Origin of the sequence: Microvirga sp. ACRRW (genome assembly GCF_022346925.1) — a bacterium.
GTDB lineage: Bacteria > Pseudomonadota > Alphaproteobacteria > Rhizobiales > Beijerinckiaceae > Microvirga.
In genome coordinates this window covers 1-57,671 of the sequence record NZ_JAKRNJ010000002.1, presented here as the reverse complement: position 1 = coordinate 57,671, position 57,671 = coordinate 1, and the positions used below count along the sequence as shown (strand labels likewise).

The 57,671-nt window shown below is 61.5% G+C and carries 47 protein-coding genes and 1 tRNA gene (1 of these 48 running past the window's edge); 14 read left to right on the top strand and 34 right to left on the bottom strand.

All coding sequences use genetic code 11. The features are described 5' to 3' along the window. The 3 genes in view from MHY87_RS04560 to MHY87_RS04550 are tightly spaced (at most 17 nt apart) and all read right to left on the bottom strand, a layout consistent with a single transcriptional unit that may run on beyond the window. Positions 1 to 53: the 5' end (the start) of a UPF0262 family protein gene (locus tag MHY87_RS04560; RefSeq protein WP_239349868.1), read on the bottom strand. It extends 433 nt beyond the left edge of the window; 53 of the gene's 486 nt are visible here — the first part of the coding sequence; its start codon is at positions 51 to 53; the stop codon falls past the left edge of the window. Positions 54 to 70: 17 nt separating this feature from the next. Beyond that, complete coding sequence (gene hisD, locus MHY87_RS04555) at positions 71 to 1,363, bottom strand: histidinol dehydrogenase (protein ID WP_239349866.1); 1,293 nt, start codon at positions 1,361 to 1,363, stop codon at positions 71 to 73. Then, positions 1,363 to 1,800 (bottom strand): DUF2948 family protein, encoded by a 438-nt coding sequence (locus MHY87_RS04550; RefSeq protein ID WP_239349864.1) that lies wholly within the window; start codon positions 1,798 to 1,800, stop codon positions 1,363 to 1,365. The genes hisD and MHY87_RS04550 overlap by 1 nt, the downstream gene beginning before the upstream one ends. A 131-nt stretch (positions 1,801 to 1,931) precedes the next feature. Here MHY87_RS04550 and MHY87_RS04545 point away from each other — a divergent pair, with 131 nt between their 5' ends. Further along, the gene (locus MHY87_RS04545) at positions 1,932 to 2,315 is read left to right on the top strand and encodes a hypothetical protein (protein ID WP_239349863.1); all 384 of its coding nucleotides are present in this window, start codon (positions 1,932 to 1,934) and stop codon (positions 2,313 to 2,315) included. Positions 2,316 to 2,360: 45 nt separating this feature from the next. On the opposite strand, the gene murA is transcribed toward MHY87_RS04545, so the two are convergent. Next, the gene (murA, locus tag MHY87_RS04540) at positions 2,361 to 3,650 is read right to left on the bottom strand and encodes a UDP-N-acetylglucosamine 1-carboxyvinyltransferase (protein WP_239349861.1); all 1,290 of its coding nucleotides are present in this window, start codon (positions 3,648 to 3,650) and stop codon (positions 2,361 to 2,363) included. Between the two features lie 370 nt (positions 3,651 to 4,020). Between murA and hemA the strand changes: the two genes are divergently transcribed. Beyond that, on the top strand, positions 4,021 to 5,247 hold the full coding sequence (gene hemA / locus MHY87_RS04535; RefSeq protein WP_239350687.1) for a 5-aminolevulinate synthase: 1,227 nt from the start codon (positions 4,021 to 4,023) through the stop codon (positions 5,245 to 5,247). 65 nt (positions 5,248 to 5,312) lie between these two features. Further along, positions 5,313 to 5,387, top strand: a tRNA-Thr gene (locus MHY87_RS04530). Between the two features lie 218 nt (positions 5,388 to 5,605). On the opposite strand, the gene MHY87_RS04525 is transcribed toward MHY87_RS04530, so the two are convergent. Further along, positions 5,606 to 6,781, bottom strand: a complete 1,176-nt coding sequence (locus MHY87_RS04525) for a GGDEF domain-containing protein (RefSeq protein WP_239349860.1) — start codon at positions 6,779 to 6,781, stop codon at positions 5,606 to 5,608. Positions 6,782 to 7,321: 540 nt separating this feature from the next. Here MHY87_RS04525 and MHY87_RS04520 point away from each other — a divergent pair. Then, on the top strand, positions 7,322 to 8,737 hold the full coding sequence (locus tag MHY87_RS04520; RefSeq protein WP_239349859.1) for a M10 family metallopeptidase: 1,416 nt from the start codon (positions 7,322 to 7,324) through the stop codon (positions 8,735 to 8,737). A 7-nt stretch (positions 8,738 to 8,744) separates the two neighbouring features. Here the strand turns inward: MHY87_RS04520 and MHY87_RS04515 are convergent, their stop codons facing one another. The 8 genes from MHY87_RS04515 to MHY87_RS04480 form a co-directional block, all read right to left on the bottom strand. After that, a complete protein-coding gene (locus MHY87_RS04515) occupies positions 8,745 to 9,242 on the bottom strand; it encodes a GAF domain-containing protein (protein WP_239349858.1) in 498 nt (165 codons plus the stop codon). A 129-nt stretch (positions 9,243 to 9,371) separates the two neighbouring features. Next, entirely contained in the window at positions 9,372 to 16,031 is a 6,660-nt protein-coding gene (locus tag MHY87_RS04510) for a cadherin domain-containing protein (RefSeq protein WP_239349857.1), read from the bottom strand. A gap of 277 nt (positions 16,032 to 16,308) precedes the next feature. After that, on the bottom strand, positions 16,309 to 18,513 hold the full coding sequence (locus MHY87_RS04505) for a calcium-binding protein (RefSeq protein WP_239349855.1): 2,205 nt from the start codon (positions 18,511 to 18,513) through the stop codon (positions 16,309 to 16,311). A gap of 149 nt (positions 18,514 to 18,662) precedes the next feature. Further along, complete coding sequence (locus MHY87_RS04500) at positions 18,663 to 19,508, bottom strand: hypothetical protein (RefSeq protein WP_239349853.1); 846 nt, start codon at positions 19,506 to 19,508, stop codon at positions 18,663 to 18,665. A 207-nt stretch (positions 19,509 to 19,715) separates the two neighbouring features. Then, positions 19,716 to 20,165, bottom strand: a complete 450-nt coding sequence (locus tag MHY87_RS04495; RefSeq protein WP_239349851.1) for a DUF488 family protein — start codon at positions 20,163 to 20,165, stop codon at positions 19,716 to 19,718. 6 nt (positions 20,166 to 20,171) lie between these two features. Beyond that, the gene (locus MHY87_RS04490; RefSeq protein ID WP_239349849.1) at positions 20,172 to 20,747 is read right to left on the bottom strand and encodes a cyclase dehydrase; all 576 of its coding nucleotides are present in this window, start codon (positions 20,745 to 20,747) and stop codon (positions 20,172 to 20,174) included. A gap of 11 nt (positions 20,748 to 20,758) precedes the next feature. Beyond that, complete coding sequence (locus tag MHY87_RS04485) at positions 20,759 to 21,931, bottom strand: zinc-dependent alcohol dehydrogenase (protein ID WP_239349847.1); 1,173 nt, start codon at positions 21,929 to 21,931, stop codon at positions 20,759 to 20,761. A gap of 110 nt (positions 21,932 to 22,041) precedes the next feature. Continuing rightward, complete coding sequence (locus tag MHY87_RS04480) at positions 22,042 to 22,497, bottom strand: NUDIX hydrolase (protein WP_239349845.1); 456 nt, start codon at positions 22,495 to 22,497, stop codon at positions 22,042 to 22,044. Positions 22,498 to 22,694: 197 nt separating this feature from the next. Here MHY87_RS04480 and MHY87_RS04475 point away from each other — a divergent pair, with 197 nt between their 5' ends. From MHY87_RS04475 to MHY87_RS04460, 4 genes are all read left to right on the top strand, one after another. Beyond that, the gene (locus MHY87_RS04475) at positions 22,695 to 23,489 is read left to right on the top strand and encodes an inositol monophosphatase family protein (RefSeq protein ID WP_239349843.1); all 795 of its coding nucleotides are present in this window, start codon (positions 22,695 to 22,697) and stop codon (positions 23,487 to 23,489) included. 139 nt (positions 23,490 to 23,628) lie between these two features. After that, positions 23,629 to 24,675, top strand: a complete 1,047-nt coding sequence (locus tag MHY87_RS04470) for an ABC transporter substrate-binding protein (RefSeq protein WP_239349841.1) — start codon at positions 23,629 to 23,631, stop codon at positions 24,673 to 24,675. Positions 24,676 to 24,793: 118 nt separating this feature from the next. Then, on the top strand, positions 24,794 to 26,983 hold the full coding sequence (locus tag MHY87_RS04465) for an iron ABC transporter permease (RefSeq protein WP_239349839.1): 2,190 nt from the start codon (positions 24,794 to 24,796) through the stop codon (positions 26,981 to 26,983). Positions 26,984 to 26,988: 5 nt separating this feature from the next. Continuing rightward, positions 26,989 to 28,095 (top strand): ABC transporter ATP-binding protein, encoded by a 1,107-nt coding sequence (locus MHY87_RS04460; RefSeq protein WP_239350686.1) that lies wholly within the window; start codon positions 26,989 to 26,991, stop codon positions 28,093 to 28,095. Between the two features lie 3 nt (positions 28,096 to 28,098). Here the strand turns inward: MHY87_RS04460 and MHY87_RS04455 are convergent, their stop codons facing one another. Then, on the bottom strand, positions 28,099 to 28,908 hold the full coding sequence (locus MHY87_RS04455; RefSeq protein ID WP_239349837.1) for a potassium channel family protein: 810 nt from the start codon (positions 28,906 to 28,908) through the stop codon (positions 28,099 to 28,101). Positions 28,909 to 29,038: 130 nt separating this feature from the next. Between MHY87_RS04455 and MHY87_RS04450 the strand changes: the two genes are divergently transcribed. Further along, on the top strand, positions 29,039 to 29,698 hold the full coding sequence (locus MHY87_RS04450; protein WP_239349835.1) for an HAD family phosphatase: 660 nt from the start codon (positions 29,039 to 29,041) through the stop codon (positions 29,696 to 29,698). A gap of 60 nt (positions 29,699 to 29,758) precedes the next feature. Further along, positions 29,759 to 30,574, top strand: a complete 816-nt coding sequence (gene aac(3) / locus MHY87_RS04445) for an aminoglycoside 3-N-acetyltransferase (protein WP_239349833.1) — start codon at positions 29,759 to 29,761, stop codon at positions 30,572 to 30,574. Here aac(3) and MHY87_RS04440 read toward each other — a convergent pair. Beyond that, entirely contained in the window at positions 30,571 to 30,963 is a 393-nt protein-coding gene (locus MHY87_RS04440) for a helix-turn-helix domain-containing protein (RefSeq protein ID WP_239349831.1), read from the bottom strand. The genes aac(3) and MHY87_RS04440 overlap by 4 nt on opposite strands. 103 nt (positions 30,964 to 31,066) lie before the next feature. On the opposite strand from MHY87_RS04440, the gene MHY87_RS04435 reads away from it, so the two are divergent. Next, on the top strand, positions 31,067 to 31,669 hold the full coding sequence (locus MHY87_RS04435; RefSeq protein WP_239349829.1) for an NADPH-dependent FMN reductase: 603 nt from the start codon (positions 31,067 to 31,069) through the stop codon (positions 31,667 to 31,669). 59 nt (positions 31,670 to 31,728) lie between these two features. Here MHY87_RS04435 and MHY87_RS04430 read toward each other — a convergent pair whose 3' ends face one another. Further along, positions 31,729 to 32,076 (bottom strand): cupin domain-containing protein, encoded by a 348-nt coding sequence (locus tag MHY87_RS04430; RefSeq protein WP_239349827.1) that lies wholly within the window; start codon positions 32,074 to 32,076, stop codon positions 31,729 to 31,731. A 67-nt stretch (positions 32,077 to 32,143) separates the two neighbouring features. Between MHY87_RS04430 and MHY87_RS04425 the strand changes: the two genes are divergently transcribed. Beyond that, positions 32,144 to 32,839 carry an SH3 domain-containing protein gene (locus tag MHY87_RS04425; RefSeq protein WP_239349825.1) on the top strand — a complete coding sequence of 232 codons (696 nt, stop codon included), beginning with the start codon at positions 32,144 to 32,146 and terminating at the stop codon, positions 32,837 to 32,839. Positions 32,840 to 32,898: 59 nt separating this feature from the next. Here the strand turns inward: MHY87_RS04425 and MHY87_RS04420 are convergent, their stop codons facing one another. The 5 genes from MHY87_RS04420 to MHY87_RS04400 all read right to left on the bottom strand — a co-directional run bounded on the left by MHY87_RS04420 (position 32,899) and on the right by MHY87_RS04400 (position 39,466). Then, positions 32,899 to 34,062 carry an iron-containing alcohol dehydrogenase gene (locus MHY87_RS04420; protein ID WP_239349823.1) on the bottom strand — a complete coding sequence of 388 codons (1,164 nt, stop codon included), beginning with the start codon at positions 34,060 to 34,062 and terminating at the stop codon, positions 32,899 to 32,901. An 11-nt stretch (positions 34,063 to 34,073) separates the two neighbouring features. Continuing rightward, positions 34,074 to 35,465, bottom strand: coding sequence for an aldehyde dehydrogenase family protein (locus MHY87_RS04415; protein WP_239349821.1), 1,392 nt, complete (start codon positions 35,463 to 35,465; stop codon positions 34,074 to 34,076). A gap of 73 nt (positions 35,466 to 35,538) precedes the next feature. Next, entirely contained in the window at positions 35,539 to 36,909 is a 1,371-nt protein-coding gene (locus tag MHY87_RS04410) for a glutamine synthetase family protein (RefSeq protein ID WP_239349819.1), read from the bottom strand. 60 nt (positions 36,910 to 36,969) lie between these two features. Further along, positions 36,970 to 38,505 (bottom strand): amino acid permease, encoded by a 1,536-nt coding sequence (locus tag MHY87_RS04405; protein WP_239349817.1) that lies wholly within the window; start codon positions 38,503 to 38,505, stop codon positions 36,970 to 36,972. Between the two features lie 172 nt (positions 38,506 to 38,677). Beyond that, positions 38,678 to 39,466 (bottom strand): N-formylglutamate amidohydrolase, encoded by a 789-nt coding sequence (locus MHY87_RS04400; RefSeq protein ID WP_239349815.1) that lies wholly within the window; start codon positions 39,464 to 39,466, stop codon positions 38,678 to 38,680. Between the two features lie 138 nt (positions 39,467 to 39,604). On the opposite strand from MHY87_RS04400, the gene MHY87_RS04395 reads away from it, so the two are divergent. Next, positions 39,605 to 40,477, top strand: coding sequence for a MurR/RpiR family transcriptional regulator (locus MHY87_RS04395; RefSeq protein ID WP_239349813.1), 873 nt, complete (start codon positions 39,605 to 39,607; stop codon positions 40,475 to 40,477). A gap of 3 nt (positions 40,478 to 40,480) precedes the next feature. Here the strand turns inward: MHY87_RS04395 and MHY87_RS04390 are convergent, their stop codons facing one another. The 6 genes from MHY87_RS04390 to MHY87_RS04365 all read right to left on the bottom strand — a co-directional run bounded on the left by MHY87_RS04390 (position 40,481) and on the right by MHY87_RS04365 (position 45,241). Next, positions 40,481 to 41,272, bottom strand: coding sequence for a hypothetical protein (locus tag MHY87_RS04390; protein ID WP_239349811.1), 792 nt, complete (start codon positions 41,270 to 41,272; stop codon positions 40,481 to 40,483). A gap of 13 nt (positions 41,273 to 41,285) precedes the next feature. Then, the gene (locus MHY87_RS04385) at positions 41,286 to 42,326 is read right to left on the bottom strand and encodes an AbrB family transcriptional regulator (RefSeq protein WP_239349809.1); all 1,041 of its coding nucleotides are present in this window, start codon (positions 42,324 to 42,326) and stop codon (positions 41,286 to 41,288) included. Between the two features lie 124 nt (positions 42,327 to 42,450). Next, positions 42,451 to 43,653, bottom strand: coding sequence for a pyridoxal phosphate-dependent aminotransferase (locus tag MHY87_RS04380; protein WP_239349807.1), 1,203 nt, complete (start codon positions 43,651 to 43,653; stop codon positions 42,451 to 42,453). Between the two features lie 117 nt (positions 43,654 to 43,770). After that, positions 43,771 to 44,205: a large conductance mechanosensitive channel protein MscL gene (gene mscL / locus MHY87_RS04375; protein ID WP_239349805.1), complete on the bottom strand. Its 435-nt coding sequence runs from the start codon at positions 44,203 to 44,205 to the stop codon at positions 43,771 to 43,773. 60 nt (positions 44,206 to 44,265) lie between these two features. Next, on the bottom strand, positions 44,266 to 44,793 hold the full coding sequence (locus tag MHY87_RS04370) for a VOC family protein (protein ID WP_239349803.1): 528 nt from the start codon (positions 44,791 to 44,793) through the stop codon (positions 44,266 to 44,268). A 13-nt stretch (positions 44,794 to 44,806) separates the two neighbouring features. Beyond that, positions 44,807 to 45,241: a DoxX family protein gene (locus MHY87_RS04365; RefSeq protein ID WP_239349801.1), complete on the bottom strand. Its 435-nt coding sequence runs from the start codon at positions 45,239 to 45,241 to the stop codon at positions 44,807 to 44,809. A gap of 187 nt (positions 45,242 to 45,428) precedes the next feature. On the opposite strand from MHY87_RS04365, the gene MHY87_RS04360 reads away from it, so the two are divergent. After that, the gene (locus MHY87_RS04360) at positions 45,429 to 48,938 is read left to right on the top strand and encodes a NahK/ErcS family hybrid sensor histidine kinase/response regulator (protein ID WP_239349799.1); all 3,510 of its coding nucleotides are present in this window, start codon (positions 45,429 to 45,431) and stop codon (positions 48,936 to 48,938) included. Positions 48,939 to 49,058: 120 nt separating this feature from the next. Here MHY87_RS04360 and MHY87_RS04355 read toward each other — a convergent pair whose 3' ends face one another. From MHY87_RS04355 to MHY87_RS04325, 7 genes are all read right to left on the bottom strand, one after another. Beyond that, on the bottom strand, positions 49,059 to 49,757 hold the full coding sequence (locus tag MHY87_RS04355; RefSeq protein ID WP_239349797.1) for an aspartate/glutamate racemase family protein: 699 nt from the start codon (positions 49,755 to 49,757) through the stop codon (positions 49,059 to 49,061). Positions 49,758 to 49,763: 6 nt separating this feature from the next. Next, complete coding sequence (locus tag MHY87_RS04350; RefSeq protein ID WP_239349795.1) at positions 49,764 to 50,387, bottom strand: 2-hydroxychromene-2-carboxylate isomerase; 624 nt, start codon at positions 50,385 to 50,387, stop codon at positions 49,764 to 49,766. A gap of 55 nt (positions 50,388 to 50,442) precedes the next feature. Next, on the bottom strand, positions 50,443 to 50,991 hold the full coding sequence (locus tag MHY87_RS04345) for a thioesterase family protein (protein ID WP_239349793.1): 549 nt from the start codon (positions 50,989 to 50,991) through the stop codon (positions 50,443 to 50,445). Next, entirely contained in the window at positions 50,988 to 51,497 is a 510-nt protein-coding gene (locus MHY87_RS04340; RefSeq protein ID WP_239349791.1) for a DinB family protein, read from the bottom strand. Before MHY87_RS04340 ends, MHY87_RS04345 begins: the two co-directional genes overlap by 4 nt. Before the next feature lie 162 nt (positions 51,498 to 51,659). Continuing rightward, positions 51,660 to 53,867: an FAD-dependent oxidoreductase gene (locus MHY87_RS04335; protein WP_239349789.1), complete on the bottom strand. Its 2,208-nt coding sequence runs from the start codon at positions 53,865 to 53,867 to the stop codon at positions 51,660 to 51,662. Positions 53,868 to 53,893: 26 nt separating this feature from the next. Beyond that, positions 53,894 to 55,102 carry an acetyl-CoA C-acetyltransferase gene (locus MHY87_RS04330; RefSeq protein ID WP_239349787.1) on the bottom strand — a complete coding sequence of 403 codons (1,209 nt, stop codon included), beginning with the start codon at positions 55,100 to 55,102 and terminating at the stop codon, positions 53,894 to 53,896. A 126-nt stretch (positions 55,103 to 55,228) separates the two neighbouring features. After that, positions 55,229 to 57,022, bottom strand: coding sequence for an acyl-CoA dehydrogenase C-terminal domain-containing protein (locus MHY87_RS04325; protein WP_239349785.1), 1,794 nt, complete (start codon positions 57,020 to 57,022; stop codon positions 55,229 to 55,231). Positions 57,023 to 57,671: the final 649 nt, after the last annotated feature.

Genomic DNA, 57,671 nt, shown 5'->3' with positions numbered 1-57,671 from the left:
TCGTCGAGGGTGACCGCCACCAGGCGGTGCCCCTCCTTGCTTGTGCTCGACATCCCCCCTCCGCAAAGCCTCACAGGTTCAGGCGGATCGCCACGGACCTTGCATGCCCTTCCAATCCCTCAGATCGCCCAAGCGCGATGGCTGCGGGGCCGAGCGCCCTCAAGGCTCCCGGATCGCATTTCAGGATCGAGGTTCGCTTCATGAAGTCAAGCACCCCCAGGCCGGATGAGAACCTGGCCGAACGCGCCGTGGGGAGAACGTGGTTGGGGCCGCCCACATAATCGCCGATGGCCTCGGGCGTGTGGCTGCCGAGGAAGATGGCGCCCGCGTTGCGCACCTGGGAGGCCAGCTCGTCCGCATTTTCGGCTTCGATCTCGAGATGCTCGGGCGCGAGGCGGTCGACGAGCGGGATGGCGTTCTCGAGCCTGTCGATCAGGATGATCGCGCCGTAATCGCGCCAGCTCGCACCGGCGATCTCCGCCTTCGGCAGCGTCTGGAGCTGCTTTTCGACCGCCTTCTCGACGGCATCGGCGAGAGGGGCGCTGTCGGTGATCAGGATCGATTGCGCGGCGGGATCGTGCTCGGCCTGGGCCAGAAGATCGGCGGCGATCCAATCGGGATTGGCGTGGGAATCCGCGAGGATGAGCACCTCGGAGGGGCCGGCGATCATGTCGATGCCCACCTGCCCGAACACGCGGCGCTTGGCGGCGGCCACATAGGCGTTGCCGGGGCCTACGATCTTGGCGACAGGGGTCACGCTGTGAGTGCCGTAGGCCAGAGCCGCGACGGCCTGCGCCCCGCCGATGCGGAACACCTCGTCGACGCCGGCCAGGCGCGCGGCAGCCAGCACGAGCGGATTGGTCTCACCGCGTGGGGTCGGCACCACCATGGCGATGCGCGGAACGCCCGCGACCTTCGCCGGAACGGCATTCATGAGCACGGAGGACGGGTAGCTCGCGCGGCCGCCCGGAACGTAGAGGCCGACGGATTCGATGGCCGTCCAGCGCCAGCCGAGCGTGACGCCCAAGGCATCGGTCGTCAGGGAATCTTCAGGCCGCTGCGCGCTGTGGTAGGTCTCGATGCGCTGCTTCGCGAGGGATAGCGCCTCGAGCGCCTCTTTCGGGCACTGGGCTTCAGCCGCGTCGATCTCCGCGTCGGAGATCCTTAGCGTCTCGGGCTGAAGCGCCAAGCCATCGAAGCGGTAGGTGTAGTCGATGAGAGCCTCGTCGCCCTTGACCACCACATCCTCGATGATGGCGCGCACCGCCTGGTCCACATCCTCAGACACTTCGCGCTTGGCCGACAGCAAAGCGGCAAAGGACGAAGGAAACGAGGCGTCCCGCGCATCGAGCCTTTGAACCATCACAGGCGCTCCGCCGGCGAAAGGTCTTCGTGCTCGGGGCGGCTCTCGGCGGCCCAGACGGGGCCAATGTCTTTCATCTGCATTTCAACGCACTCCAGGTCCACCTGGATGGCTCCGCCGTCGGCAAAGATCAAGGTGGCCGTGCCGGAAGGAGCCTCTCCTCCCTCGAATGCAATGGCGAGAAGGTTAAGAACGGCATCCTTGTTGGACTGGTCGATGCCGCGCACGCGCACCGCCTTCACATGCTCGAAATGCATGCAGGTCAGGCGGCGCTGGGGGGTGGAGGCTTCCCAATCGTACCGGCGCGTCTGGATCGCGAAGCGGCGCTCCTTGGGGAGGTAGACGATGTCACCGACCCGCAGCAGCGAATCCTGCAGGTGGGCCGAGATGACGGCAAGGTCTTCCGGGTCGAACGCAACGAGTTTCAGGAGGTCCATGGTCTGCCAACCTATGTTGAACTTTAACGTTTAGGTAGAGAGCCCCGGTTCTCCCCGCAACCTTTTCAGGTCAGCACGGGTTCAGCTTTCAGCCCTTATCGTATCCGAAATCATCACGAAGGAGACGCCGGATGAAATCTGTTCTGCTTGCAGCCCTGGCGACCGTGGCCCTCGCCGGCCCGGCCTCGGCCCAATATTATGAAAGGTATTACGGTGAGCCCGCCCCGCCGTCCCAAGGCGACGCAAGGGCGGAGCGGATGCAGCGGATGCCGCGCTACGACTATTATGAAGAGCGCTCGGACTACGGCTACGGCCCCAGGCGCGGCCGGGAATGGCGCGAAGACCGGTACTATGCCCAGCCGAGGCGCGACAGGTACCGCCAGGCTGAACGGTTCGGCAGCCTCTGCGTGACGTCTCGCGGCAGCTGCGGGTATCCGCAATCCCTGCGGTCGGGGGCTCGGTGCAGCTGCGACATCCCGGGATTCGGGCTCAAGCGCGGCAATATTCAGAGATGATGCAAAAAGCGGAGGCCTTGGCCTCCGCTTTTTTTGTCCGATGCTTTAGCCCCGCAGGCGCTCGATCTCGGCGCCGCAGCGGGCGAGTTTGGCCTCAAGGGCCTCGAAGCCGCGATCAAGGTGATAGACGCGGTTGATGGTGGTCTCCCCGTCCGCCACGAGGCCGGCGATGACCAAGGACACGGAGGCGCGAAGGTCGGTCGCCATCACGGGCGCGCCTTTCAGGTTCGGCACGCCGTCCACATAGGCGCTGTCGCCGTCGAGGCGGATCTGGGCTCCGAGGCGCGCCAGCTCCTGCACGTGCATGAAGCGGTTCTCGAAGATGGTCTCGCGGATGCGCGAAGTGCCGTTGGCGCGGGTCATGAGGGCCATGAACTGGGCCTGCAGGTCCGTCGGGAAGCCTGGGAACGGATCGGTCGTTATGTCCACGGCCTGGATACCGTTGCCGTTGCGGCGGATGCGGATGCCGCTATGGGTTGGCGACACCTCGGCCCCAGACTGGCTCAGCACATCGAGCGCGGCCTGGAGATATTCGGGACGGGTGTTTTCCAGCACCAGATCGCCGCCGGTCATGGCGACCGCCATGGCATAGGTGCCGGTCTCGATGCGGTCGGGCATCACGTCATGGGACGCGCCGTTGAGCTTGGCCACGCCCTCCACCACGATCTCGGAGGTGCCGTGGCCCGTGATCTTGGCGCCCATCTTGATGAGGCATTCGGCCAGATCCACCACCTCGGGCTCGCGGGCGGCATTGCGGATCACCGTCGTGCCTTGAGCAAGGGTCGCGGCCATCAGGGCGACATGGGTGCCGCCCACGGTCACTTTGGCGAAATCGATCTCGGCGCCCCGAAGGCCCTTGGGAGCTGTGGCGACCACATACCCGCCTTCGATCTCGATGGCAGCGCCCAGCTTGGCCAGCGCCATGATGAGCAGGTCCACCGGACGCGTGCCGATGGCGCAGCCGCCGGGCATGGACACCTTGGCATGGCCGAAGCGGGCCACCAGCGGGGCGATGACCCAGAAGCTGGCGCGCATGGTCGAGACCAGCTCGTAAGGAGCACAGGTGTCGATGATGTTCTTGCCTGTCATGCGGATCGTCTGGCCGGTCTCGGAGGATTGGCCCGGACGGCGGCCGGCGATGGAATGGTCAACCCCGAAATTGCTCATGATGCGCAGGAGCGAGGAGATATCCGCGAGCCTCGGCACGTTGCCGAGCTCGAGCGTTTCCTCCGTCAGCAGGCTTGCGATCATGAGAGGCAGGGCCGCATTCTTGGCGCCGGAAATCGGGATCAACCCGTTGAGAGGCGCGCCGCCCCGGATGCGAATGCGATCCATGAAATAGTATTCCCTTGTTGCGAGAGCCTTAAGCTATGCGGATTTTACGCATTATAGGCTAGTCGGACGGCTTGTCGCGCTCAGCCGAGCCATCCGAGGCTCCGTCGGCTTTGGCCGCCTGCTGCCGCCCGCGCGCCTGAGCCTTACGTTTTCTCAGATTTTCCTTTAAAGCCGCCTTAAGACGCTCGGCTTTGTCTTGCGATTTCACGTCAGTCATGGTTCACGCGACCCATCGTCGCCTTTTCCATTAAAGGCTTCGCAAGCGGCCCTCAACCGCAATATCCCTGATCCCGGCTTTGACCAGGATCAATGCCTTCTGGCATAATGCGAGAATAATCCCCGGGCATAGTATTGCCCACCCGGTGAGATGATGAATTATCAGGACTTCTTCACGTCAGCCCTCGACCGTCTCCAGACGGAGCGCCGCTATCGTGTTTTTGCGGATATTGAACGCAAGGCGGGCCAGTTCCCCCAGGCCATCTGGCACAGCCCCGAGGGGCCGAAGCCCATCACGGTCTGGTGCTCGAACGATTATCTGGGCATGGGCCAGAGCCGGGACGTAACCCGAGCCATGGTGGAGGCCGCATGGCGGCTTGGCACCGGCGCCGGCGGCACCCGCAACATTTCCGGCACCAGCCACCCCATCGTGGAGCTGGAGGCGGAACTCGCCGACCTCCACGGCAAGGAGGCAGCCCTCGTCTTCACTTCGGGCTACGTGTCGAATCAGACCGGCATCTCGACCCTGGCCAAGCTCATTCCCAACTGCCTGATCCTGTCGGACGCGCTCAACCACAATTCCATGATCGAGGGCGTGCGCCAGTCGGGCTGCGACAAGGTGATCTTCCGCCACAACGACCTGGATCACCTGGAAGAGCTGCTCCAGGCCGCCGGTGACCGGCCCAAGCTGATCGTGTTCGAGAGCGTCTATTCCATGGACGGGGACATCTCCCCCATCCACGCCATCTGCGACCTGGCCGAGCGCTACAACGCCATGACCTATATCGACGAGGTTCATGCGGTGGGCATGTATGGCCCCCGCGGCGCCGGCATCGCCGAGCGCGAGGGCGCCATGCACCGGATCGACATCATCGAGGGCACGCTTGCCAAGGCTTTCGGGGTCATGGGCGGCTATCTCACCGGCACCAAGGCTGTCATGGACGCGATCCGCAGCTTCGCCCCCGGCTTCATCTTCACCACCGCCCTCCCCCCGGCGGTGGCCGCAGCCGCCACGGCCTCGATTCGCCATCTCAAGGTCTCCTCCCAGGAGCGTGAGATGCAGCAGCGCCAGGTGGCCCGCGCCAAGCAGGTGCTGAGCGGCCTCGGCCTGCCTCTCATGGAGACGGCGACGCATATCGTTCCGGTGATGGTGGGCGATGCGGAGGCCTGCAAGGCCGCCTCGGACCGCCTGCTGGAGAAGCACGGCATCTATATCCAGCCGATCAACTACCCCACCGTGCCCCGCGGCACGGAGCGCCTGCGCATCACCCCCGGTCCCTTCCACACCGACGCCCATATCAACGCTCTGGGCGCCGCTCTTGTGGAGGTCTGGACGGCTCTGGGTCTCCCTCTCGGCACAAAAGCGCAGGCAGCTGCATAAAAGATCGATTTCAATCTTGCGCAGTGGGCCGCGCTGTGGCAGTAAGCGGCCCTCTTCGTTGGCGGGCTGCCGTAGCTCAGTGGTAGAGCACTCCCTTGGTAAGGGAGAGGTCGAGAGTTCGATCCTCTCTGGCAGCACCAGCGAAGCGCCTTGAAGCAAGGCGTGCGGCTCTCGTGTCGAGCCGAGTATTCCCTCTGCATTTGAACGTTTCATTCATGCGCGCCTCATTCGGCGCGCCGTTTGGCATGCGCGTTATTATTCTGAGCGGCGACCCGCACGGCACCACAGCACCGTGAATCGCCCAGATGTGGAATCGAAATAGCCAATCCTTAGCCCAGGGGGATGCTGCCGTTAAACCTCACTGGCGCAAGCTGCGAATGTTTCTGCCGTCATAAGCGCTGGCGTTTCGGCTCCACTCGGCGACCTCGATGCGATTTCGTCCGGATCGCTTCGCCAGGTAAAGCGACGTGTCGGCGTCTGAATATACCTGCTCCAATTCTTCGCCGGGTTCGCGATACGCGACGCCTGCAGACAGCGTCACGTGAATCCGCTGGCCGCCTGCCAGGATAGTCGTTCTCTCAACCTCCTTGAGCAGTCCCTGCAAAGCCACGACCACTTGTTGCGTTGACGCATCGGGCGCGATCAAGGCGAACTCCTCTCCGCCGAAACGGCCGACCATTCCGAAGGTCGCGAGATGCGTCGTCATGATTCTTCCGATCGTTTGCAGAACGACATCGCCGATCTGATGGCCATAGGTGTCATTGACGATCTTGAATCGATCAATGTCCACGAGTGCCATGACCATGGGCAGCGCAGCGGAAGCCTCGGCGGTTTCCGTCAGGAAGCGTCGGTTCGGCAGGCCCGTCAGCATATCGTGACGCGCCTGATGATCGCTGTCGCGCTCAGAGCGCATGGTCGAAACCAGCATTCCACAAAGCCGGTAGACGGCCTTGCTCATCGCATAGAGATAGAATGGGATCTGAAGCGCCGTCAGGAGCATGATCGGCTCGCCGGAGAGGATGGCGCCGAGACAGATCGGACCAAAGCTCAAAACGATCATTGCAGTCGCCAACCGTGGCGCCGCGAAATTACGAAAGCAGATGCCGCCCATCATCGCGGCCGATGAGAGGCACGCCAACGCAGCGATGACCCAATCGCCGCTCAAGATGCTGATGAAGCCGCCGACGCCGACACTGGCGGCCCAAACAAGCGCCAGCGCGAGGTAGAGATCCGTCGGCGTTTCGCGCCCTTCCCTCGCGGCCTTATAGGCAATCACGATCAGAGAGGTTCGTATCAACAGCAGCAGAACCTCGAATGCAAACCATGCCAGGAAGGCAGGCTCCGGACGCCGTGCCGCGATCACGCCCGCAACCAGTACGGTATTGGCCACGCCTCCAATGAAGATCGGCAAAGTCCCGTAAAGGCTTGAAATCAGCGCAGCGCGAATTTCGAAGGGCGCATCCTGGTTGGGATCGGCGAGCCATTGCATCAGGTGCGACTTGGGTAGGCTGAAGGTTCGATCCCTGTACATCATCGATGCAGCCCCCTGCCGCTTAAGCTATTCAGTTACGCGACACAGAACCTCGATTCTCAGATTTCAGCGCGCCACTGCGCTTTCTGACATGACGCAAGGTAAAATCAACCCAGGAATGACTTCATAAGTTGCCCTCCCGATGCCATGCGCTGTCTCTCGGAGTGTCACCGCAACGCCAGCCTATTTAAATGTATAGGCCGCGAACACACAGTTGCAGCGCTCCACTGCTCCGCAATGACGACATGCGCATCCCTACTGCGTCACGTTGTCCAAAGTAATCCAGACCGAAAATTCGTCGCTATTACATTGAAGGAAACTAGGCTAAAGTTCTCACGCTCGAAAACAGAAAAGCAAGACGAGCATATTTTTGGAGCGGGCAGACATGATGCATTTTTCATCGACATCTTAAGCTTTGGTCGCGTGGCCGATTTTGGGCATGCGCATATTCGGCCAGTCATATTTTCAGCCCGTTAAGGGCGATGTCCGAGCATTTTTCATCCCGCAGAGTTCAGCGGGCCACTTTCATTGATTGACGCAACAATGTCTTCCACTTTGATAGCCAGCAGCCCCAGCAATATCTACGTCAGCGCTCTGCTCGGTGGCACGAAATGGGCCACGAACAGCCTGACCTACAGCTTTCCGGCCTCAGCATCTTCTTACGGCTACTCCTATGGTTCCGGCGAAGCGCAAAATAAGTTTGCGGCTTTCATGGACCCTCAGCAGGAAGCGGCGCGGACCGCTCTCAAGCTCTATGCCTCGGTCGCGAACCTGGCATTCAGCGAAATCGTCGAGACGACATCTCAGCATGCGGATATTCGCTTTGCCCGCTCGAACTCTCCCGATACCGCTTGGGCCTATTATCCGAATGACGGCGAAACGGGCGGCGATGTCTGGGTCAACACTTCCAGCAGCGACTACGCTTCCCCCCGCAAGGGCAACTACGCCTATCTGACGCTCATCCATGAGATCGGCCATGCTCTCGGTCTTGAGCACGCACATGAGGGAACCGCCATGCCCCTCAATCGCGATTCCCTCGAATACACGATCATGAGCTATCGCTCGTATGCGGGAGCATCGACATCGTCGGGTTACGTGAATGAAACGTGGGGCTATGCGCAATCGCTGATGATGTACGACATTGCGGCGCTGCAGCACCTCTATGGCGCGAACTACAAGACCAACAGCGGCAACACGGTCTACGCCTGGACGCCTGCGGGCCGCCTCGCCATCAACGGCGCCACGACGGATTCGGCTGGAGCCAATCGGATCTTCCAGACGCTCTGGGACGGTGGCGGAACAGACACCTATGACTTCAGGCAATACACAACCGGTCTCAAGATCAATCTCAATCCCGGAGCCTGGACGATCACATCCCGCACGCAGCTTGCGAAGCTCGATTGGAGCGGGGCGAAACTTGCCGCAGGCAATATCGCCAACGCTCTTCTCTATAACAATGACATGCGCTCTCTCATCGAGAATGCGCTGGGCGGTTCCGGCAACGACACGATCACCGGCAATCAAGGCGCCAACTCGCTGAAAGGAAACGGCGGCAACGACAAGCTCAACGGCGGCGGCGGCAAGGACGTGCTGGTCGGCGGCTCGGGGAAGGACATTCTTTATGGTGGCGCCGACGGCGATACGCTTTACGGCAGCAGCGGAGCCGACGTTTTTCTCTTCCGCTCAGCGGGAGATTCTCCCCGCTCGGCGCGGGATACGATCAAGGATTTCAAACGCGGCGAGGATCACATCGATCTTCGTCCCATCGACGCTAATACGAATGCCGCAGGCAATCAGGCCTTCACTTTCATCGGCAAGGCCGCCTTCACCGGCAAGGCGGGCGAGCTCAGATTCCTCAACGGCCTGCTCTCGGCAGACGTGAACGGCGACATGATCGCCGACATGCAAGTGAATGTCGCCAAGCTGACGGGCCTCGCCAAAAGCGACTTCTACCTCTGAAACGTTCCTACCCGTTCAGTTCGAACGTCTCGAGGTAAATTTCGACGAGACGCTCGCATCCCTCGCGGTCCTCTTCATCGAACCGGTTGGGGTGCGGGCTGTCGAGGTCGAGAACGCCAAGCACGCGTCCGTTCTTGATCAGCGGCACGACCAACTCGGAACGGGAGGCGCTGTCGCACGCGATATGGCCGGGAAAGGCATGGACATCCGGCACGACAATGGAGGCCTTGCGCTCCACGGCCGCGCCACAAACGCCCCGGCCCACCGCGATCCGCACGCAGGCGGTCTTGCCTTGAAACGGTCCCAGAACCAGCTCGGGCCCGCGCATGAAATAAAATCCGGCCCAGTTCAGATCCGGCAGAAGCTGATAGATCAAGGCGGACATGTTGGCCGCATTGGCAATGGCATCGGGCTCACCTTCCAGCAGGCCGGAGAGCTGCTGGGCAAGCGAGGCATAAAGCTCGCGCTTGTTGGCGGAGGTCGGGAGGGTCTGAGCTTCGAACATGAAACTGACTTATGAGCCCCGTCCCTGCTTGTCCAGTCCTGGCGCTCAAGGGGCACATCTGATGCTGCAGCCTATAAGCAAAAGGGGCTCCTGGACAGGAGCCCCTTTCATGTTGCCGATCAATCGCGCTTAGACGACGAAGAAGTCGGCGAAGGTCATCTTCAGGTTCTTGCTGAGCTTGGCGATTTCCACCGCCTTGCCTTTGCCCGAACCGTCGGCATCGTAATAGAGGATGCCCTTCTTCTTGTCGTAGACGATGTAGTCGTTCTTGTCCTTGGCCTTGTCGCCAACCCGGAAGAAGTCCTTGTTCAGGGCCGCCGGCGCATTCACCGAACCGGCCTTGCCGAGCTTCTTGAAGATGGCGTTGTCGAGCCAGATCGTGTCGTCGACGACCTTGAAGTCGGCAATCGTGTCGAGGTTGGTCTTCGCGTTCAGCTTCTTGTTGAACACGAAGGTGTCCTTGCCCGCTCCACCGTACAGCTTGTCGTTGCCTTCATCGCCGTAGAGGATGTCGTCGCCGGCATCACCCTTCAAGAGGTCATTGTTCTTGCCACCATACAGCTTGTCGTTGCCGGCACCGCCATAGAGCTTATCGTTTCCATTATCGCCCTTCAGCGTGTCGTTGCCTGCATCGCCCTTCAGGGTGTCGTTGTGATGACCGCCGGAGAGGTAATCGATGCCATTGCCGCCGTAGAGGGTGTCGTTGCCGCCCTCGCCATAGAGCTTGTCGTCACCGTCGAGGCCCTTGATGAAGTCCTTGCCGTTGCCGGTTCCGCCCTTGAGGATGTCATCGAGCGCAGAGCCGCTCTTCTTGTCGTTCTTCTTCGTGCCGCGCCAGACCATCGTGACCTGATCGCCGACATTGATGGTGAAGACCTGATCGTAGGTTCCGCCTCTGTCGTCATAGGCCTGCACGATGATCTGATGAGATGCGGCCTCTTCGAAGTTGACGCCAACCCCTGCCAGCATGAGCTTGTCGCCCACGATTGCAAAGCGGCCGCCGGCATCGTCGAGAAGCCTGTACTTGGGAGCGTCGCCATCCAGGTCGGTCGCAGAAAGAGTGCCGATCGTTATTCCAGGGAGGTCATACTCCAGAACAGAGGCATTGCTCAGCGAGAGGCCTGCCGGAGCACGGTTCTCACCGGAAGCCGCACTGACAGTGACAGTGCCGGTCTGCGCCGTACCCGGATCGGGATGAGCATCATCCGTAACCGTCAGAGTGAACTGCGTGTTCTCGATGCCTGCATCGGTGCTGCGGTCTCGCGGGTCGAAGACCAAGCCGCTCAGAATGGCCTTGAGTTCGTCGGCACTCCTCGCGGAGATCGTATAGACGGCGTTCTCGCCTTCAACCGTTTTGTCACCGAGACTCGCGCCTTTAAGCTCGCCCTTGGCATCCACGAACTTGATCTTCACCGTCAGGGTCTCACCAGGCTCGTTGGTGAGTTTGACATTCGTGAAGGGGTTCACGGTTCCGGTATTGGACTGCGCGAAGACTGGCGCTGACACGCCCGTCAAGGTCGGAGCCGCGTTGCCGGCAGACGCGACATTGACCGTGTAGGAGATGGTTCTGGTCAGGCTGTGATTCTGTGCATCATAGGCCACAACCTTGAGCTGGTAAGCTCCCGCATCCTCCGACGTGACATCGCGGCTCGTCGTAATCTGTCCCGTGATGGAATTGATCGTGAAGATGCCGTCCGTATTGGTGCCATTGGCGAACTTGTACAAGTTCTCCCGATATTCGGCTTTCGTGTCCGGATCGACAGCTTCCGCCCGGACGACGTTCGCACCCTTTGACGTCTCCCCTGCCTTCACGACACGCAGGCTCGTAAAGTTGATTCCGGTCGCGGCTTCGTTCTCGTCATCGACATTGATGACGATGGTATGGACCGCCTCCTTGCCGACACCGTTGAGGTCTTTCACCCTCACGGTCACGGTATACTTGCCGTCCGCCAAATCCTCATAGTTGAGGCGTGCGTTACCCTTGACCTTGATCTCGCCGCTGCGCTGGTCAATGACGAAGTAAGGGTTCGTATCGAGATAGTAGCGAAGCTCGCTGTCGGGCCCGTCGTCATCGGCCATGACGTGGGCGACGGTCTGCCCCGCGGACAGGCTCTCGCTGATATAGACCTCGGCCTCATCCGTCGTGAGGCGGATGTTCTCCGGAGCACGGTTGTCCGGGGGAATATCCTGGACGGTAACGGTGAAAGTCTGCGTGTCCGAGAAGCTTCCCGGCCCGCCGCTCTTATCCGTCACCTTCAGCGTCAGCGTGAAGTTCTGGGTGCTGTTGACCGCGAGCTTGGAGCGGTCCGCAACCACGATCGTCTTGTTGACCGTATCGACAGCGAAGGCACCGGCGAAAGCGGCCGGAAGGCCAAGGATCTCGTAGACGAAATCCTCATCGGCATCGACATCGTTCAGGGTGAAGTTGGCGACAACATCGTCTTTAGCGGCATTCTCGCCGACGGTGACCGCCGTGACAGCCGCGTCGAGAACGGGAGCCTCGTTCACGTCCCTCAAGTGGATCGTGATGTTCTCCGTGATTTCCAATCCGGTTCCATTGAGGTCGCGGACCTTCACCGTCAGGGTGTAGGTTTTCACAGTCTCGAAATTGAGATTGGCCCCAGTCTTGACCCTGATATGTCCCGTGAGCTCATCGATCTCGAAATTGTCGTCTTCCGTCACGAGATAGTAACGCAGGGCGGTCGCCGCGCCGTCGTCATCCGCTGTCAGCGTGGCAACGAGACTTCCAGCCGTCTTGTTCTCATCGAGGAAAGCCTCTGTGCCGCCCGTTGTCAGGCGGATATTCTTCGGAGCGATATTCTCGAAGTCGTCATTGAGGATCGTACCCGAGGCGCTGCCGCTGGCGATTGTCGCGTTGCTCAGGGCGGAGAGGACAACCGCAAAGGTTTCGTTCTGCTCGATCTCCGCATCTCCCTTCACACGGATGGTAACGGTCTTTGCCGTCTCGCCAGCCCTGAAGTTGACGCTATCCGTCGTCATCTCGAATTCATCGAGCGAGGCGGCATGGTCCCCCGTGCCCACGACCGTCCATCTCACGCTGGATGTGCCTTCGCCGCTGCTCCGGGTGATCGTGAATGTGTATTCCGTGAAGCTGCCATCATCGCCTTCGGCTTTGACAGCATCCGTCGCGGAGATCGACACCAGCGGGATGGCGTCGTCATTGATGATGACGCCGACCGCAGTGTTGGTCGTCACAACGGCTCCGGTCGCGCCGGACAGCCTGACGGCGAAGGTTTCATTCGCCTCGACCTGCCTGTCGCCCTTAACGCGAATGGTGATGGTTTGGGCCGTCTGATCGGCAGCAAAGTTCACTGTGCCGGCCAGCATCTCGAACTCATCCGCGGATGCGGTGCCTTCACCATCATCGATTCCGGCCACATTCCATGTAGCGCTGGCAGCTCCCCGGCCGCTGCTGCGGGTAACCGTAAAGGTGTATTCGGTGTAGTCCGTATCCCCTTCGTATTTCGCAGCATCCGTTGCGCTGATCGCCATGGTCACCGGCGCGTCGTCGTTGAGGATCACGCCGGACGCGGTCGAGGTGCCCATTTCCGCCCCTGTCAGGTCGGATAGCACGACGTTGAAGGTCTCATGTCCTTCATCGAGAGAATCTGCCTTGACCCGTATGGTGACGGTCTTGGTAAGCTCCCCTTCGAGGAAGGTGACCGTGTTCGTCAGATCGGAAATCGGGAACTCGAAATCATCGTCCGATGCCCCGGTGGCTCCGGTGCTGACCACTTTCCAAGTGACGGTCGCTTCTCCGTAGCTGTTCGTGCGGCTGATCGTGAAGGTGTAGTTGGTCCATCCCCCGCCGTTCCCCTCTTCCTTCGTCGCGCTGTCCGCCACGATGGATACGGTCGCCGGCGCCTGCAGATCGACAATTCCGTCGCTGAAGCGGGCATACTTGATATTGCGAAGCGTATCGGTTCCGTCCCGGCCGGCAACGCTATCCGTGACCGTATAGGTGTGGTCGGCGTTACGCCTGATCACGTAATCAGCACGGTTGCCGGTAAAGACCACCGTATCGAAGCCGCCGCCACCATCGATATCGTCGTTGCCGCCGCCGCCTTCGAGGATGTTGTCCCCGACATTGCCGACGAGCTTGTTGGCCCACGCATTGCCGGTCAGGTTGATCTTCGCAGTGCCCGCTGCCGCTTGCATGATCTCGACATGGACGCTGTCCTCAAGGACATAATTCGCGGACGCGATGATCTTGTCCTCGGCCCCCATCCCTCCGTCTTCGACGATAAGGTCGTTCGAGCGGCGGATATAATAGGTATCGTTGCCAGCGCCGCCGACGAGCTTGTCGGCCGCATCGGTGGCGCTGCCACCGCCGTCGAGCACGTCATTGCCATCGGCGCCTTCGATGGTATTGGCGTGAATGTTACCGGTCAGGGTGAAGTCAGACACACCGCCCGATTTATCCGCCTTGACGACTTCGATCGACATATCCTTCCCGAGTGCGTAGCTCGCGGACAAGATAAGAGCTGTATCGGTTCCTTCGCCTGCTGCTTCCGAGATGATGTCGTTTGCATCGCGGATGATATAAGTGTCGTCGCCCTTACCGCCCTGAAGCGTATCGCGGACAGTGTCGATGCCGCCATCGAGGATGTTCTTGCCATCGTTGCCGATGATGAAGTTTGACCCGCTGTTGCCGGTGAGGTTGACGTTGCCAGCGCTGTTCAGTGCTTCGATCGCTTCGACATTATCGAAGGCCGTCAGCCTGTAGGTGTGATCCGCCTGGAAATCAGCCCCGATGACGACCTTGTCGAAGCCCTGGTCGGCTCCGGCAGCTTCGATGATCACATCCCCGGCATTGTCGATGATGTAGGTGTCGTCTCCAGCATAGCCCTGGAGGGTGTCCGCTCCAAGGCCGCCATTGAGGATATTATCGCCGCCGTTGCCGTAAATCTTATTGGCGCTGTTGCTGCCGGTCAGGTTGATAGGCGTGGAGCCGGCAGCGGCATACAGTTCCTCGACCTCGGCAGTCGCATCCAGCGCATAACTGACGGAGGCCGTGACGATATCGTTTCCTTGGCCAATGGCCTCGACAACCTTATCGCCGGAATCATCGACGAAGTAAGTGTCGTTCCCCGCTCCGCCGGAGAGCGTATCCGCACCCGTGCCGCCATCGAGTTCGTCGTTGCCCCTGCCCCCGATCAGCGTGTCCTGACCACCACCGCCAAGGAGCGTGTCGTTGTCATCACCACCGTCGAGAACGTTGTTGGCGCCATTACCGGAGAGCCTGTCCTTATGGCTCGAACCCGTGAGATTTTCGATGGAAACGTAGGTGTCGTTGAAGGCATCCCCCGAGTTCAACGATGGATTATCGAGATTTGCGACGACATCGCCGCCGGCATCGGCATAAGATGCAGTGTCGGTCCCAATGCCGCCATCGAGGATGTCCTCACCGGCGCCGCCCATGAGGGTATCGTCGCCGGCATCGCCGATAAGACGGTCGTTGCCTGCTTTGCCGTTGAGCGTGTCGGCATAAATGGTTCCGATGAACTCGTCGTTGGAAGTTGCGACGTTATCGCCGTTGACCGTTACGCCACGATCGCGCGGCTCGAGGATGCGTCCATAAACGCCAAGGTCCCCGTCAACACGTCCGGCGCCAGTGTCGCTCCACGTCAGGATGTAGCGGCCGTCGGCCAGGACGCTGATGGACGATTGCCAGTTTCCGGACGGTTTCGCCCCCAGCGGCAGATTGAACTCATAATCGCTTCCCTGACGCACGCCATTATTGTCGAAGGTCGCGATGCCAAAGCTGGTGAAGATGTTCTCAGGAATAGAAACCCTATAGTTCGTGTAGGAAACGGCAAAGCCGCCGCCTGGCAATGCCGTAATTGCAGGCATACCTTGATCAAAATTCGTTATGCCGTTGACAAGAAATTCGCCGCCAAACATGCTTCCGTTCGCGTTGTAGATCTGTCCCTTAATGCTATATCCCGAGCCGTCGCTGGCAATGGTGTCTTGGTGCACCCAAATTACAACGAATTTGCCATCGCTGAGAGCAGCGACTTTGGGGAGCACCTTCGTACCCCGTGAGCTTGGCACCAGGAACTCTGCCGTGACCGCTTCGCCATCGGGCTTGAAAATGCGCCCACGGATGGTCAGATAAGGATCATCCGGACTACGGCTGTAATCCGAGAAGAAAACAGCATAGTTGCCGTTGCTCAGTCCCGCGACGACGCTCTTTTCCTGAACACTAAACGACGTCGAATTCACAAAGAATTCGCCGCCCACCCGGACGCCGTCCTTATTATAGGCTTGTGCCAGAACGCCAAATGCTGCGTCACCTAATCCTTCAAGAGAGTTATAGGTGAATACAAAACCACCGTCCGCCAGGGCCGTCACGGACTCAAGCAATTGCTGGTTTGAAGTGACTGTGTTTACATGGAAATCCGGGCCGGTCGGTGTGCCGTCAGCACTGAATATGCGAGCTCGGACTCCAGCCCCGTTATCTTCAACACCACTATAGTCCGTCCAAGCGACGACAAAGCGCCCATCTTTGAGCAGCGCGATTTTAGGATCTTGCTGGGCGCCAGTCGTGATGGAGCTCATGATAAGCTCATCACCGAGTTTCGTTCCATCCGCAGCGAAGCGCTGCCCTCGAATATCCCAACCGTTAGCGCTGGAGAGGGCGCTAGAATCTGCCCAGACCGCATAGAACGAGCCATCATTCAACGCGATCACCTGAGGCGTTGTCTGTGTCAGATTGGTCGTCGTGTTCAGCAGAAAATCGGATATGCCCCAAGCGGTCGTGGTCATGCTTTGTCTCCAAAAGGAACACGAGCCTATCCCTCGTGTGATATTTTATTTCATTACATTGCGAGGGTTTAAACCTGGGGGCAAGAAGGCGATAGGCGGGAAATCCTTGTTAAACGATACTACATTGCATATTTGCAATGACCCGCACCAGAAAACGTATATATGTGAACGATACCGGCAAATTTTCCTGGAACCGGCTTGGCCCCGATGCAAAGAAAAAGCCTGCCCCTCGGCGAGGAACAGGCCCTGGAAGCCTTCAGTTTGAGGCTGAGGTTCGTCAGATGACGAGAAAGTCGGCGTAGGTCATCTTGAGGCCCTTCTCGAGCTGGGCGATCTTGATCAGGCCGTACTTCTTGCCCGAGCCGTCGGCATCGTAGGAGAGCGCGCCGGTCTTGTTGTTGTAGACAAGGTAGTCGTTCTTGTCCTTGGCCTTGTCGCCGATCTTGAAGAACGACTTGTTGAGCTTGCCCGTCTTGGTCAGCTTGGTGAAGATCGCATTCTCCAGGCGGATCGTGTCGTCACGCACCGAGAAGTCCTTGATCGTGTCGACGTTCTTGCTCTTGTTGAGCGTCGTGCTGAACACGAACGCGTCCTTGCCGGTGCCGCCGTAGAGCACGTCGTTGCCCAAGCCACCATCGATGACGTCGTTGCCGCCCTGGCCCTTGATGGTGTTCTTAGCAAGATTGCCGGTGATCGTGTTGGACGAGGCATTGCCGGACAGGGTGATCGCGCTCGAGCCCTCGCCGATCAGCTTCTCCAGGTAGGAACCGAGCGTGTAGCTGACCTTGGAGTAGACCGTGTCGGTGCCGTGCTTGCTGGAGGTCTCGACCACTTTGTCGGACTTGTGGTTGACGTAGTAGACGTCGTTGCCCGTGCCGCCCACCATGCGGTCGGCCCCACCAGCGCCATCGAGCGTGTCGTTGCCGGCGTTGCCGGTGAGCGTGTTGGCTCCGGCATTACCGGTCAGCTTGTTGTGCGTGCTGTTGCCGGTGAGCTTGATCGCAGCTGAGCCCGATGCGGTCAGGTTCTCCAGCACGGAGGTGCTGCTCAGGGTGTAATGCGACGAGACGATCAGCGTGTCGCGCCCGCCCGCATCGAGAATGATGTCCTCGACGTCGTAGGTGTAGGTGTCGTCGCCTGCGCCGCCGTCGAGGGTGTCGACGCCTGTGCCGCCGATGAGCGTGTCGTTGCCGTCGCCGCCGACCAGCTTGTCGTTGCCGGCAGCGCCATTCAGATGATCATTGGAGGCGGTGCCGATATAGTGATCGTTCTGACTTGTTCCCGCGAATACCGCAGCGCCAGTGCGAGGGTCAAAGATCTGAGCATGAATCTCGAGTGTCGATTCTTCAGAGGTTGAATCGCTCCAGGACACCACCAATCGCCCATCGGCAAGAACCGTCAAACTCGGCTTTCCTGTAAAGTCGCGATCATCAGGAAGCGGGATCGCGAATTCACTGACCGGCGCACCCGAAGCCGTGAAGGTAGCCCCCCGAAGAACGTTCGACGCGCTCAAACTCCTATAAGCAACAGCAAAGCCGCCGCCGGACAGAGCAACGACATGCGCCCCATCCTGGGCGGCTTCAGCATCATCTCGAACGGTCAGCTCGATCGTTCTCGGGCTTCCGCCCGCATCGAAGATACGCGCTTTCAGGACACTGCGTGTGCTGCCGCCCGCAGTTTCCTCCCAAACCGCCACAAAGCCGCCGTCCGTCAGAGTTGCCGCCGTCACGCCCGTGCTGATACTCGCCGGATTGGAGATCGTAAATTCTTCCGTACCCTCAAGCGTTCCATCGGCTTTGATGATGCGCGCGACGATCCTATCGTCCCCCCAGCCGGGCTCTTCGTAGAGCACGACATAACGGCCGTCGTGCAAAGCAATGATAGATGAGTGATCCTGGTTGCCTGCGCTGATCGTGTTGACGATGAGGTCGTTGAGGGGGCCACTCCCCTCTCCGCTCCTGCGAATGGCATTGCCGTCATTGTCGAAGATGCGCGTCCGAACATCGGTATCGGCTTCCGGATCCGACGAGTCGGAATAGGACACGGCGAAGCCGCCGCCCGCGAGAGCGGCAATGGAAACATTGCCCTGGTAGCCTGCGGTCACCGAGTTGAAATGGAGGTCCGCGCCGATCTTGAGCCCATCCGAATTGAAGATTTGCCCCCGCACGCCCCAGGACACTTCTCCGTTGAGGGTGCTTTGATCCTGCCAGGCAACCAGCACATTGCCGTTCTTCAGAACCGTGATGGCCTGGAGTTCTTTCGGGGCGTCCCCGGCCGCAAGCTGGATCCTCTTCTCGGCGGCAGCCGGAGACCCGTCCGCTTGGAAGGTTCGCATCCAAAGCTCTGTCCCTCCAGCCGTGTGGACGCGCCAGACCGCAAGGAAAGTTCCGTTCTCAAGAGCTTGAACGACAGGCCCTATCTTGTTTGAAGCGCCACCCGAGGCCAGGTCGAACACGGATTTCCATATCGGGAGAATCGTCATGGCAACACCTTCAATATTGAGAAGCAAAGCGGAAGCTCGATGTACTTGTGAGTGCCAGAGCTTCCTAAGCAGCTACGTCATAAATGTTATAAATTAACAGAATACCTAGAAGAGAAAGGTCGGTGACCAATCCCTTCTCTCAGCTGGCTCTAACGCTGCGCGACAGGCCCGCTCTGCGGCTTTGCCGCTTTCAAAGGCTCGATCATCCAGTTGAAGAGGGCGCGATCCTGCTCGGCGATCCTGGTGTTGATCTCGTTTGCGACCTTCGCTGCCTCTGCGCTTAGGGACTTGTTGTGTGTCTCTCGCTCGGCCACTAGCGCGTCATAGATCTGCTTGGTCTTCTCAGGGCCGTAGAACGGAATGTTGTCGATCCGCTTTTTGATTTCGGCGGCAATCTTAGCATACTGATCGTTGAGGGCCGTGATGCGCTTGGTCCCGTCAGCAACAATGGCTCGGACGGCGCTCGTATTGTCCGGAGGATTTCCGGAAGGCAGGCTGACCTTGTAGTATTTCTTGCTCTCGAAGAGCTTCTCGCGCACCAGGCGCAACTCTTCCAGTCCATCCGCCATAGACTTGTTGGTGATGAATGTATTGCGGGTGAACATCTCGCTGACCCCGCTCAAGCGAGCCCCTTTTTCCGATTTATAAATGCCGTCGCGAGCCTGACCGGCCATCATATGCCGCGCGGCGCCCAGTTTTGCCACGTGGTCGACGAAGCCATCGTAAGGCCCGCTGATCTGCTTCTCGAGATCCTCGCGGGCGGCCTGGGCCTCTTCCCAAGCGTCTGGTCCACCCGTCTCGGCAGTTTCCTCCTCATCGGAATTGGCGCTGGCAGCAGCATTGCCCCGTGCATCGGAGATCATCTTGACGATGGCTTTGGTCTGCTCCTCGGAGGAACTGGCGATCACGCCTTCGAATTGCTGCTTGACCATGGGCCACATGCCGCCGTGAAGCTCTTCGAGCTTCTTGAGAGCTTCCTTTTGATAGGGCTTCAACTCCGCCGCCGCGGCCGGCGCCATTCCTAGCAGCGCGGAAAAGATCAAAGACGTGAAAAGCCTAGCCTTCATCGGAGCCCCCGAAGCAACGGTTCATAGCGCCCGGAGTGTCCACTCCCGGCAAATCAGACAAAATCAGGAGCGTGAAATAGCTGACTTTGGGGAAGTTTGCAATTTTATATCAATGCGGCAACTGGCAGCGCAGCTTCACAAGACCGTCAGGTCGACCGTCTCGAAGCCCAGCTTCTCCAGTCTTTGAGACAGAACGCGCCGGTGACAGTTCACGGGATCACGCTCGAAGCACAGAAGGCAAATGGGCTTTGCGGCTGCCAGGGCCTCCAGATCGCGGAACGCGGCCTGCGCCTCTTCCGTGGCCAGGACCTCGTCGCAATAGATGCGGCGCATGAGGTCAGCGTCGCCCGCACGCGCCGCCTGACGTCCTTCCTTCGGCGTCCCGAGCTTGATGAAGTGCTCGTAGCCGATGTCCTGATTGGCGAGAGCATCGCGCAAAGCCGATTTGGAGAAGCCGCGCTTGCGGGAGAGTGCGACCGCGCGCACATCCGCGAGCGTCTCGACGCCCGCGTCCTTCAAGGTGGTGAGGAAGCGGTCGACATCCGCTCCCTCATATCCGATCGTGAAGACCTGTGGCTTTGCCATGCCTTCTCACATGGAGGGCATCGGGCGCTGCGACAAGTCGGGCTGCGTGTAGGGCCGCAAGGCTTCAGGCGTGCGGAAGTCCTGCGGCACCTCGAAATCGCTCGCGGCTCCCCGCGAACGCTCGATCCCGCGCGGGAATCCGGTGCGGTCCGAGTAGTCTTGAAGTGGAGGCAGAGGATGCGGGCTCTCACGGCTCAGCGTCTGCGCGCAATAAACGTCGAGCGCCGTCACGCCTGCCACCGCCGCCATGGCGATGCCCACATTCTCCTTCTTCGGATTCTTGCCTTCGAGAGCAGTCGCAAGGGTTGCTAGATCAAGGGCGTCGCCCGCGACGCGCCCCCAGATCCACGGCGTCGGATCTTTCGAGGCGAGAATGCCGACGCCCGTGGCGATCTCGCGCAGACCGTAACCTGCGATCAGCCCCTCCTGCCCTTTCATGCCGAGCGCACGCGCAAGCGTGCGCGGCGCCGCAACTTCCATGATGCCGAGAGCAATCGAGAAGATGCCAAGCCCCCGGGCAAGAGTATCGGTTGCCGTGTCGGCGTGACCCTGCCGACGGGTTCGTTCCGTTTCGTAGCGCATGACATCACCTTCTAGGGCTTGAGAACGACCTTGATGCAGCCGTCCTGCTTGTCGCGGAAAATCTTGTACATGTCCGGCCCTTCTTCGAGCCCGACCGTGTGCGTGATCACGAAGGACGGATCGATCTGGCCGTCCTCGATGCGGCGCAGGAGATCGCCGGTCCAGCGGTTCACATGCGTCTGGCCGGTGCGGATCGTGAGCCCTTTGTTCATGATCGCGCCAAACGGAATCTTGTCGAGAAGCCCACCATAAACACCGGGAACGGAGAGAACGCCCGCGGGACGGCAGACATAGGCCATCTCACGCAGCACATGCGGACGATCCGTCTCCATCATCGTCGCCTGCTTCACGCGATCATACATGGCATCGACGGTTCCTGCGGCATGCGCTTCCATGCCGACGGCATCGATGCATTTCTCCGGGCCCTTGCCGTTGGTGAGTTCGTTCAGACGCTCGATGACGCTCTCCACATCGAAATTGATGGTGATCGCGCCGCCGGCTTCAGCCATGGCGAGCCGCTCAGGCACGCGGTCGATCACCACCACCTGCTTTGCACCGAGCAGGATGGCGCTGCGGATCGCCATCTGTCCGACGGGGCCCGCACCCCAGATCGCCACTGTGTCATCCGGCTGGATGTCGCATTGCACGGCGGCCTGCCATCCTGTGGGGAAGATGTCGCTCAGGAAGAGCAGCTTCTCGTCCGGAATGCCGTCCGGCACTTTGATATGCGTGGTATCGGCGAATGGGACGCGCAGATATTCCGCCTGTCCGCCGGGATAACCGCCGGTGAGATGCGTGTAACCGAAAAGGCCTGCCGTGGAATGACCGAAGGCTTTCGCCGCGATGTGACCGTTGCGGTTGGTGCGCTCGCAGACGGAGAAGTTGCCGCGCTTGCACTGCTCGCATTCGCCGCAGATGATGGTGAAGGGAATGACGACGCGGTCGCCCACCTTCAGCTTGCCTTTGGTCTCGGAGCCGACCTCGACCACTTCGCCCATGGTCTCGTGGCCCATGATGTCGCCGCTCTTCATGCCGGGCATGAAATGATCGTAAAGATGAAGATCGGAGCCGCAGATGGCACAGCTCGTCACCTTGATGATCGCATCGCGCGGATGCTCGATCTGAGGATCGGGGACGGAGTCGCAACGGATATCCGTGGTGCCATGCCAAACAAGCGCCTTCATCGAAATCTCCTTCCAACATGCCTGAAAGCGGCCAAGCTGCGCGGCATGGCCGTCTTGATATGAGGAAAGACTTCTTGAAGAGCGTTGCGTTCCCTTAAGGCCCGCAAATTTCAGGCCGCTACCTCAGAAGAAGGAACATGTCCGACATAGTGCGGCAGGCTGCGGATGAGTTCCGCGAGGGCTGGTTCCAGAACCTGATGAGCCGCCTCCTCGACCTCGAACCACTGCGCATCGCGCTCCCCCTTCTCCCGCCAGGACTTGAGCTGCTTGGAGACTTCCAGGGGATACACGTTGACCCGGCAGAGATCGAAATGCGCGGCGCGCCGTTTCCAGTAATCGTAATAACCTAGGGGCTTCTGCTTGATCTCGCCCTTCACGCCCGCCTCTTCCTCGGCCTCCTGGGCCGCGGCCTTGTGGGGCTTCTTGCCCTTCATGGGCCAGCCCTTCGGAATCAGCCAGCGTTTGGTTTCGCGGGACGTGACGAGGAGAACCTCGATCCTGCCGTTCTTGATGCGGAAAGGGAGTGCAGCAACCTGGTTGAGTTCTTCTTTTGGCGTCCGGGACATTCGACGAGAGTATGATTTAATGTGGATAGTTTGTAACGTAGTTGATCTGAGCCGGCTAATAAAGGATCAATTTTAAAGGACTTAGAGAAATCTCCTTAGCGTCAACCGCATGCGATGTTCTCTATTGTCCCGATCCTTTATGAATGTCTGACAACAAAACAGCCGCCTTTTTGATCCTTGAGGAACGCCCTAACGCCATGACGACCGACAGCCTGGACTTGAGATTTGCCGCCGCCTGCGCCATCGCACGCGAGGCAGGAGTGCTGGCGCGCAAGCGCTTCCTGGAGCGCCCCCGTTCCCAGCGTCCGGACATGAAGGGCCCCCAGGACTTCCTGACCGCGACCGACGCGGAAGTCGAAGAGCTGATCCGGCGCCGCCTGAACGGCCTCTTCCCCGAGGATTCCTTCTTTGGCGAAGAAGGCGGCGGTTCCTTCGAGCGTGACGTTTGGGTCGTCGATCCCATTGACGGCACTGCGAATTTCGCCCGCGGCATCCCGCATTTCGCCATCTCGATTGCCTTCGTGCGCGACGGGCGCACCGAGATCGGCGTCGTTTATAACGTGATGCAGGCGGAGCTCTACACCGCCCAGCGTGGACGCGGCGCTCTCCTCAACGGCGAGCCGATCAAGGTAAGCGGCCTCGCAGACATGCGACAGGCGACGGTGGAGGCCGGCTGGTCCTCCCGCCTGCCGGCAAAGCCCTACATCGATGCTGTCGAGAAGCTGAAGGCGGGCGGTGCGAACGTGCGCCGCGCGGGCTCCGGCACCCTGGGCCTCGCCTATGTGGCGGACGGGCGGATCGATGCCTATTGCGAGTTGCACATCAATTCCTGGGATGCCTTGGCCGCGCTGCTTCTCATCGAGGAGGCCGGCGGCTGGACCAACAACTTCCTCGGCAAGGACGGCTTACGAAGCGGCAATCCCGTTATGGGCTGCACGCCGGAGCTGGCCGAAAAGCTCATCGCAGCCACAGGAATCGCCAAGGAACCCTGACGTTAAGCCATGACGTCAGGGCATTATTCTAAAGATTCATTTTCACATTGTCGGCAGGGCACTTGACCGGGCGCTCCATTGAGGGGAGCTTAGCCGACCAACAAAAACAACAACACAACATCTCTATGGGAGGAAAACTGTGAAACTTAAGAAGAACCTCGTTGCCGCCACCATGCTGGCGGGCTCCATGACAGCTCTGTCGTTCCTGTCGGCCGGAGCCGCGCAGGCTCAGGGCGCGCTCGTGATGTATTGCGGCGTGCAGGAAGAATGGTGCCGCGCCATGGTCACCGCCTTCGAGCGTGAGACCGGCGTGAAGGTCTCCATGACCCGCAAGAGCGCGGGCGAAGTGTTCGCCCAGGTGAAGGCAGAAGCCGCGAACCCGCGCGCAGACATCTGGTGGGGCGGCACGGGCGACCCCCACATGCAGGCCGCTGAAGAAGGCCTGACGGTGGAATACACCTCGCCGAAAATGAACGAGCTGCAGGATTGGGCCGTGCGCCAGTGGGAGCAGTCCAAGAAGCGCACCGTCGGCATCTATTCGGGCGCGCTGGGCTTCGGCTACAACACCGAACTCGCCGCCTCGAACAAGACCGGCGATCTGAAGTGCTGGGCCGACCTCCTGAAGCCCGAGCTGAAGGGCGAAGTGCAGGTTGCCGATCCGAACTCGTCCGGCACGGCCTATACCCTGCTCGCATCCATCGTGCAGATCATGGGTGAGGACAAGGGCTTCGAGTACATGAAGGCCCTGCACAAGAACATCAACCAGTACACCAAGTCGGGTGCCGCTCCCGCAAAGGCCATGGCGCAGGGTGAAACCACCGCCGGCATCGCCTTCATGCACGACATCGTGACGATGGTCGTCGACAAGGCTCCGATCAAGGTCGTGGCTCCCTGCGAAGGCACGGGCTACGAGATCGGCTCCATGTCGATCATCAAGGGCGCGAAGAACCTCGAGAGCGCTCAGAAGTTCTACGATTGGGCTCTGACCGCCAACGCACAGAAGCTCGGTGCCGAAGCCAAGTCCTATCAGGTGCCGTCGAACAAGAGCACGCCGATCCCGCCGCAGGCTCCCAAGCTGAGCGACGTGAAGCTGATCAACTTCGACTTCGCGAAGTATGGCTCGTCGGAAGAGCGTAAGCGCCTCCTGTCCAAGTGGGACAACGAGGTCAAGAACCTGCCGAAGTAGGTTCATCTATCGTGCCGGCGAAGCCTCGAGCGCTTCGCCGGCACTCATTTCTTCTAAAATTTGGTCTTGAAGGCGGGAGCCGCTGGCGTCCCGCATTGACGTTTACGCGAGAACAGACATGTCACGGGCAACCCTTGGCTGGATCGTTCTGGGTTGGGTCGGCTTTGCCCTCCTGCCCTGGTACGGTTTCGACCGCACAGCCGTTCCGACCATCACCGACTACATCGTCGGCGGATCGGCTCTCGTTCACGGCTTGAGGGGAGCCTGGTGGCTTCTGCCCGTTCTCCTGCCTCTGCTGATAAGCCTGCGTCCTGCGGCCCTCCCGACGCGCAGTGATAACAGCACCTGGCTGATCGCATCCGGCCTGCTGGGCCTCGGACTCATCGTTCTGCAGGGCTTCACTATCGGCCTCAACGGCTGGACCCTCGACATTCTGAAAGCGCTCAGCGGCAGCAACGGACCGAGCCAGGCCGGCATGGGCTATGGCGCGGCGCTCACCGCCACCGCATTCCTCATCATTCTCTGCCATGGACTTGCCGCGCGCGGCTGGTGCCGGGGCGACGCCTTCGTCACCTCCTCCATCGGCATCGTCGTCGCGCTCATCATCGTCTTCGTTTTCTTCCCCGTCTCAACCATCCTCGCCAGCGCCTTCGCCGACAACAACGGTGACTTCGCTCCCGTCGAGTTCGTGACGAAGTTCATGGACAAGTCGATCTGGGGTCTCGACTGCCTCACCAGCGACCTGCGCTGCGGCGTCGCCTGGAACACCCTGTTTCTGGGCCTGCTCGTCGCCTTCGGCACCACTGCGCTCGGCCTTGCCTTCGCGCTCATCGCCACGCGCACGGCGTTCAAGTACAAGAAGCTGCTGCGCGTGATGAGCGTTCTGCCCATCATCACGCCGCCCTTCGTGATCGGCCTTGCGCTCATTCTAATCTTCGGCCGCTCGGGCGCGCTCTCCTCCGTGCTGTGGGAGTGGTTCGGCGTTCCGCGCTCGCGCTGGATCTACGGCCTGCCCGGCGTCTTCATCGCGCAGCTTCTCGCATTCACGCCCATCGCCTTCCTCGTGCTCATCGGCGTGGTGCAGGGCATCAGCCCGACGCTTGAGGAAGCCTCGCAAACCCTTCGCGCCAAGAGCTGGACGACGTTCCTCACCGTGACTCTGCCGCTGATGCGCCCAGGCCTCGCCAACGCCTTCCTCCTCGGCTTTGTTGAGAGCCTCGCGGACTTCGGCAACCCGCTCGTTCTCGGCGGCAATTTCGAGGTGCTCTCCACCAAGATCTTCTTCGCCGTCGTCGGCGCACAGCAGGATCAAGGACGAGCGGCAGTGCTGTCCATCATCCTGCTCGCCTTCACGCTCGGCGCGTTTTGGCTGCAGCACGCCTGGCTCGGCAAGAAGGTCTACACCACCGTGACCGGCAAGGGCGATGCGGGCATTCCGCTGCCCCTCCCCCGCCGCGTGGCGATGGCCTCGTATTTCACCGCCATTCCGTGGGCCCTGTTCACGGTCGCCGTTTACGTAATCATCCTGGTCGGCGCCTTCGTGCGCTCCATGGGCCGCGATTACACGCCGACCGTCGAGCATTTCCTCACCGCCTTCCGCGTCGAGAACACGGATCACGGCTTCTTCTTCTCCGGTTCGGCGTGGGATTCGTTCTTCGCCACGGTAAAGGTCGCGGCCCTCGCGGCGCCGCTGACCGCAGCCATCGGCCTGCTGACGGCTTACCTGCTCACCCGTCAGCGCTTCTCGGGCCAGCGTTCCTTCGAGTTCGGCACGCTCCTCAGCTTCGCCATCCCCGGCACCGTGGTGGGCGTGTCCTACATCCTCGCCTTCAACGTGCCGCCGATCGAGATCACCGGCACAGGCTTCGTGCTCGTCATGTGCTTCGTGTTCCGCAACATGCCCGTGGGCGTGCGCTCCGGCATCGCGACGCTCAGCCAGATCGACAAGAGCTTGGACGAAGCCTCGCTGACATTGGGCGCACGCTCGGCCACCACCATGCGCCGCGTGGTGCTGCCGCTGCTGCGTCCCGCCATCGTCGCCTCGCTGGTCTATTCCTTCGTGCGTGCGATGACCGCCGTCAGCGCCGTGATCTTCCTGGTCACCGCCGAATACAACATGGCGACGACCTACATCGTCGGCCGTGTCGAAGCAGGCGAGTTCGGCCTCGCCATCGCCTATTCCACCGTGCTCATCGTCGTCATGCTGGTTGCGATCCTCGCGATCCAGCTTGCCGTCGGCGAGCGGCGTCTCGGACGCCGCTCCGCCAGCACTTCAGCCAGCCCCGTTGCCGCTCCAGCCATTCCATGAACCAGATGACCTCACTCAGCTCCCTGTCCCGCTCCTCGCTGTCCAAGAAGCAGGCGGCATCGGTCGAATTCCGCAACGTGACGAAACGCTACGGCGACGTCACGGCCGTGGACAACGTGTCCTTCACCATTGAGCCCGGCAAGCTCGTGACCCTGCTCGGCCCTTCCGGCTGCGGCAAGACCACGACGCTTCGCATGATCGCGGGTCTCGAAATGGCCAGCGAAGGCCAGATCCTGATCGGCGGCCGCGATGTGACCCACCTCTCCGCCGCCGACCGCGACGTGAGCATGGTGTTCCAGTCCTACGCGCTCTTCCCGCACATGTCGGTGCTGGAGAACGTGGCGTACGGTCCGACGGTGCAGGGCGTCTCGAAGAAGGACGCCAACGCAATGGCGATGGAGAAGCTCGAGATCATCGGCCTGAAGGGCCTCGAGAAGCGCTCCCCGTCCGAGCTTTCCGGCGGTCAGCAGCAGCGTGTCGCCGTGGCGCGCGCCCTCGTGCTGGAGCCGCAGGTGCTTCTGTTCGACGAGCCGCTCTCCAACCTCGACGCCAAGCTGCGCCGCCGCGTGCGCGAGGACATTCGCGAGCTGCAGCAGAGCCTGAACCTCACGGTGGCCTACGTCACCCACGACCAGGAGGAGGCGCTCGCCGTCTCCGACCGCATCATCGTGATGTCGAACGCGCGCATCGCCCAGACAGGAACGCCGCGCGAGCTTTATGAAGAGCCGGCGGATCTGTTCGTCGCGGACTTCATCGGCGACGCCAACATCGTCACCGGCGAGGTGGTGGATGGAGCGGGCGCGACGGCGAATGTGCTGATCGGCGGCGTGAACGTTCAACTCCCGCGCCGCGGCGCGAGCCAAGGCCCGGTGAAGCTCGCCGTGCGTCCCGATGCGATCATGCTGGACGATGCTGCCGCTGCTCCCGGCAAGATCATGGGAACGGTGAAGAAAGCGTCCTATCTCGGCACGCAGGTGGAATACGAAGTGGAGAGCCCCATCGGCGATCTGTTCGTGGTTCAGTACGGCCGCAAGGACCCGATTGCGCCGGGCACGCCGATCGCGATTTCCTTCGCGACGCAGCGCGGTATCGCGATCGTTCCCGGAGCCTGATCCTTATACGGCGCCCTCATCCGGAATGTTGAGGGTCGTCCCGCAAGCCTTGCAATGAACCGCATCCCTGTCATGGCGCTGCAATCCGCAGACCGGGCAGGGATGTTTCACTTTATGGGGCCGCAGCAGCACCTGCACGAGACGCAGGAAAAGCGTTACGCCGAAGATCATGATGACCACGGAAATCAGGTGGCCGAGCGTTCCGGTCAGCGTGATGTCGCCGAAGCCTGTCGTGGTGAGGGCCGCGATGGTGAAATAGAGCGCATCGATATAGTTGCCGATCTCGGCATTGGTCCACCGCTGCGTCTCATAGACGAAGCCGGTCATGATGAAGATGAACACGCCGAGATTGACCGCTGCGATGATCAGTTCCTCGTTGCGCTTGAAGAACGTGCTGTCGGCCCTGAGCCGCGACAGAAGGTGATAGGTTCGCAACAGCCGAAGCGTGCGCAGAATGCGCAGGAAGCCGATGCCCTCCCCCACCACGGGAGCGAGGAAGGATACGATGGACGCTATATCGGCGATGGTGACGGGATGAGCCAGATCCCGCCATCGGTTGCGGCTGATCGCGAGCCGCGCCAGGAAGTCACCCAGCACCAACAGGCCTATCACCACATCAACCCATTCCATGGCGCGGTAGCGTGGCAGGAATGACGAAGCGACGATAAACAGAATGGTCAGGACGTCGAAGACGAGAAGGCCGTAGCGGAAGCGGTAGGCCTCGGGCGCATCGCCTTCGTAGAGAAACCTGAGCTTCTCGACCAAGGGCCAGCGGGATTGTCCGTCAGCTTGGCGGGAAGAGGCGTCTAGCATGGTCGAAACGGTGCTTTCTCGAGGTTGACCCTCTCAATAACTAGAAGGCAGCCTTGCAATTCCAACGGGGTGCATTGTGAGCCGAAATAGCGTACCTCAGAGCCACGCTGACACTTGAAGAGACGGACGCATGCTCAAGGCTTTGATTTTCGACATGGACGGCACCCTGGTTCACAGCGACCCTGTCCACATGAAGGCTTTTATCGAAGTCCTGAGCCCTGAGGGCGTCGTCATCGACGACGACGTCTACCGCTCCACGATCATCGGCCGCACGAACGAGTTGATCTTCGCGACCCTCCTGCCCCATCGCAGCGTCGAGGAGCATGTGACCTTCGCCGAGGAGAAGGAAGCCACCTTCCGCCGCATGGCCCTCGACCTCAAGCCTTTGGACGGACTGATCGCCCTTCTCGATTGGGCCGAAGCACGCGGCATCAAGATCGCGCTCGTCACCAATGCGCCCCGCCTCAATGCGGAGCACATGCTCGATGTGCTGGGCCTCACGGAGCGCTTCCCCATCCAGGTCACCATTGATCAGGTGGCGCGCGGCAAGCCCGATCCCCTGCCCTATCTCACCGCGCTCGAACGCCTCGGGGTGCGGGCCGAGGAAGCCATCGCCTTCGAGGATTCGCCGTCGGGCATGAAGGCCGCCAAGAGCGCTGGGATCTATTCCTTCGGCGTGCTGACCGGCCTCAGCGCTGAGGAAATGTTGGCTGTGGGCGCCGATGCCGCGCTCACCGACTTCCATGATGCCGACCTGTGGGACCTGCTGAAGCAGAAAAGCGCCGCCTGACGCCACGCACCATCAACCGGAATTCTTGACACCCCGCTCTGCCCCGATGACCCTGGCGGAATGCAGACGCCCGAGTTTCAATTTCGCACGCGTGCATCCCTGCGCGATGACCTGAAGCGCCTTGGAATCCGTCACGGCGATATGGTGATGGTGCATGCCGCCATGCGTCAGGTCGGCCCCTTGCTCAACGGCCCCGACGCCCTGATCGGCGCGCTCCTTGATGCCGTTGGCCCAGAGGGTACGCTGATGGCCTATGTGGATTGGGATGCCCGCTACGACGAATTGCTGGACGAGCAGGGGCGCGTTCCGCCCCAATGGCGCGAGCACATCCCGCCCTTCGATGCGGCCTCATCCCGCGCCATTCGTGACCATGGCGTCTTGGCCGAATTCATTCGTACCACCCCCGGCGCCCGGCGTAGCGGCAATCCGGGCGCATCGGTGGCAGCGATTGGTGCGCAGGCCGAGTGGCTGACCTCAGACCATCCTCTCGATTATGGCTATGGCGAAGGCTCGCCCTTCGCCAAGCTGATCGAGGCACGCGGCAAAGTGCTGATGGTCGGCGCGCCGCTCGATACGATGACATTGCTTCACCATGCTGAACACTTGGCACGGGTGCCGAACAAGCGCATTCGCCGCTATGAGGTGCCTTTTGCTGCAACAGGCAGCGTGCATTGGCGGATGGTGGAGGAATTCGATACGTCAGATCCAGTCGCGCCAGGGCTTACCGAGGATTACTTCGCCACGATCGTGAGCGAGTTCCTCGCAAGCGGCCGAGGGAGCCGGGATGTTGTCGGCTCGGCTCCATCGGTACTGGTCGAGGCGGCTTCCATATGCGCCTTTGCCGTCGATTGGATAGAACGCAACGCAGCCCCCTAGGCTGCGTCGGATTGAGGCGCAGGATCACCTCCCTCGTCGAATCGCCGTCGCGCTTCCAGGATTTCGTCCCGGTTCTCGATGGCCCAGGCGCCCAAGGCCCGAACAGTCTTGAGCAGGCTGCAACCCAGCCCTGTGAGCTGATACTCCACCCGTGGCGGAATGGTGGGATAAACCGTGCGGGTCACGAGCCCGTCACGCTCCAATCCGCGCAAGGTGAGCGTCAGCATCCGCTGAGAGACACCCTCGACCATGCGGCGTAACTCATTGAATCGCTTAGGCCCTTCGCCAAGCCGCACGACGACCTGGACACTCCACTTGTCGCCCACGCGGGAGAGGATCTCCGTCACCGTGTGGCAGTTGGTGGGCACATGAATGTGACTGGGTGACATCAAAGTGCCTCCTTGCGCAATCCCCGAGAAGTTACTTAATGAGCCTCGGTTACAAAAGGGAACTTAAGGATAGGTCCCTTGTTTTGCAAATTCAGGAGTCTTCATGACGCTCAAGCTTCACACGATCGTTGCCAGCACCCGTCCGGGCCGCATTGGCCCCAGCATCGGGCAATGGTTCAATGATTTCGCGGCCGAGCACGGTAAGTTCGACGCCACTCTGGTGGACCTCGCCGATTTCAACCTGCCGATCTTCGACGAGCCTGAGCACCCGCGCCTGCGCAACTATCGTCACGCCCACACCAAGGCCTGGAGCGAGAGCGTGGCCGAGGCCGATGCCTTCGTGTTCGTGACGCCCGAGTACAATTTCGGCCCTCCGCCGTCGCTGCTCAATGCGCTGAACTATCTCGTGAGCGAGTGGCAATACACCCCCGCCGGCTTCGTGAGCTATGGCGGCATCTCCGGTGGCCTTCGCGCCGTGCAGATGACGAAGCAGATCCTCACCACCTTCAAGGTCATGCCGATCACGGAAGGCGTGCCGATGCCGATGGTGTTCCAGCACCTGGAGAACGGAAAGCTCAACGCACCCGACATCTACAAGACCTCGGCCGCCACGATGCTGGACGAGCTGCATGTGTGGGCAGAGTCCTTGAAGAGTGTGCGCGCCAAGCACAAAGCGTCACTGGCGCGCAAGGCCGAGGCTGCTTAAGCGACCGTCGACGTCAACCTCCAAAGGGCATCGCTGTGACGAACAGCGGTGCCTTTGTTTTATGCGGCAGGCCTCTCCCGCTTCGGACCATAAAAGACCACCCACGTCTTGAAGTCCTCCGAGAAGGTCTCGAAGCGGTGCGGGACATAGGCCGGAACGTAAAGAAGATCGCCAGCCTCGAAAGTGATGAGTTCCTTGCCGCGGCTGAACGTGCCGTGACCCGAGGCGATGATGTAAAGCTCGTCCCGCTCATGCGGCTGCTGCTTGTCGATGCCGACAGGCGCGTAAAGCTCGACCGAAATATCGTCGCCCCGGTCGAATACGATGTTGAACGGATTGTCAGGGGAAAGCCGTGCGGCCGCCTGGGCGAGCGTCACTTGAATATCGCTGTTGGAGCTTGTGCTCATCCTGCTTTCCCATTTCTTCCAGAAGAATAATATCATATTCCTCACGGCCCGTTACGCGGAAGAGCGAATGTCTGTTTTCAACCGGCGCACACTGGCCCTCGCCCTGCTTCTCCTCACGCCTGCAATTGCAGAGGCCAAGCAGTGGAGACTTCTGGAACCGGCAGAAATTCCCGCCGCCGCGGCCCAGGCCACCGGCTTCCGCACCGGCGTCAACCTGTGCTGGCTCAATGCCTATTCCGACGACAGCGATCCGAAGGGCACGAACATCAGGGCAGCACCTTCACGCAATGCTCCGGTCATCGGCACTATTCCCCAGAAGCGCGCGGAAGCAGGTACAGAGATCGGGCCTGAGTTTCAGGTCATCGGCTCTACTGACGGCTGGCTTCTCATCCGTCAGGCGATTTGGAGAGGATATGAGCGAGACGAGAAACTTCTCTTCAAGGGCCCCGGCTGGATCGCCGCCGGTCTGGTGAGTTTCTCTGTGGAGGATCCCCTGCTTCGCGCAGAGCCTCATATGAATGCCCGCACCATCATGGAACTCACCTCCGCGCAGGATGCAGAGTCGAGCTGGGGTCCGGATTCCGTCATCATCAAGCGCGCTCACCGCTGCAGCGGCTCCTTCGTCGAAGTGGACCTGGAAACACCCGACGGGAGAAAGGCACGCGGATGGGCGAATGGAGCCTGCGCCAATCAAGTCACCACATGCGGCGGTAATCCCAGCGCCGTCGAGGAGCGCGCCGGTAAGCTCGTTTCACCGAAATAGAAAAGAAAAAGGGAGAGGCAGACCTCTCCCTTTTGACACGTTTCACAACGGTTTCGTCATCAAAGCCGACCAGTCAGCGCATCCTCGAAGAGCTTGCGGGCGCTCTCCTTGGTGATCGGCACCGGGTTGCCGCCGGCGGTGGGATCGTTAGGCGCCATCTCCGACATCTCGTCGAAGCGGGCGCTATCCACCTTCAGGCCTTCCAGCGTGTGCGGCACGCCGAGATCCTTGCGCAGCTTCAGCACCCAATCGAGGAACGCCTGGAACGACGGCTCGAGGCCGATATAGGCGGCAAGCCGCACGATGCGCTCTTCGATGGCCTTGCGGTTATAGACCAGCACATACGGCATGAAGACCGCATTGGTGAGGCCGTGATGCGTGTCGTAGAGCGCGCCGGTCGGATGCGAGAGCGCGTGGATCGCACCGAGACCCTTCTGGAACGCGGTGGCGCCCATGGCAGCGGCCGACATCAGCTGCGCGCGCGCTTCGATGTCCTTGCCGTCCTTATAGGCGCGCGGCAGGTATTCCTTCACGAGGCGGATGCCTTCCACCGCGATGCCGTCCGCCATCGGGTGATAGCCGGGCGCGCAATAGGCTTCGATGCAGTGCGCGAGCGCATCGAGGCCCGTGCCCGCCGTGATGTGAGGCGGCATGCCGACCGTCAGTTCCGGATCGCAGATCACGATCTTCGGCATCATGAGCGGATGGAAGATCACCTTCTTGGTGTGCGTGGCTTCCTGCGTGATCACGCCCGCGCGGCCTACTTCCGAGCCCGTGCCTGCTGTCGTCGGCACGGCGATGATCGGCTGGATTCCTTTCGGGTCCGCGCGGGTCCACCAATCGCCGATATCCTCGAAATCCCACATGGGGCGCGTCTGGCCCGCCATGAAGGCGATGACCTTGCCTGCGTCGAGCGCCGAGCCGCCGCCGAAGGCGACGACGCCGTCGTGCTTGCCGGCGCGCAGAACCTCAAGGCCCTTATAGACATTCGTTTCCACCGGGTTCGGCTTGATGTCCGAGAAGATTGCGGCTTTCAGACCAGCGGAAAGAAGCTGATCGAGCGCCGCCTTCGTCATCGGCTGCGTTGCCAGGAACGGATCGGTGACGATGAGCGGGGCCTGGAGGCCGACCGATTTGCAGGCTTCCGCAAGTTCGGAGATGCGGCCTGCGCCGAAGCGCACGGCGGTGGGGTAATTCCAGTTGGAGCGGGGAGACGTGGTCATGATGCTTCCGATCAGATCTGACGGAGGTGGTAGGATTTCGGACGGGTGAGCGACTCGTAGGCGAGACGCGACAGACTCGCGCCGCGGCCCGTATCCTTCACGCCGGTCCAGGCGAGCGCGGGATCGAGATAGTCGCAGCGGTTCATGAAGACGGTGCCGGTCTCCAGCTTCTCGCCGATGGCTTCCGCCGCATCGACATCGGAAGTCCAGATGGCGGCAGAGAGACCGTAGGGCGAGTCGTTCATGAGACGAATGGCTTCTTCATCTCCCTTCACCTTCATGATGCCGACGGTGGGACCGAAGCTCTCCTCGCGCATAACGCTCATGGAGTGATCCACATTGGTGAGCACCTGCGGCGCGAGATAGGCATTGTTGCCCACATCGGCTGCGAACTTCTTCGCGTCGATATGCGCCTTCGCACCCTTCGCCACGGCCTCCGCGTTCTGCTGGCGCACGAGATCGGCAAAGCGCTTATGCGCCATCGGGCCCAACGTCGTCGCCTCTTCCAGCGGATTGCCGAGCACGTATTTGTTCACGAGATCGACCGCGCCTTCTACGAAGCGGTCATAGTGCTTCTCATGCACATAGATACGCTCGATGCCGCAGCAGCATTGGCCCGAATTGAAGAACGCGCCGTCCACCAGGTTCTCGATGGCGTGATCGAGATTGGCGTCCGCGCGCACATAGGCCGGATCCTTGCCGCCGAGCTCCAGACCGAGCGAGGTGAAGGAGCCAGCAGCAGCGCGCTCGATGGCTTTGCCGCCACCGACGGAGCCGGTGAAGTTGCAATGATCGACGAGACCGTTGCTCAAGATGCGGCTGGTCTGGTCATGCGACAATTGCATGTTCTGGAACAGGCCCTTCGGGATGCCCGCGCGGTCCATCGCCATCTGGAAGCGCTCACCCGCGAGCAACGTCTGCGAGGCATGCTTCAAGAGCACCGCGTTGCCTGCCATGAGCGCGGGCACGACGGTGTTGATGGCCGTGAGATACGGATAATTCCATGGCGCGATCACGAGCACGATGCCGACCGGCTCACGCTTGATCATGCGGCGGAAGCCCGGCTTCTCGTCGTCGGTGGGAATGTTCTGCAGGCTTTTCTCCGCGATGGAGATCATGTAGCGCGCACGCTCCTCGACGCCACGGAACTCGCCGCCATAGCGCACGGGGCGGCCCATCATCTGGGCGATCTCGGGCACGACCTCCTGATTCATGGCGATCAGCGCATCGAGGAAGGCCGAGACCTTCGCGGCGCGCTCGGCAATCGGCACGTTGCGCCAAGCCTTCTGCGCCTCGCGCGCCGCCTTGATGGTCGCATCGATGGCGGCGTCTGACATAATGGGACGGCGAACGAGCTCGCGTCCGTCGACGGGGGAAATAAGGACGATATCGGTATCAGTCATGATCTTTACGTTTGAAAGACTATGGCTCGAAGAGAGCCATAGTCTTCTCCTGTGTTGAAATTCGAAGAGTCTTTTAGATGATTTCGAAGTAGCGGGCGAGCTGCCAATCCGTGATGGCCTTGCGCGCCTCGCGCTCCTCCCATTCGCGGGTTGCGGCGTAATGGTCGACGAAGGTGTCGCCGAAGAGCTGGCGGGCGGGCTTGGAACCCTTCAGGCGCTCGGCGGCCTCTCCGAGCGAACGCGGCAGCGCGCGCTCCTTTGGGTGCTCCACCGCATAGGCATTGCCCTGGATCGGCTCGCCCGGCTCGACCCGGTTCTCGATGCCCCAGAGGCCGGAGCCGATGGCGGCAGCGAGCGCGATATACGGATTGATGTCGGCAGCCGCCACGCGATACTCCACACGCTGCGACTTCTCGGAGCCTGGAATGACACGAAGCGCCGTGGTGCGGTTCTCCACGCCCCAGGCGGAATCGGTGGGCGCCCAGAAGCCGGGAATGAGGCGCGTATAGCTGTTCACCGTGCAGGCCACCATGGCGAGGATCTCGGGCATCAGCTGCTGCTGACCGCCCACATACCAGCGCATGGTGTCGGACATATTGTGTTTGCCGTTGGCGTCGTAGAACGCGCCCTTGCCGCTGTTGAGATGGCGCAGCGAGGAATGCAGGTGGCCGGACTGGCCCGGCCAGTCGCGCGACCACTTGGCCATGAAGGTCGCCATCCAGCCGCGCTTCTGCGCGAGGATCTTGGTGTAGGTCTTGAAGAGCGCGGCCTTGTCGGCGGCCTTCAACGCGTCATCGACACGGATCGCTGCTTCCAGAACGCCGGGGCCGGTTTCCGTGTGCAGACCCTCGATCTCGAAATCCATCTTGTTCGCGAGGTCGAGCAGCTCGTGATAGAAATCCGCGTGCACGCCGGAGCGCAGCACCGAATAGCCGAAGAAGCCCGGGGTGATGTTCTTGAGGTCCTTATAGCCCTTCTCGCGCACGGAATGCGGCGTTTCCTCGAACACGAAGAACTCGAACTCGGCAGCGGCGGAGACGGCAAAGCCCATGTCCTCCGCCTTTTTCAGCACGCGGCGCAGCACGCCGCGCGGACAGGCGGCTTCCGCATAGCCCTCGAACTCGCTGAGAAAGAATGGCAGGTCGTTCTCGAAGGGAACGAGGCGCATGGATTCGGGGATGATGCGCGCCGTAGCATCGGGATAGGCCGTATGCCAGCCGGTGAGCGTGGTGTTGTCGTAAAGCTGATCGTTGGAATCCCAGCCCAGCACCACATCGCAGAAGCCGAAGCCCTTCTCGACGGCGGATTCGAACTTGTCGCGGGCCATGTACTTGCCGCGCATGATGCCGTCGACATCGGTGAGGCCGATCTTCACGAAAGGCAGGTCGCGGCTGCGCACGTATTCGATAGCGTCGGCAGCGTTCTTGATTTTGGGAGCGGTCATGCTCGAAACCCCAACGAGAAATGAAAAGGGAGCGCGCAGGATGCGCGCTCCCGATGATCGTCAGTAGGACTTGTATTCGGCCTCGCCCTTGGTGAGCGCGAACTCTTCCTCCGGCGAGAGGATGAGCTTGTGGCGGCCGATGAGCAGGAAGTAGGCCATCATGACGGCGTAGTAGATGGCAACACCGAACACCGCCGTCCGGAACACGGGATCCGTGAACTGGAAGTACAGGGTGATGGCCGCAATGATCATGCAAATGGCAGCACCCGCAACACCGAACGGGCTCTTGTAGGGCCGTGCCAGATGCGGGAACTTCTTCTTGAGCACGATATAGGACATGCCCTGCATGAAGTAGGCCAGCATCGCGCCTGCGACCGCCATGTTGAGCAGCGTGCCGCCGATGACGGTGGCGCCTGCTTCCGATCCGCGCACGAACCAGATGATCATCATGACCGTGAGGCCGAGCACCGCGCCGGTGATGAGCGCGATGTGCGGCGACTTGCGCGTGCCATGCGTCACCGACAGGAAGGACGGGAAGTAGCCTGCCCGCGAGAGCGAGTAGATCTGCCGTCCGAAGGCGAAGATGATCGTATGGAACGAGGCGATGAGGCCGAGCACGGCAACCGCCGCCAGGATCTTCGCGATGTCCGAACCGAACAGGGTGCGGAAGCCGTCGAGAAGCGGTTCGCCCGACTTCGCGACGCCTGCGGCGCCCGGCGCGATGCCGGAGTTCAGGAACACCACGCAGAAGGCCGAGACGATCAGCGTGAAGATGCCGGCGATGATGCCCTTGGGCATGTCGCGCTGCGGATCGTGAGATTCTTCAGCCGCCAGCGGCAGCTGCTCGATGGCGAGGAAGAGCCACACGGCGAAAGGCATGGTGGCGAAGATGCCCGCAATGCCCATGGGCAGGAACGGCCCGCCGCCATTCGGCAACTCGGCGCCATCCGAGCCGATGTTTAGCGCCCAGCGCGAGAAGTCGAACTGGCCCGAGAGCAGCACCGACACGTAGAACACCACAAGGCATGCCAGCGCCAGCACAGTCACCGTGACGGTGACCTTGAACGACAGTTCGACGCCGATGATGTTGAGCCCGACGAACAAGGCATAACAGAGCACCCAATAAACCGGCTGGAACTCAGGCGCGGTGCCGAAGATCGCAGACAGATAGGAGCCGATGAAGAACACGATCACCGCGGGGGTGAGAACGAACTCGATGTTCTCGGCAATGCCCGTGATGTATCCCGCCCACGGCCCCATCGAGGTGCGCGCGAACGAATAAGCGCCGCCCGTATGCGGCAGGGCCGGCGACATCTCCGCGATGGAGAAGGTCAGGCCCAGATACATGATCGCGATGATGATGGTGGCGAAGAACATGGAGCCGAAGCCATTGGCAAGGCCCAGATTCCAGCCTGAATAGTGACCGGAGATCACCGCGCCCACGCCGAGCGCCCAGAGTGACCACACGCGCGCATGACGCTTGAGGCGCCGTGCCTCGAAATAGCTTTCATCCACGGTGTTGTAGGTGACACCGGAATGACCTTGCACTCCGGCCGGTGGGGCGTGAACCCCGGAACTTCCTTGTCCGACTGACATCGACTCTTCCTCCACGAATAGTCTGTCCTCGAGCATCGGACCCAAAAGTGGACACCACTTTTGGGAATAATCCGATGCTCATCCCTCAGAAGCGTATCGTTCGGATCGGAAAACCGTAGCCACTTTTCCGCACGATACGCGAACCGTGACGCGTCATGCGCCACGGCAGTGATCAAAGTTCCTGCGCCCCCTCCCTCAAAAGCGGCGCAAGACGTTGAGCCCACGATGCCTGTCCGTCTTGTGTGCGGATCAGGTCATTGCGGATTTCGATCATCAGCGGTGAGAGCCCTCGCCTCTCGGCGTGGCGCTGGAGGGTGTGGAACACCCGGTCCGCTGGCGAATAGGGTTCGTTCATGCCCACATTCAGCGCCGGGTCCTTGCGCAATCCGGCTTCGACGCTCTGCGCGAAGCGCGCATCCGCATCGTGGATGAGGCCGATATGCCAGGGACGCGGCACGTCCCTGTACACGGGCGTGAACGAATGAATGGTGACGATGCTGCGCGTCTGCCCGGATTGCACGCGCGGTTCCACAAACCGGTCCACGGCACCATGGAATGCATCGTAGACCTCGCGCACGCGGAAGGCGCGCTCAGCCAGATCGAGATCCTGGTTGCCGGGGATCACCGTGCGCTCGCTCAGCGTCCAGATGGAATCGGGAGCCGATGGATCACGGTTCAGGTCGTAGACGAGGCGCGAGACGGTGGCGTGAACCAGCGGCGCATCGAGAAGTCGGGATAATCCCTGCGCGACCCCGAGCGCGCCCGGGTCCCACGCGATATGGCTTTCGAGCTGTTCAGGAGTAAGGCCGAGCGTGCCGTACCGGTCCGGCAGGTGGCGGGAGGCATGTTCGCAAATGAGAAGGATGGGCGAGCTTCCTTGCGGATTCTCAACAACGGCAACCGTTTCCGCCGCCTGGGAGGCGGGGTTCTGACCGGTTGCCATCCGACTCGCATGCACCATGCGGTCCTCCGTTCGCCTGCGGATGCAGGCTGTCGCCCTCGGTTTGAACGTTTGGTACGTTTCTTACAGATTTTTCTTATGTGAAATTTTTGGTACACCTTGGGGACGCCGTCAAGGAGGGGGATGAAACATTCCATCATGAAAAAGACTAAGGCCGTTTCCCCTGTCGACCCGCCAAGCCTGGCCGAAAGAATCCGCCTGGAGATGGATTCCTTCACCCCCAGCGAGAAGCGGGCCGCCCATCTGCTCCTGAGCCATTATCCCTTTGCCGGCCTCGATACGGTGGCGGAATTCGCCAACCGTGCGGGGATTTCCGCCCCCTCGGCCCTCCGCTTCGTGACCCGGCTAGGGTTCTCCGGCTTTCCGGATTTCCAACGGCACCTGCGCGGGGAGCTGGAGGCCCAGCTCCTCCCTCCTCTCGCCAAGGCCAGCCCCACGGACAAGGGCCAGGGCGCACAGGCTTTGTCCTCGTTCGCGGACTCCGTAATCGGAAACCTGCGCGCAACAGTGGAGAACATCGCACCTGCCGAGTTCGATGCCGTGGTGGCGCTGCTCAGCGACCCGCGCCGCAACATCCATTTCACGGGCGGGCGCTTCACGGGCGCGCTCGCGCGCTATGCGGAGAGCCACTTCCGCATCGTGCGCAGCGGGGTTGATTTCATCGAAGGGCAGCCTGCTCTCTGGCGCGACCGGATGATCGAGATCGGCAAGAAGGACGTGATCGTCGCCTTCGACATCCGCCGCTATCAGGAGGATGTGACGGCACTCTGCGAAGCGGCGGCGAAACAGGGCGCGACCATCGTGCTGCTCACCGATCCCTGGCTCTCTCCCATCGCCCGCGTCGCGCGCCATGTGCTGCCTGCGCATATCGTGGCGCCGTCGAACTGGGATTCCTCCGCAGGGTTGCTGCTGATTACCGAAGCGCTCGTCGCCGCCGTGACGAAGCATTTGTGGGACACGGCGAAACCGCGCATGGAAGCGGTGGAGCGGCTGCGCAACGGGAAGCCGTGACGATCAGGCTGCTTTATGGCGCAGCAGAACGAGGCTTGCATTCCACAGCACGCAGATCGCAAGCGCCAAGAGGAGTGCGAGCGCTGTGCCCAAAGTGGGAACGGCGGCATGGAGGGCGAGCAAAGCGAACCCCATCCCTACCAATCCGATCAGACCGTTTGCAAGCACCAGAGCCGCCGCCGGGCCGCCGATGCGCGGATGCAGAATGAGCGTGAGGCTCGTCATGACGATAGGAGCCGTGGCAGCGATGCCCGCCGCTGCCGGCCCGAGGGCGCGCCCGAGAAGAACGACGATTCCGACTAGGCTCATGACGCCAGCGGCTCTCAAGGGGATGTCCCACCACCGCACGGCAAAGACTTTTCCCTTGAGACCCTGCTGCATCAGGAATCTTCGCGCGATGACAATGCATGCGGAATAGCTCACCACATTCAAGACGACGGCTTCGCGCAGTCCCCATTGAAGATGGGTCAGTATCCACGCCATGGAAAACCAGGCCAGCAAAGCGCAGGCGAGACTGAGAAGAACGCCCCTCTTCTGTGCCACCAAGGCATAAACCAGAATGAAAACGGCGAGCGCGGCATTCATCGCGAGGCTGACGATGCTGGCTTTCTCGATGAAGCCGGGGCCGTGTTCCAGCGCCAGGAAAATGTAGGCCGGTCCTGCGGAGATGGGGAGCGTGGCAACCATTGCCCCGATGAACGGCCCCATGCGTTCGACGATGAGAGAGGCCGTCACGACAACAGCCGCAGTCGCGAGCATTTTGACCGCAAGGCCGATCAGGAACGGGTCAATCACGGGATGACACGGATCACGCCCGCGCTTTCTGCAGCCAGCCGATCAGGAATGGCAGCACGAGCCCGATCCCGAGGAAGCGGACGAGGTGATGGATGCCCACATAGAGCGGGTCGAGACCGAGGATGAGCGCAAGCACGGTCATTGCCTCCAAGCCTCCGGGAGCGAAAGCGACGAGGCTGTTGGCGAAGCTCACATCGGCGATCCATGCGGCGACAACGGCGAAGACAACGGCAACGCCCATGCCGACGGAGAAGGAGCCGAGCGCAGCCACAAGAGCGCGCTGCAAGGTGGAACGCTGAATGTTGCGGAAGCGCTCTGCAATGAAAAGGCCGATCAGCACGAGGCCTCCGGTGGCAATCACCGGCGGGATGACGCCAGTGACGAATGCCGTGCCGTGACTAACGGAGCTGACCACGGTTGCGCCGAGAAGAATGGGAGCCGCGACCTTCAGCACCTTGAACACGAAGCCCAGCGCGAGCCCGCCGATGAGGACGAATGCCATGTCGGCAGGGCTCGCAATCGGCATGCCCTGTCCGATCAACGCGCTCGGATCACCCTCGCCTCCGCCGGTCACGACAACCACGCTCGGCAGCAATGCGATGAGCACAAAGAGGCGCAGATTTTGCACGATAGCGACCGAGGGGACATCCGCCTTGCGATCGGCTGCGACGGCGAGCACCGTAGAGAGCGCGCCGGGCACGGAGGCGAGCACCGCATCGGCCTTGCGCCAACCCGAAATGCGCACGAGCCAGAGCGATGACGCCAACGAAATCGCAACGACGCCGATCACCAGCAGGATGAGGCTTCCGGGGTATCGACTCATCGCCGCGATGGCCGCAGGCGTCACGGCCGCACCCATGGCGGCACCGGAGACGAGCATCGCCATGTCGGCCAGGGCGCGCGGCATGTGAACCGCATGTCCCGAAAGGCCCCATAAGGTGGCGGCGATCGCAGAGCCCGACAGCCAAGCTGCCGGAACGCCCAGCCAATAAAAAGCCAGACCTCCGAGGCCCGCAATCAGGATTTGAGCAAGGTGAGAAAAAAGGAGGCGCATCGTGACATTTGAAACAGAACCCTTCCTGGGCTCTGCTCACTCCATGAACGTCATGGACCTCACGGTCAACCGGCGGAATTGCCGGGAGGCTATGCAGCAGGAAGGGAGCAGCACTTAAGACCGCTCACGCCACGAGCCTCGGCAAGGCCGCGCCGATCCGTCTCACCGCCTCCTCCAGATCATCCGCTTTGCGCAGGTAGCACAGACGCAGATAGCCCTCGCCCGCATCGCCGAAAGCGTTGCCGGGAGCAAGGCCGACATTCGCTTCGTCGATGAGACGGAAGGCGATGTCCTTGGAGCTCGTCGCGCCCTTGATCTTCAGGAACGCATAGAACGCCCCGCTCGGCGGCGGCAGTTCCACGAGGCCGGTCTCCGTCAGTGTCCTCACGATCTCGCGTCCGCGCCTGGCCTTGGCCATCTGGTCTTGCAGGAACTCCTCGCCCTGCTCCAGCGCCGCGACGCCTGCGCGTTGGATGAAGGTAGGCGTGCCGGAGGTCTGATACTGAACGAGGTTCTCGATCACCTGCCCCAGCTCCGGCGGCGCTTCGAGCCAGCCGAGACGCCATCCGGTCATTGCCCAGTTCTTCGAGAATGTCTGGATGAAGAGGATACGATCCTGCGGCTCCATCACATCACGGAATGACGGCGCACGCCCCTCGATGGTGAGAGCAGGATCGTGAATGAAGCGTCCGTAGATTTCATCTGCGACGATCCACAAACCATGCTTGCGCGCCATAGACAGAACGGCGCGGAGATCGTCATGGCTCGCGGTCCAACCGGTGGGGTTGGAGGGCGAGTTCAGAACGACGACGCGGGTACGCGGCGTGATGGATTTTTCCAATCGCTCGAAGCCGAGATGCCAACCCTTGTCGTCGATATTCATGGGAACAGGAACAGGGCGCGCGCCAGCAATGGTGATGGCGCCTGCGAAATTCGGCCATGCGGGCGTCGGGATCAGCACCTCGTCGCCGGTGCCGCACAGCATGCGGAATGCCATTTGCATCGCGGGCATGCCGCCGGACGTGACAAAAAAGCGCTCGGGATCGAAAGCCTTGCGATAGACATTCTCGTGGTAGCTCGCGATGGCCTGGCGCAGTTCAGGAATGCCGCGCTGATAGGTATAGAAGGTCTCGCCATCCTTAAGCGAACGCGCCGCCGCATCGCAGATGAAAGCTGGTGTCGCAAGATCGCCCTCGCCCACCCAGAGCGGAATGATGCCGGGCTTGTTCCGGCCATAGGAGAACACATCCACGATGCCGCTGGTGGGCGCCTGCTGCGCTTCCGCACGCAGATTGAGGGTCGATGGAATCGAGACGGATGCGTTCATCGGGCTTTGGTCCTTTGGGAGCAGGCGAACAGGGATGACCTGTCCGCCCGGCGAAGGCAAGCCCGCTCACGGCACTCATGACAAGAAGCGAAGAGTCCGATCGAAACCGGTGATGGATCAGACGCGCCGGTCGCTTTGCAGAAGATCGCGGATCTCGGTGAGCAGTTTCACGTCGGCCGGAATTTCGGCGGGCTTATCGGCGGTTCCGGTCTTGGCATCCTCTGTCCGGCGCAGGCGGTTCATGCCTTTGACGAGGAGGAACAGGATCCAGGCGATGATGGCGAAGTTGATGGCAACCGTGATGAAATTACCCCAGCCGAGCACTGCGCCCTGTTTCTTCGCCTCATCCAACGACCCTGCGGTGACGTTTCCTGAGAGCGTCGTGAAGTAGTTCGAGAAATCGAGCCCGCCGGTGACAGCGCCGATGATCGGCATGAAAATATCGCCGACGAGGGAATCCACGATCCGGCCGAAGGCGGCGCCGATGATGATGCCGATGGCGAGATCCACCACGTTGCCGCGCAAGGCGAATTGCTTGAACTCGTTCCACATGGCCGGACCCTCCCTGAGCTTGTCTGCCAAGCTAAAGAAGTGTCCGGCCAGGAAGAGCCGTCAAGCCTCGCGGGCCGCGAGAAGCTCGTGGAGATCGAGGGGACGGGTGACCATCTGAAGCTCGCCGCCGGGTGTGCGCGGCCATTGGTCCTCGGGCCGGTCCACATAGAGCTCGATGCCGTTGCCGTCCGGGTCGCTCAAATAGAGTGCTTCGCTGACGCCGTGATCGCTCGCGCCCTGAAGCGGGATGCGGGCCTCGACCAGGCGGTAAAGCGCGTCCGCCAAAGCTGCCCGCGTGGGATAGAGGATCGCCACGTGATAGAGGCCCGTGGTGCCGGGAGGCGGCGGCGAGCCGCCTTTGCTCTCCCAGGTGTTCAGGCCGATATGGTGGTGGTAGCCGCCCGCCGAGACGAACGCGGCCTGCGTGCCGTAGCGCTGGATCAGCTCGAAGCCGAGCATGCCGCAATAGAAGGCGAGCGCGCGGTCGAGATCCGCGACCTTGAGATGGACGTGGCCGATCCGGACGCCCGGATCGATGGGGCGAGCCGCCGGAAGTCCGGCGGCCTCATTGGACATAGGTTTGATCATGGCCGTTTCCCGTTCAAGCCGAGCGGATGGACAACGCGGGAGCGGTCTTCGCCGATCCGCCCTTAAGGGCATAAGCGCCCTCGCCCAGCAGGGCCTGGGCCAGAAGGGCGACGATCCAGAACGCCAGGAATTCCCAGCCGCCGTTCGGGTTGGAGAAGAAGAAGCCTGCCGGGCCATGGACCGTGAAGATCGCGCCGAGCAAAATGGGGACGAGAGCAAGGGCGACCCAGCGGGCATAAAAGCCGGCAATGAGGGCAAGGCCGCCGGCCACTTCAGCCAGGATCACCACATAGGCGAGAAAACCGGGCAGGCCGAGGCTGCCGAAGAACTGAGCCGTTCCGGCGGGGGTAAAGACGAAGATTTTCAGCCCGGCATGGGCCAGGAAGAGGACGCCAAGGGCCACGCGCAGGATGAGCGCGGCATAGGGGGCGGTGCGGGTATCGATCATGGGGGGTCTCCTGAAACTTTGGTAGCTTCATATGACCTCATTCTCCGAATGCGATAATCCCTGAGACAGAATATTAATTCACTCCCATAGAGTGAGATGCTTCTCTTGCCTGCGCCCTCCTGCTAGTGGCGCGGAACTCCTGCAGCGGGTAAAGCTGGTTCCAGTTTCTTGTTAAGGGTCTCACGGCATGGTCGCCACCTGGGCGGTTGTCTTATCGGCGCTGGTTTACCTCTGCTTCCTCTTCACGGTCGCCTATTGGGGCGACAATGCGGGCAGGCGCTTCGTCCAGGGGCCATGGCGCTCCACCATCGCCGCGTTGGCACTGGCCGTTTACTGCACCTCCTGGACCTTCTTCGGATCGGTAGGGCTGGCCAGCCGCTCCGGCTTCGACTTTCTCGCCATCTATATCGGCCCCATCCTCGTTATCACCGTGGGCCATGCTCTCGTCGCGCGCGTCATCCGCGTTGCCAAGACGCAGAACATCTCCTCCATCGCCGACTTCGTGGCCGCCCGTTACGGCAAGAGCGAACGCGTCGCCGCCATCGTCAGCCTGATCGCGCTCATCGGCTCCGTTCCCTATATTGCGCTTCAGTTGAAGGCGGTCTCGTCCTCCCTCGACGTGTTCATCACCAATGCCAACGGCATGCCGCTGTCGAGCATGCCGGTCATCGGCGATCTCGCGCTCATCGTCGCCTTGGTGCTGGCAGGTTTCGCGGTTGCCTTCGGCACGCGCCACCCGGATGCCACCGAGCATCAGGACGGCCTCATCATGGCGATCTCCATCGAGTCCATCGTGAAGCTCGTCGCCTTCCTCGTCGTCGGCGGCTATGTGACCTTCGTGATGTTCGGCGGCTATGACGACATCGTGCAGCGCCTCAACAACCAGGGCATCACCGACACCCTGCTCGAGCGCACATCCGGCTTCGGCAGCTTCATCACGCTCATTCTTCTGTCGAGCTGCGCCGCGTTGCTGCTGCCGCGCCAGTTCCACGTGACCGTGGTGGAGAACCATTCCATCGGCGACCTGAAGCGCGCTGCCTGGATGTTCCCGCTCTATCTCGTGCTCATCAACCTGTTCGTCATTCCCATCGCGCTGGCCGGCATGGCCATGTTCCCCGGCGACGGGATCGACCGGGACATGACCGTGCTCGCGCTGCCGCTGGCCGACCAGGCCGGCACGATTGCGGTGCTCACCTTCCTCGGCGGATTCTCCGCCGCGACAGCCATGGTGATCGTCGATTCCATCGCGGTCGCGGTGATGATCTCCAACCACCTCGTCATGCCCATCGTGCTGCGCCGTCGCGCCTTTGCAGGCGTTGACCCCGGCAGCTTCGTCATCGCGGTGCGGCGCATCTCCATCGTGTTCGTGATCATGCTCGGCTATGCCTATTACCGGGCATCGGGAGAAGCGGCGCTCGCGGCCATCGGCCTTCTGTCGTTTGCCGCCATCGCGCAGGTGGCGCCCGCATTCGTCGGCGGTCTCATCTGGTCGCGCGGCACGGCGTTCGGCGCGAGCGTGGGTCTCGTCGTCGGCTTCCTGACCTGGCTCTACACGCTGCTGCTGCCGAGCCTCGTGTGGGATGGCGTGTTCTGGTCGGACGTGGTGGTCTCCGGTCCCTTCGGCATCGAGGCGCTCAAGCCCACTGCGCTCTTCGGCGTAGACCTGCCCCAGCTCACGCACGGCGTCATCTGGAGCCTGACGCTCAACATTCTCTGCTATGTCGGCTTCTCCCTGTGGCGCCCCGCGACGGCGATGGAGCAAATTCAGGCGAATGTCTTCGTCGGTGAGCCGCACACCTCCGTCGCGCCGAGCTTCCGCCTATTCCGCGCCAGCGTCACCGTGGACGAGCTGCGTGCCACCGTCTCGCGCTATCTCGGAGAGGAGCGCACGACACGGTCCTTCGAGGGCTTCAGCCACAGCCGAGGGCAGAGCCTTGAGCCGCGCGCGGAGGCCGACATCCATCTGCTGCGCTATGCGGAGCACCTGCTCGCCTCCGCCATCGGCACCGCATCCTCGCGCCTTGCGCTCTCGCTGCTGCTGCGCCGCCGCACCGTCTCGACGGAAGCGGCCCTCAAACTGCTCGACGATGCCTCCGCCGCGATTCAGCACAGCCGCGATCTGCTCCAGCACGCGCTGAATTACGCCAAGCAAGGCATCACGGTGATCGACCGCGACCTGCGGCTTCTCGCCTGGAACCAGGCCTTCATCGACCTCTACGACATGCCGCCCAACTTCGTGCAGGTCGGCATCGGCATGGAACGCATCGTCCGCTACAACGCCGCGCGCGGCTCTTATGGCCCTGGCAATATCGACGAGCAGGTCGCCGCGCGCCTGCATTCGTTCCATCACGATGTGGAGCCGGTACGCCTCAAGCTCTATCCGTCCGGCAAGGTCATCGAGATCCGCTCCAACGTCCTGCCCGATGGCGGCCACGTGACCACCTACACGGACGTCACCGATGCCGTTCTTGCGGAGGAGGAAAGCCGCCGCGCCAATGAGACGCTCGAACAGCGCGTGCGTGAGCGTACGGAAGAGCTGACGCGCCTCAACGAGGCGCTGCGCAGCGCGAAGGCGGAAGCGGATGAGGCGAACATCTCCAAGACGCGCTTCCTCGCCGCCGCCTCCCACGACATTCTACAGCCGCTCAATGCGGCTCGCCTCTACGCGACGTCTCTCGTGGAACGCGACCAGAATGCAGGCGACGCGACGCTTGCCGAGAACATCGACGCCTCACTCGATGCGGTCGAGGAAATCCTCACCGCCATTCTCGACATCTCGCGCCTCGATACGGGCGCCATGAAGCCGCAATGGACGAGCTTCCGCATGGACGAGATGTTCCGCCAGCTCCAGCGCGAGTTCGACCCCATCGCGAAGGAGAAGGGCCTCGATCTCACCTTCGTCGCCCCATCGCTTACCGTGCGCTCGGACCGCCGCCTGCTGCGCCGCCTGTTGCAGAACCTCATCTCCAACGCGATCAAGTACACTCTCAAAGGACGCGTGCTCGTCGGCGCGCGCAGGCACGGCACGCACCTTGTTCTGGAGGTGTGGGATACGGGCCTCGGCATTCCGCCATCGAAGCAGCGGATCGTCTTCCGCGAGTTCCAGCGCCTCGACCAGGGCGCGAAGGCGGCGCGCGGATTGGGCCTCGGCCTCTCCATCGTGGAGCGCATTGGGCGCGTGCTCAAGCACCCGATCAACCTGAAATCCGAAGTCGGACGCGGCTCGGTGTTCCGTGTCGAGGTTCCGGTCGTCGCCGCACTGCCGGAGACAGCCGCTGCGCCCGAGCCGCCGAAGGCGCCGACCACCGTTCTCTCGGGCCTGCATGTTCTCGTTATCGACAACGAGCCCGCGATCCTGGAAGGCATGCGCCTGCTTCTCTCAGGTTGGGGCTGCGACGTGTGGACGGCATCGGATCTCGACACGGCTCATCAGGTCTTGCGCACGAACAAGACCCTGCCGGAGGTGATCATCGCCGATTACCACCTCGACGACACGGACGGCCTTGAACTCATCAAAGCGCTTCGCTGGAAAACGCAAGCCAACACGCCCGCCGTTCTCGTGACCGCCGACCGCACGCCTGTCGTGCGCGACGCCGCTGCCGCCATGCACGTGCACGTGCTCAATAAGCCGTTGAAGCCCGCGGCCTTGCGTGCGCTGCTGACACAATGGCGCGCGACGCGCGTGGCGGCGGAGTGAGCGCCCAATTCAGCTCTCTCCGTCATGGCCGGGCTTGTCCCGGCCATCCACGTCTTTAACCGCCGTGGTTCCTAAGACGTGGATGCCCGCAACAAGTGCGGGCATGACGAAGATGGAACTCTAACGGGTCAACGCGTGATCGACCGCCGCAACCGCGTGGATGGTCGTGGTGTCGAAAAGCGGCACGGCGCTGTCTTCCTCCGAGACCAGCAGCATGATCTCGGTGCAGCCGAGAATGACAGCCTGCGCGCCCTGCTCGATCAGGCGTGAGATGATGGCGCGGTAAGCCTGCCGTGATTCAGGATTGATCTTGCCGAGGATGAGTTCCCTGTAGATGATCTCATGCACGATCTTCCGATCATCCCCATCCGGCACGATCACATCGAGGCCATGACGGGATTGCAGGCGTCCCTTGTAGAAATCCTGCTCCATGGTGAAGGCCGTGCCCAGCAAACCCACGCGCGTGATGCCCGCCGCCTTTATCTTTTCGGCTGTCGGATCGGCAATGTGCAGCAATGGAATGCGGACGGATGAGGTGATGGCATCCGCCAAGCGATGCATCGTGTTGGTGCAGAGCACGATGAAATCCGCCCCTCCCCGCTCCAGGTGCAGGGCGGCGTCCTTCATCAAGGCGGCAAGCCTGTCCCAGTCGCCCGCATGCTGGAGCTGCTTGATCTCGTCGAAATCGACGGAGAACATGAGACTGCGCGCCGAATGCACGCCGCCCAGACGCCGCAGCGTTTCCTGATTGATGATGCGATAGTACTCGGCGGAGCTTTCCCAGCTCATGCCGCCGATGAGTCCGATGTTCTTCTGCATGATGCGTCAGGCCGTAGGCTTGTAGGCTTCGCGCCCGCTCTTCAACGCATCGTCGAGAAGCTCAAGCCGGTCCTGGCCCCAGAACACCTCGCCGTCGAGCACATAAGCCGGGGAGCCGAACACGTCGGCCGCCACCGCGTTCTCGAGATTGAGCGCATAGATCGCTTCCGTGGTGCTGCCTGTCACGATGTCCATGAGCGACGACGAGTCGAGTCCTGCCTGCTCGGCCAGTTCCGCCAAGACTAGAGGATCGCCGAGATTACGCTCCTCTTCCCAGATGGCGGCGAAGGCACGGCGCAGGAATGCGTCCGGGCTTTTGCCTGTCGACGCAACCGCGATCACGGTGCGGTCGGCGAAATTCACATCGAAGGGCCAATGCTTCGGGCTGATATTGAATGAGAGCCCGCGCTTCTCGCGCCAGCGCTGCAGCTCGACCAAACGGTAACGCTGGCGGGCGGGGTGGCGCTGCTGAAGCGGCAGGCCGCCAGTCTCGGAAAAGACGCGTCCTAGGAAAACGGGCTTGTAATTTACCTCGACTCCATGCCGCTGCGCGATTTCCATGAAGGGGGCGTGGCCGATATAGGCCCAGGGGCTTACGAGCGAGAAGTAGTAATCGATGACACGGGGCATGGGTCTTGCAAGCCTCACGGTTCAGGCCAAGGAAAAGGGGCCTAACCTTGGACCATCACGCCGCCTTCTTCAACGTCTCTTCTGCATCGAGGAAAGCCTGAACCTCGGGAGCGGCTTCCGGCGGCTCCGCTTGCAGGCCGATTTCACCGAGCAACATCTCCATGGGCACAAAGCTCTTGGCCTTCCGGTCATAGAGCCCTGCCCTCACGAGTGCGATGGCATTGAGGATCGGGCTTCCATCCCGCGCCTTCGAGACGAGACGATGCTCCATTACCACATGGCCCTCCGACCATGTGAGGATGCGGGTCTCGAGCGTGAAAGGCTGGAACAGCCGCATCTCGCGGCGAAACCGGATCTGGCCCGCGCTCACCACCGGCACCCAGCCATGCCTGAAGATGGGCCGCCACAGCCCTGAGCGAATCATGATGTCGCTGCGCCCCAGATCCATGAGGCTCCAGTAGCGCCCGTTGTTCATGTGGAGCGACGTGTCGAGATCATGTGGCCACACACGGAATGTCAGACGCGACACATCGCGCACTGGATCGATCTTCGGCCTGAAGAACGACGTGACGATGAGGTGGAGGACGCGCAGCCAAAGATTCATGACATACCGATTCCGGTCTGACGCTGGAAAGCGATGAGGTCGAGAACCGGTGCATCAAGGCCGAAACCTGTCAGCAGACCATGAACCTGCCCACGATGGTGGGTCTGATGGTTGAAGAAGTGCACAAGCGTGGAAGCCAGCGGCTGATCGATATCGACCGGGTTCGTGATGGTGCGATAGCGGAGGCGGCCCGCTATATCGGCCTCCGACAAGCCCTCGATATAGTCGACGATCCTCGCATCTTCCATGCGGCGCGCCCGTTCAAGTTCGGGAAGAGTAGCGAAGAGGATGGCATCAAGCCTATTGGGAGCATCGCCCTCGCCCGTAAATCTCTTGAGCCAGATGCGGTCTGCCGCGAGAAGATGGTTCAGGGTACCGCTCACAGATTTGAAGAAGGCCCCCCGATCCGCTTTGAAATTTGCCTCCGACAATTGCGCCGCGACCCCATAGATGCGCTCGTTGCACCATGCATTATAGGCCGCCATCATGGCGAAATGCGATTTCATGGGCTGCTCCCTCATATCGGTCTTGATATCTGGGGCGACACTATCGTCATCCCGGACGAAGCGCAGCGTAGATCCGGGATCGTCAACAGAAGAGAGCGCCTGAATCTCATCCTGAAAACGATCCCGGGTTCCGCTACGCGGCCCCGGGATGACGCTAAAAATTTAAGCCGCCTTCTTCGCCGCGGCGCGGCCATAGAAGGTCTCGCCATTTGCTGCCATGTCGAGAAGCAGTTTCGGCGGCGCGAAACGCTCGCCGTACTTCTCCTGGAGCTTACGGCACAATTCCACGAAAGCCTTCGCGCCCATGAAGTCGATATAGGAGAGCGCGCCGCCCGTATAAGGCGCAAAGCCGAAGCCGAGGATGGAGCCGACATCCGCCTCGCGCGGATCGGTGATCACGCCCTCCTCGACCGTGCGTGCGGCCTCAAGAGCCTGTGTGACGAGAAGGCGTTCTTTAAGCTCCTGCATGTCGACGAGCTCGGGCTCCACATGCTTGGTTTGCAGGTTCTTCAGCTCCGGCCACAGGCGCTTCTGTCCGCCTTCCGGATAATCGTAGAAGCCCTTCCGGTTCTTGCGGCCGAAGCGTCCTTCCTTTTCGACGAGCGCCGTGAGGAGAACTTCCTGCTGCGGAACGATGGCCGCATCGCCCAGCTGCGCCTTCGTGGCCTTCAGGATCTTCAAGCCGAGATCGACGCCGACCTCGTCGTTGAGCGAGAGCGGACCGACCGGCATGCCGGCCTGCTTGCCCGCCTGTTCGATCATCGCCGCAGGCAAACCTTCGGTAAGCATGAGATGACCTTCGAGGATATAGGCCAGCACGCAGCGATTGGCGAAGAAGCCGCGCGAGTCGTTGACGACGATGGGCGTCTTCTTGATGAGGCGCACGTAATCGAGCGCGGTGGCGAGCGCCTTGTCGCCCGTCTCCTTGCCCTTGATGATCTCAACCAGCATCATCTTTTCGACCGGCGAGAAGAAGTGAATGCCGATGAACTGGCCCGCATTCTTCGAGGTCTTGGCGAGGCCCGAGATCGGCAGCGTCGAGGTGTTCGAGGCGAAGATGCAATCCGGGCGGATCGCCGCTTCCACCTTCTGAATCACCTCAGCCTTTACCTTGGGATCCTCGAACACGGCCTCGATCACGAGATCGCAATCGGCCAGATCGCTGTAATCGGCGGATGTCTTGATGCGCTCAAGCAGCGCATCGCGATCCGCCGTCTTGGCGCGGCCCTTCATGATCTGGTCGGACATGAGCTTGTGCGAATGGGCCTTGCCCTTTTCCGCCGCTTCCACGTCGCGGTCGATCAGCACGACCTGAAGGCCCGCATTGGCCGTGACGTAAGCGACACTCGCGCCCATGAAGCCTGCACCGACGACGCCAACCTTCTTGATGCTGGTCGGCGGCACATCCTTCGGACGGCGCGCGCCCTTGTTCAAATCCTGCATGGAGAGGAACAGGGTGCGGATCATCGCCGCCGCCTCCTTCGAGCGCAGAATCTTGGCGAACCAGCGCGACTCCACCTTCAAGGCCAGATCCATCGGCAATTGAAGGCCCTGATAGACGGTCTCCAGGATCGCGCGGATCGCCGGATAATTGTCCTGCGTCTCACGGCGATAGATGGCATTGGCCGGGGGCCAGATCTGCATGCCCGCCGCGGAATAGACCTTGTTGGAGGGCAGCTTGTAGCCCTTCTGATCCCATGGAGCGACAGCCGAACCGCCGTTCTTGATCCAATCCTTCGCGGTCTGCACGATCTGGTCGCGCGGCGCGACCGCGTGCGCCAGACCCATGTTGCGCGCCATGAGCGGGCGAAGCTGCTCGCCCTTGAAGAGCATCTGCAATGCATCGCCCGTCTGCATCAGGCGCGCCACGCGCTGCGTGCCGCCGGCACCAGGGAAGAGTCCCACCTTCACTTCGGGCAGGCCGACGCGGGTGGAATCCACATCCGACAGCACGCGGAAATGGCAGGCCAGCGCCAGCTCGAACGCGCCGCCGAGGCACACGCCGTGAATGGCGATGGCGAAGGGCTTGCCGCAGGTTTCCAGGCGGCGATAGAGCAGCGAAAGCTTGCGCGATTCCTCGAACAGGAACGTGTTGGCGGCCTCCTCGCCCTTCTCCTTCGCGACGCGCATGAATTCCGCGTTGGAGGATTGCAGCATGGTGAGGTCGGCACCGCCGGAGAACGTCTCCTTGCCCGACGTGATAACGCAGCCCTTGATGGCTTCATCAGAGGCAACCTTCTCGATGATCTGCGACAGCTCGTCCATCACCTGATTGGTGATGACGTTCATCGAGCGGTCCTTCATGTCCCAGGTCGCGAGCGCGATGCCGTCGGCGTCGATCTCGAAGCGGAAATTGGTGAAGTTCGTCATTGGCTTTCTCCCGGTCCCGCTTTTACTCAAACCCGCTCGATGATCGCAGCCGTGCCCATGCCGGCGGCGACGCAGAGCGTAATCAATGCCGTCTGCTTGTTGGTGCGCTCCAATTCGTCGAGCACCGTGCCGAGGATCATCGCGCCGGTCGCGCCGAGCGGATGGCCCATGGCAATCGCGCCGCCATTCACGTTGACCTTGGCGGGATCGAGATCGAGCGCCTGCATGTAGCGCAGTACGACGGAGGAGAACGCCTCGTTGATCTCGAAGAGATCGATATCGTCCTTCGTCATGCCGGCCTTCTTCAGCGCCAGCTCCGACACGTCGATGGGGCCGGTGAGCATGAGCGCGAGATCGGATCCGATGGAGGCAAAGCCCTTGATGCGCGCGCGGGGCTTCAAACCCATCTTCGTGCCGCCCTCCTTCGAGCCGACGAGCACGGCAGCGGCGCCGTCCACGATGCCGGACGAGTTGCCCGCGTGATGGACGTGGTCGATGAATTCCACATCCGGATGCGCCGCAATCGCCACCGCATCGAAGCCGCCCATCTCGCCCATCTGCACGAAGGCGGCTTTCAGCTGACCCAGCGACTGCATGTCGGTGCTCGGGCGCATGTGCTCATCCTTCGCCAGGATGGTGAGGCCGTTCACGTCCTTCACCGGCACGATGGACTTGGAAAATCGCCCCTCGTCCCAAGACTTCGCCGCGCGCTTCTGCGATTCGACCGCATAGGCATCCACGTCATCACGCGTGAAGCCGTATTTGGTGGCGATCAGATCCGCCGAAATGCCCTGCGGCAGGAAATAAGTGGGAATGGCGATGCCGGGATCGACCGGCCATGCGCCGCCGGATGCGCCCATGCCGATGCGGCTCATGGATTCGACGCCGCCGCCGATGGCGACGTCCTTCATACCGGACATGACCTGCGCCGCCGCGAAATTCACCGCATCGAGACCGGAGGCACAGAAGCGGTTGATCTGCACGCCCGGCACTTCCTTGCCGAAGCCTGCCTTCAGCGCGGCTGCGCGCGCGATGTCGCCACCCGCCTCGCCGACGGGATCGACGCAGCCGAGCACCACGTCCTCCACCAAGATCGGATCGAGATCGTTGCGCTTGCGGATCGCATCGAGCGCGGTGACTGCGAGATCGACGGCAGGCACTTCGTGAAGCGAACCGTCCTGCTTGCCGCGCCCGCGCGGGGTGCGGACTGCGTCATAGATGAATGCATCGGCCATCGGGGCCTCCCAGATTTATTTGAGCGTCATCCCGGGCAAGCGAAGCGCGACCCGGGATCGTTTTCAGAATTAGGCGTTTCACTGGTCGCGCGATCCCGGCGCTTCGGCCGGGATGACGCTTGTTGGCTAGAAGGCTTCCATCGGCATCGCCATGGTTACGTCAGCGCCGGACGAAATGCGCGCGAGACGCACCCCGGTTTCCGGCATCATACGCTCCATGAAGAACTGGCCCGTGAGCAACTTCGCATCCATCTTCTCAGCATTGCCGTTGCCTTGCGATTTCTTGGACTGCGCGGCCTTCGCCATCTTCGCCCACATATAGCCGAGAGCCACGGTTCCGAAGAGGTGCATGTAGTCGGTGGCGCCTGCGCCTGCATTGTCGGGCTTCGCCATGGCGTTCTGCATGAACCACATGGTGGCCTGCTGCAGATGGCCGAGGCCTTGCTGGAGCGGCGCGACGAAGCCCTTCAGGCTCTCGTCGCCTGCGTTCTCCTGACAGAAGGCGCCGACCTCGTTGAAGAAGGCCATGATGGCGCGGCCACCATCCTTGCCGAGCTTGCGGCCCACGAGGTCCATGGCCTGGATGCCGTTGGCGCCTTCGTAGATCATGGCGATGCGGGCGTCGCGCACGAACTGCGACATGCCCGATTCCTCGATATAGCCGTGACCGCCGAACATCTGCTGCGCCTTCACCGCGTTCTCGAATCCGAGATCGGTGAGAACGCCTTTCACCACGGGCGTCAGAAGGCCCATGTAATCCTCGGCGGTCTGGCGCTCCTTGTCGTCCGAGGAACGGTGCGCGATGTCGCTGTTGAGGCCGGTCCACACGACGAGCGCGCGCGCGGCCTCGTTAAACGACTTGATCGACAGCAGCGTGCGGCGCACGTCCGGATGTACGATGATCGGATCGGCGGGCTTGTCGGGGAATTTCGCGCCGGTGAGCGAACGGCCCTGCAGGCGGTCCTTCGCATAGGCCACCGCGTTCTGATACGCGACCTCGGATTGCGACAGGCCCTGCACGCCGACTGCGAGGCGCGCCTCGTTCATCATCACGAACATGGCGTTGAGGCCGCGATTTTCCTCACCCACGAGCCAGCCCTTCGCGCCATCGTAATTCATGACGCAGGTGGCGTTGCCGTGAATGCCCATCTTGTGCTCGAGCGAGCCGCAGGACACGCCGTTCTTGTCGCCTAAAGAACCGTCGTCCTTTACGATGAATTTCGGCACGACGAAGAGCGAAATGCCCTTCGTGCCGGCGGGCGCGCCTTCGATGCGCGCAAGCACGAGATGCACGATGTTCTCTGCCATGTCGTGCTCGCCGGCGGAGATGAAGATCTTCGTGCCGGAGATCGCATAGGAGCCGTCGCCGTTCGGAACCGCCTTGGTCTTGAGAAGGCCGAGATCCGTGCCGCAATGGGGCTCGGTGAGGTTCATGGTGCCGGTCCACGCACCCTCGACCATCTTCGGCAGGTACTTGCGCTTCACCTCCTCGGTGCCATGCACCAGCAGCGCAGCAATCGCGCCTTGGGTGAGGCCGGGATACATGCCGAGCGCCAGGTTCGACGAGGAGATGAATTCCTGCATGATGGTGTTGAGAAGCGAGGGAAGTCCCTGCCCGCCGAATTCCTCCGGCACCGACAAGCCCATCCAGCCACCGGTGGCATAGGCCTCGTACGCGTCCTTGAAGCCCTTCGGCGTCGTCACCGAGCCGTCCGCGTTGCGGGTGCAGCCTTCCTGGTCGCCGGAGAGGTTCAAGGGCGCGAACACCTCCTCGCAGAGCTTTGCGCCTTCAGTGAGGATCGCCTCCACCATATCCGGCGTGGCATCCGCGAAGCCCGGCAGGTTGTTGTGACGCTCTATGGGAAAGACATCGTTCAAAAGGAACATGACGTCTTCAACAGGGGCCTTATAAACCGGCATTCGCGCATCCTCCCAATTCGGCAGCCTGACAGACTCCGTGAGCCCACCGGCACAATAGATGGTTTACATATAAACTATCTATTCCTTTTGGGAAGAGGTAGGGCGCGAAATCTCCTGCGTCACCGACCAAAGTCGAGATCAATGAGGTCTATCGGGAGAACCGACAGGCCGCATGACGGAAGGCCCTGGTGCGCGGCCATCACGAGCGCCCTCCCGGGGCTGCGGAGCAGAACCCGGGATCGCAGGACGAGAATGGCGCAGATCCCCTCTCCCGGGTGGGAGAGGGGCAGGGGTGAGGGAGCGCCCTTGCCGGTGAGGACATGCCCTCACCCGGAGCTGCGCTCCGACCTCTCCCGCTCGGGAGAGGTTTTCCCGTGCTTTACTCGGCTGACGATCCCGGCTCGGCTTCCGCCGTCCGGGATGACGAGCGGCGGACAGGGAGGACGCCTTGGCCCAATGCGTGTGTTCTTCTTTTGTTCTTGACTTTGGTCCTAACCTTGGCTATAGCTGTGGGTGTCCCGGCTCAGAGAGGGGCGCGCTCGCGAGGCGTCGTGATTGTCGGAGCCGGGAGCGGTCCTGTGTCAGGTTTCGCAAACCTGTCGGCGGGAGGCCCATCGTTGAAAGACACGGTGTACGCCTAAAAGAACCG

What these genes read in the sequence shown, in the direction of transcription:
- hisD (WP_239349866.1), bottom strand. Translation starts at nt 1,363, where the DNA reads ATGGTTCAAAGGCTCGATGCGCGGGACGCCTCGTTTCCTTCGTCCTTT.
- MHY87_RS04410 (WP_239349819.1), bottom strand. Translation starts at nt 36,909, where the DNA reads ATGACCGCTCCCAAAATCAAGAACGCTGCCGACGCTATCGAATACGTG.
- MHY87_RS04525 (WP_239349860.1), bottom strand. Translation starts at nt 6,781, where the DNA reads ATGATGTACAGGGATCGAACCTTCAGCCTACCCAAGTCGCACCTGATG.
- MHY87_RS04480 (WP_239349845.1), bottom strand. Translation starts at nt 22,497, where the DNA reads ATGTCCCGGACGCCAAAAGAAGAACTCAACCAGGTTGCTGCACTCCCT.
- MHY87_RS04495 (WP_239349851.1), bottom strand. Translation starts at nt 20,165, where the DNA reads ATGGCAAAGCCACAGGTCTTCACGATCGGATATGAGGGAGCGGATGTC.
- MHY87_RS04345 (WP_239349793.1), bottom strand. Translation starts at nt 50,991, where the DNA reads ATGAATCTTTGGCTGCGCGTCCTCCACCTCATCGTCACGTCGTTCTTC.
- MHY87_RS04350 (WP_239349795.1), bottom strand. Translation starts at nt 50,387, where the DNA reads ATGCCCCGTGTCATCGATTACTACTTCTCGCTCGTAAGCCCCTGGGCC.
- MHY87_RS04415 (WP_239349821.1), bottom strand. Translation starts at nt 35,465, where the DNA reads ATGACTGATACCGATATCGTCCTTATTTCCCCCGTCGACGGACGCGAG.
- hemA (WP_239350687.1), top strand. Translation starts at nt 4,021, where the DNA reads ATGAATTATCAGGACTTCTTCACGTCAGCCCTCGACCGTCTCCAGACG.
- MHY87_RS04515 (WP_239349858.1), bottom strand. Translation starts at nt 9,242, where the DNA reads ATGTTCGAAGCTCAGACCCTCCCGACCTCCGCCAACAAGCGCGAGCTT.
- MHY87_RS04485 (WP_239349847.1), bottom strand. Translation starts at nt 21,931, where the DNA reads ATGAAGGCGCTTGTTTGGCATGGCACCACGGATATCCGTTGCGACTCC.
- MHY87_RS04460 (WP_239350686.1), top strand. Translation starts at nt 26,989, where the DNA reads ATGACCTCACTCAGCTCCCTGTCCCGCTCCTCGCTGTCCAAGAAGCAG.
- MHY87_RS04465 (WP_239349839.1), top strand. Translation starts at nt 24,794, where the DNA reads ATGTCACGGGCAACCCTTGGCTGGATCGTTCTGGGTTGGGTCGGCTTT.
- MHY87_RS04490 (WP_239349849.1), bottom strand. Translation starts at nt 20,747, where the DNA reads ATGCGCTACGAAACGGAACGAACCCGTCGGCAGGGTCACGCCGACACG.
- MHY87_RS04440 (WP_239349831.1), bottom strand. Translation starts at nt 30,963, where the DNA reads ATGTCACCCAGTCACATTCATGTGCCCACCAACTGCCACACGGTGACG.
- MHY87_RS04355 (WP_239349797.1), bottom strand. Translation starts at nt 49,757, where the DNA reads ATGCAGAAGAACATCGGACTCATCGGCGGCATGAGCTGGGAAAGCTCC.
- MHY87_RS04550 (WP_239349864.1), bottom strand. Translation starts at nt 1,800, where the DNA reads ATGGACCTCCTGAAACTCGTTGCGTTCGACCCGGAAGACCTTGCCGTC.
- MHY87_RS04395 (WP_239349813.1), top strand. Translation starts at nt 39,605, where the DNA reads ATGAAAAAGACTAAGGCCGTTTCCCCTGTCGACCCGCCAAGCCTGGCC.
- MHY87_RS04545 (WP_239349863.1), top strand. Translation starts at nt 1,932, where the DNA reads ATGAAATCTGTTCTGCTTGCAGCCCTGGCGACCGTGGCCCTCGCCGGC.
- murA (WP_239349861.1), bottom strand. Translation starts at nt 3,650, where the DNA reads ATGGATCGCATTCGCATCCGGGGCGGCGCGCCTCTCAACGGGTTGATC.
- mscL (WP_239349805.1), bottom strand. Translation starts at nt 44,205, where the DNA reads ATGTGGAACGAGTTCAAGCAATTCGCCTTGCGCGGCAACGTGGTGGAT.
- MHY87_RS04430 (WP_239349827.1), bottom strand. Translation starts at nt 32,076, where the DNA reads ATGAGCACAAGCTCCAACAGCGATATTCAAGTGACGCTCGCCCAGGCG.
- MHY87_RS04420 (WP_239349823.1), bottom strand. Translation starts at nt 34,062, where the DNA reads ATGACCACGTCTCCCCGCTCCAACTGGAATTACCCCACCGCCGTGCGC.
- MHY87_RS04405 (WP_239349817.1), bottom strand. Translation starts at nt 38,505, where the DNA reads ATGTCAGTCGGACAAGGAAGTTCCGGGGTTCACGCCCCACCGGCCGGA.
- MHY87_RS04365 (WP_239349801.1), bottom strand. Translation starts at nt 45,241, where the DNA reads ATGATCGATACCCGCACCGCCCCCTATGCCGCGCTCATCCTGCGCGTG.
- MHY87_RS04370 (WP_239349803.1), bottom strand. Translation starts at nt 44,793, where the DNA reads ATGATCAAACCTATGTCCAATGAGGCCGCCGGACTTCCGGCGGCTCGC.
- MHY87_RS04385 (WP_239349809.1), bottom strand. Translation starts at nt 42,326, where the DNA reads ATGCGCCTCCTTTTTTCTCACCTTGCTCAAATCCTGATTGCGGGCCTC.
- MHY87_RS04505 (WP_239349855.1), bottom strand. Translation starts at nt 18,513, where the DNA reads ATGACGATTCTCCCGATATGGAAATCCGTGTTCGACCTGGCCTCGGGT.
- MHY87_RS04520 (WP_239349859.1), top strand. Translation starts at nt 7,322, where the DNA reads ATGTCTTCCACTTTGATAGCCAGCAGCCCCAGCAATATCTACGTCAGC.
- MHY87_RS04510 (WP_239349857.1), bottom strand. Translation starts at nt 16,031, where the DNA reads ATGACCACGACCGCTTGGGGCATATCCGATTTTCTGCTGAACACGACG.
- MHY87_RS04450 (WP_239349835.1), top strand. Translation starts at nt 29,039, where the DNA reads ATGCTCAAGGCTTTGATTTTCGACATGGACGGCACCCTGGTTCACAGC.
- MHY87_RS04455 (WP_239349837.1), bottom strand. Translation starts at nt 28,908, where the DNA reads ATGCTAGACGCCTCTTCCCGCCAAGCTGACGGACAATCCCGCTGGCCC.
- MHY87_RS04325 (WP_239349785.1), bottom strand. Translation starts at nt 57,022, where the DNA reads ATGCCGGTTTATAAGGCCCCTGTTGAAGACGTCATGTTCCTTTTGAAC.
- MHY87_RS04360 (WP_239349799.1), top strand. Translation starts at nt 45,429, where the DNA reads ATGGTCGCCACCTGGGCGGTTGTCTTATCGGCGCTGGTTTACCTCTGC.
- MHY87_RS04335 (WP_239349789.1), bottom strand. Translation starts at nt 53,867, where the DNA reads ATGACGAACTTCACCAATTTCCGCTTCGAGATCGACGCCGACGGCATC.
- MHY87_RS04400 (WP_239349815.1), bottom strand. Translation starts at nt 39,466, where the DNA reads ATGGTGCATGCGAGTCGGATGGCAACCGGTCAGAACCCCGCCTCCCAG.
- MHY87_RS04435 (WP_239349829.1), top strand. Translation starts at nt 31,067, where the DNA reads ATGACGCTCAAGCTTCACACGATCGTTGCCAGCACCCGTCCGGGCCGC.
- MHY87_RS04330 (WP_239349787.1), bottom strand. Translation starts at nt 55,102, where the DNA reads ATGGCCGATGCATTCATCTATGACGCAGTCCGCACCCCGCGCGGGCGC.
- MHY87_RS04475 (WP_239349843.1), top strand. Translation starts at nt 22,695, where the DNA reads ATGACGACCGACAGCCTGGACTTGAGATTTGCCGCCGCCTGCGCCATC.
- MHY87_RS04380 (WP_239349807.1), bottom strand. Translation starts at nt 43,653, where the DNA reads ATGAACGCATCCGTCTCGATTCCATCGACCCTCAATCTGCGTGCGGAA.
- MHY87_RS04425 (WP_239349825.1), top strand. Translation starts at nt 32,144, where the DNA reads ATGTCTGTTTTCAACCGGCGCACACTGGCCCTCGCCCTGCTTCTCCTC.
- MHY87_RS04340 (WP_239349791.1), bottom strand. Translation starts at nt 51,497, where the DNA reads ATGAAATCGCATTTCGCCATGATGGCGGCCTATAATGCATGGTGCAAC.